The 57,671-nt window shown below is 61.0% G+C and carries 46 protein-coding genes and 1 other RNA gene (1 of these 47 running past the window's edge); 21 read left to right on the top strand and 26 right to left on the bottom strand.

Going from position 1 to position 57,671, the window contains the following annotated elements; all coding sequences use genetic code 11:
- On the top strand, positions 1 to 592 hold the 3' portion of the coding sequence (locus tag BN1137_RS01555; RefSeq protein WP_050716921.1) for a LysR substrate-binding domain-containing protein. The gene continues 308 nt to the left of window position 1, outside the view; only the last 592 of its 900 coding nucleotides appear in the window; its start codon lies beyond the left edge, outside the window; it ends in the stop codon at positions 590 to 592.
- A gap of 106 nt (positions 593 to 698) precedes the next feature.
- On the opposite strand, the gene BN1137_RS01550 is transcribed toward BN1137_RS01555, so the two are convergent.
- From BN1137_RS01550 to BN1137_RS01540, 3 genes are all read right to left on the bottom strand, one after another.
- Positions 699 to 1,709 carry a Gfo/Idh/MocA family protein gene (locus BN1137_RS01550; RefSeq protein WP_050716920.1) on the bottom strand — a complete coding sequence of 337 codons (1,011 nt, stop codon included), beginning with the start codon at positions 1,707 to 1,709 and terminating at the stop codon, positions 699 to 701.
- Positions 1,710 to 1,761: 52 nt separating this feature from the next.
- Positions 1,762 to 2,607 (bottom strand): deoxyribonuclease IV, encoded by an 846-nt coding sequence (nfo, locus tag BN1137_RS01545; RefSeq protein WP_050716919.1) that lies wholly within the window; start codon positions 2,605 to 2,607, stop codon positions 1,762 to 1,764.
- 197 nt (positions 2,608 to 2,804) lie between these two features.
- Positions 2,805 to 4,841 carry a glycoside hydrolase family 3 protein gene (locus BN1137_RS01540; RefSeq protein WP_050716918.1) on the bottom strand — a complete coding sequence of 679 codons (2,037 nt, stop codon included), beginning with the start codon at positions 4,839 to 4,841 and terminating at the stop codon, positions 2,805 to 2,807.
- Positions 4,842 to 5,071: 230 nt separating this feature from the next.
- Here BN1137_RS01540 and BN1137_RS01535 point away from each other — a divergent pair, with 230 nt between their 5' ends.
- Positions 5,072 to 6,082: a helix-turn-helix transcriptional regulator gene (locus BN1137_RS01535; protein ID WP_050716917.1), complete on the top strand. Its 1,011-nt coding sequence runs from the start codon at positions 5,072 to 5,074 to the stop codon at positions 6,080 to 6,082.
- On the opposite strand, the gene BN1137_RS01530 is transcribed toward BN1137_RS01535, so the two are convergent.
- Positions 6,062 to 6,985, bottom strand: coding sequence for a LysR family transcriptional regulator (locus BN1137_RS01530; RefSeq protein WP_050716916.1), 924 nt, complete (start codon positions 6,983 to 6,985; stop codon positions 6,062 to 6,064). The genes BN1137_RS01535 and BN1137_RS01530 overlap by 21 nt on opposite strands.
- Before the next feature lie 127 nt (positions 6,986 to 7,112).
- Here BN1137_RS01530 and BN1137_RS01525 point away from each other — a divergent pair, with 127 nt between their 5' ends.
- Positions 7,113 to 7,871 (top strand): SDR family NAD(P)-dependent oxidoreductase, encoded by a 759-nt coding sequence (locus BN1137_RS01525; protein WP_050716915.1) that lies wholly within the window; start codon positions 7,113 to 7,115, stop codon positions 7,869 to 7,871.
- Positions 7,872 to 8,013: 142 nt separating this feature from the next.
- Here BN1137_RS01525 and BN1137_RS01520 read toward each other — a convergent pair whose 3' ends face one another.
- Positions 8,014 to 9,447 carry a glycoside hydrolase family 1 protein gene (locus BN1137_RS01520; protein ID WP_050716914.1) on the bottom strand — a complete coding sequence of 478 codons (1,434 nt, stop codon included), beginning with the start codon at positions 9,445 to 9,447 and terminating at the stop codon, positions 8,014 to 8,016.
- 180 nt (positions 9,448 to 9,627) lie between these two features.
- Between BN1137_RS01520 and BN1137_RS01515 the strand changes: the two genes are divergently transcribed.
- The 4 genes from BN1137_RS01515 (at position 9,628) to BN1137_RS01500 (ending at position 14,217) form a co-directional block, all read left to right on the top strand.
- Positions 9,628 to 10,521 carry a LysR family transcriptional regulator gene (locus tag BN1137_RS01515; protein ID WP_050716913.1) on the top strand — a complete coding sequence of 298 codons (894 nt, stop codon included), beginning with the start codon at positions 9,628 to 9,630 and terminating at the stop codon, positions 10,519 to 10,521.
- 311 nt (positions 10,522 to 10,832) lie between these two features.
- The gene (locus tag BN1137_RS01510; protein WP_198150577.1) at positions 10,833 to 11,882 is read left to right on the top strand and encodes an NAD(P)-dependent alcohol dehydrogenase; all 1,050 of its coding nucleotides are present in this window, start codon (positions 10,833 to 10,835) and stop codon (positions 11,880 to 11,882) included.
- Between the two features lie 132 nt (positions 11,883 to 12,014).
- Positions 12,015 to 12,410, top strand: a complete 396-nt coding sequence (locus BN1137_RS01505) for a (R)-mandelonitrile lyase (RefSeq protein ID WP_050716911.1) — start codon at positions 12,015 to 12,017, stop codon at positions 12,408 to 12,410.
- 232 nt (positions 12,411 to 12,642) lie between these two features.
- A complete protein-coding gene (locus BN1137_RS01500) occupies positions 12,643 to 14,217 on the top strand; it encodes a sensor domain-containing diguanylate cyclase (protein WP_050716910.1) in 1,575 nt (524 codons plus the stop codon).
- Between the two features lie 25 nt (positions 14,218 to 14,242).
- Here the strand turns inward: BN1137_RS01500 and BN1137_RS01495 are convergent, their stop codons facing one another.
- The 3 genes from BN1137_RS01495 to fdhD form a co-directional block, all read right to left on the bottom strand.
- Positions 14,243 to 15,379, bottom strand: coding sequence for a BamA/TamA family outer membrane protein (locus BN1137_RS01495; protein WP_232306875.1), 1,137 nt, complete (start codon positions 15,377 to 15,379; stop codon positions 14,243 to 14,245).
- 282 nt (positions 15,380 to 15,661) lie between these two features.
- Positions 15,662 to 17,959, bottom strand: coding sequence for an FdhF/YdeP family oxidoreductase (locus tag BN1137_RS01490; protein WP_050716909.1), 2,298 nt, complete (start codon positions 17,957 to 17,959; stop codon positions 15,662 to 15,664).
- A complete protein-coding gene (gene fdhD / locus BN1137_RS01485; RefSeq protein WP_050716908.1) occupies positions 17,943 to 18,728 on the bottom strand; it encodes a formate dehydrogenase accessory sulfurtransferase FdhD in 786 nt (261 codons plus the stop codon). Before fdhD ends, BN1137_RS01490 begins: the two co-directional genes overlap by 17 nt.
- A 159-nt stretch (positions 18,729 to 18,887) precedes the next feature.
- Between fdhD and BN1137_RS01480 the strand changes: the two genes are divergently transcribed.
- Together BN1137_RS01480 and BN1137_RS01475 are read left to right on the top strand one after the other, a co-directional pair.
- Complete coding sequence (locus tag BN1137_RS01480; protein WP_050716907.1) at positions 18,888 to 19,775, top strand: LysR family transcriptional regulator; 888 nt, start codon at positions 18,888 to 18,890, stop codon at positions 19,773 to 19,775.
- 281 nt (positions 19,776 to 20,056) lie between these two features.
- Complete coding sequence (locus BN1137_RS01475) at positions 20,057 to 20,395, top strand: YegP family protein (RefSeq protein ID WP_050716906.1); 339 nt, start codon at positions 20,057 to 20,059, stop codon at positions 20,393 to 20,395.
- A gap of 148 nt (positions 20,396 to 20,543) precedes the next feature.
- Here the strand turns inward: BN1137_RS01475 and BN1137_RS01470 are convergent, their stop codons facing one another.
- The 6 genes from BN1137_RS01470 to BN1137_RS01445 all read right to left on the bottom strand — a co-directional run bounded on the left by BN1137_RS01470 (position 20,544) and on the right by BN1137_RS01445 (position 30,527).
- Positions 20,544 to 21,410, bottom strand: coding sequence for a D-hexose-6-phosphate mutarotase (locus BN1137_RS01470; RefSeq protein ID WP_050716905.1), 867 nt, complete (start codon positions 21,408 to 21,410; stop codon positions 20,544 to 20,546).
- Positions 21,411 to 21,612: 202 nt separating this feature from the next.
- Positions 21,613 to 22,899, bottom strand: a complete 1,287-nt coding sequence (lamB, locus tag BN1137_RS01465) for a maltoporin LamB (RefSeq protein ID WP_050716904.1) — start codon at positions 22,897 to 22,899, stop codon at positions 21,613 to 21,615.
- A 52-nt stretch (positions 22,900 to 22,951) separates the two neighbouring features.
- A complete protein-coding gene (locus BN1137_RS01460) occupies positions 22,952 to 24,157 on the bottom strand; it encodes an MFS transporter (protein WP_050716903.1) in 1,206 nt (401 codons plus the stop codon).
- Between the two features lie 71 nt (positions 24,158 to 24,228).
- On the bottom strand, positions 24,229 to 26,877 hold the full coding sequence (locus tag BN1137_RS01455; RefSeq protein WP_050716902.1) for a glycoside hydrolase family 38 N-terminal domain-containing protein: 2,649 nt from the start codon (positions 26,875 to 26,877) through the stop codon (positions 24,229 to 24,231).
- Between the two features lie 68 nt (positions 26,878 to 26,945).
- The gene (locus tag BN1137_RS01450) at positions 26,946 to 28,649 is read right to left on the bottom strand and encodes a PTS transporter subunit EIIC (protein ID WP_083443330.1); all 1,704 of its coding nucleotides are present in this window, start codon (positions 28,647 to 28,649) and stop codon (positions 26,946 to 26,948) included.
- Between the two features lie 111 nt (positions 28,650 to 28,760).
- Positions 28,761 to 30,527 carry a class I mannose-6-phosphate isomerase gene (locus tag BN1137_RS01445; protein ID WP_050716900.1) on the bottom strand — a complete coding sequence of 589 codons (1,767 nt, stop codon included), beginning with the start codon at positions 30,525 to 30,527 and terminating at the stop codon, positions 28,761 to 28,763.
- Positions 30,528 to 30,744: 217 nt separating this feature from the next.
- On the opposite strand from BN1137_RS01445, the gene BN1137_RS01440 reads away from it, so the two are divergent.
- Positions 30,745 to 31,749 carry a LacI family DNA-binding transcriptional regulator gene (locus tag BN1137_RS01440; protein WP_050716899.1) on the top strand — a complete coding sequence of 335 codons (1,005 nt, stop codon included), beginning with the start codon at positions 30,745 to 30,747 and terminating at the stop codon, positions 31,747 to 31,749.
- A gap of 83 nt (positions 31,750 to 31,832) precedes the next feature.
- On the opposite strand, the gene BN1137_RS01435 is transcribed toward BN1137_RS01440, so the two are convergent.
- The 10 genes from BN1137_RS01435 to BN1137_RS01385 all read right to left on the bottom strand — a co-directional run bounded on the left by BN1137_RS01435 (position 31,833) and on the right by BN1137_RS01385 (position 43,329).
- Positions 31,833 to 32,639, bottom strand: coding sequence for an SPOR domain-containing protein (locus BN1137_RS01435; protein WP_050716898.1), 807 nt, complete (start codon positions 32,637 to 32,639; stop codon positions 31,833 to 31,835).
- Between the two features lie 818 nt (positions 32,640 to 33,457).
- Positions 33,458 to 33,554, bottom strand: an RNA gene (ffs, locus tag BN1137_RS21725) — signal recognition particle sRNA small type.
- Positions 33,555 to 33,654: 100 nt separating this feature from the next.
- A complete protein-coding gene (locus tag BN1137_RS01425) occupies positions 33,655 to 34,443 on the bottom strand; it encodes a sulfite exporter TauE/SafE family protein (RefSeq protein ID WP_050716896.1) in 789 nt (262 codons plus the stop codon).
- A gap of 92 nt (positions 34,444 to 34,535) precedes the next feature.
- Positions 34,536 to 35,972 carry an arginine-ornithine antiporter gene (gene arcD / locus BN1137_RS01420; RefSeq protein WP_050716895.1) on the bottom strand — a complete coding sequence of 479 codons (1,437 nt, stop codon included), beginning with the start codon at positions 35,970 to 35,972 and terminating at the stop codon, positions 34,536 to 34,538.
- Between the two features lie 389 nt (positions 35,973 to 36,361).
- On the bottom strand, positions 36,362 to 37,123 hold the full coding sequence (locus BN1137_RS01415; protein WP_050716894.1) for an SDR family oxidoreductase: 762 nt from the start codon (positions 37,121 to 37,123) through the stop codon (positions 36,362 to 36,364).
- An 84-nt stretch (positions 37,124 to 37,207) separates the two neighbouring features.
- Positions 37,208 to 38,128, bottom strand: coding sequence for a 3-hydroxyisobutyrate dehydrogenase (gene mmsB / locus BN1137_RS01410; protein WP_050716893.1), 921 nt, complete (start codon positions 38,126 to 38,128; stop codon positions 37,208 to 37,210).
- A gap of 77 nt (positions 38,129 to 38,205) precedes the next feature.
- Positions 38,206 to 39,333: an enoyl-CoA hydratase/isomerase family protein gene (locus tag BN1137_RS01405; protein WP_050717125.1), complete on the bottom strand. Its 1,128-nt coding sequence runs from the start codon at positions 39,331 to 39,333 to the stop codon at positions 38,206 to 38,208.
- Between the two features lie 55 nt (positions 39,334 to 39,388).
- A complete protein-coding gene (locus tag BN1137_RS01400) occupies positions 39,389 to 40,195 on the bottom strand; it encodes an enoyl-CoA hydratase (RefSeq protein ID WP_050716892.1) in 807 nt (268 codons plus the stop codon).
- 387 nt (positions 40,196 to 40,582) lie between these two features.
- A complete protein-coding gene (locus tag BN1137_RS01390; protein ID WP_050716890.1) occupies positions 40,583 to 41,740 on the bottom strand; it encodes an acyl-CoA dehydrogenase family protein in 1,158 nt (385 codons plus the stop codon).
- A 77-nt stretch (positions 41,741 to 41,817) separates the two neighbouring features.
- Positions 41,818 to 43,329, bottom strand: a complete 1,512-nt coding sequence (locus BN1137_RS01385; RefSeq protein WP_050716889.1) for a CoA-acylating methylmalonate-semialdehyde dehydrogenase — start codon at positions 43,327 to 43,329, stop codon at positions 41,818 to 41,820.
- A 260-nt stretch (positions 43,330 to 43,589) separates the two neighbouring features.
- Between BN1137_RS01385 and BN1137_RS01380 the strand changes: the two genes are divergently transcribed.
- From BN1137_RS01380 to BN1137_RS01340, 10 genes are all read left to right on the top strand, one after another.
- A complete protein-coding gene (locus BN1137_RS01380) occupies positions 43,590 to 44,738 on the top strand; it encodes an isovaleryl-CoA dehydrogenase (protein ID WP_050716888.1) in 1,149 nt (382 codons plus the stop codon).
- Positions 44,735 to 46,342: a carboxyl transferase domain-containing protein gene (locus tag BN1137_RS01375; RefSeq protein ID WP_050716887.1), complete on the top strand. Its 1,608-nt coding sequence runs from the start codon at positions 44,735 to 44,737 to the stop codon at positions 46,340 to 46,342. The genes BN1137_RS01380 and BN1137_RS01375 overlap by 4 nt, the downstream gene beginning before the upstream one ends.
- Before the next feature lie 10 nt (positions 46,343 to 46,352).
- The gene (locus tag BN1137_RS01370; protein WP_050716886.1) at positions 46,353 to 47,195 is read left to right on the top strand and encodes an enoyl-CoA hydratase-related protein; all 843 of its coding nucleotides are present in this window, start codon (positions 46,353 to 46,355) and stop codon (positions 47,193 to 47,195) included.
- A gap of 100 nt (positions 47,196 to 47,295) precedes the next feature.
- Positions 47,296 to 49,284, top strand: a complete 1,989-nt coding sequence (locus BN1137_RS01365; protein WP_050716885.1) for an acetyl/propionyl/methylcrotonyl-CoA carboxylase subunit alpha — start codon at positions 47,296 to 47,298, stop codon at positions 49,282 to 49,284.
- Positions 49,281 to 50,255, top strand: coding sequence for a hydroxymethylglutaryl-CoA lyase (locus BN1137_RS01360; protein ID WP_050716884.1), 975 nt, complete (start codon positions 49,281 to 49,283; stop codon positions 50,253 to 50,255). The genes BN1137_RS01365 and BN1137_RS01360 overlap by 4 nt, the downstream gene beginning before the upstream one ends.
- A gap of 75 nt (positions 50,256 to 50,330) precedes the next feature.
- Positions 50,331 to 50,744 (top strand): MerR family transcriptional regulator, encoded by a 414-nt coding sequence (locus tag BN1137_RS01355; protein ID WP_050716883.1) that lies wholly within the window; start codon positions 50,331 to 50,333, stop codon positions 50,742 to 50,744.
- A gap of 34 nt (positions 50,745 to 50,778) precedes the next feature.
- A complete protein-coding gene (locus tag BN1137_RS01350) occupies positions 50,779 to 51,540 on the top strand; it encodes a substrate-binding periplasmic protein (RefSeq protein WP_050716882.1) in 762 nt (253 codons plus the stop codon).
- Between the two features lie 36 nt (positions 51,541 to 51,576).
- Positions 51,577 to 54,492: a DUF748 domain-containing protein gene (locus tag BN1137_RS01345; RefSeq protein WP_456297631.1), complete on the top strand. Its 2,916-nt coding sequence runs from the start codon at positions 51,577 to 51,579 to the stop codon at positions 54,490 to 54,492.
- A 395-nt stretch (positions 54,493 to 54,887) separates the two neighbouring features.
- Positions 54,888 to 55,079 carry a hypothetical protein gene (locus BN1137_RS22235; RefSeq protein ID WP_157433582.1) on the top strand — a complete coding sequence of 64 codons (192 nt, stop codon included), beginning with the start codon at positions 54,888 to 54,890 and terminating at the stop codon, positions 55,077 to 55,079.
- 48 nt (positions 55,080 to 55,127) lie between these two features.
- Complete coding sequence (locus BN1137_RS01340) at positions 55,128 to 55,724, top strand: acetate uptake transporter (RefSeq protein WP_033131986.1); 597 nt, start codon at positions 55,128 to 55,130, stop codon at positions 55,722 to 55,724.
- Positions 55,725 to 55,824: 100 nt separating this feature from the next.
- Here the strand turns inward: BN1137_RS01340 and BN1137_RS01335 are convergent, their stop codons facing one another.
- Positions 55,825 to 56,619 carry a M90 family metallopeptidase gene (locus tag BN1137_RS01335; protein WP_050716880.1) on the bottom strand — a complete coding sequence of 265 codons (795 nt, stop codon included), beginning with the start codon at positions 56,617 to 56,619 and terminating at the stop codon, positions 55,825 to 55,827.
- A gap of 18 nt (positions 56,620 to 56,637) precedes the next feature.
- A complete protein-coding gene (locus BN1137_RS01330; protein WP_050716879.1) occupies positions 56,638 to 57,075 on the bottom strand; it encodes a GNAT family N-acetyltransferase in 438 nt (145 codons plus the stop codon).
- A gap of 307 nt (positions 57,076 to 57,382) precedes the next feature.
- Here BN1137_RS01330 and BN1137_RS01325 point away from each other — a divergent pair.
- Positions 57,383 to 57,671, top strand: a 289-nt coding sequence (locus BN1137_RS01325; protein WP_198150576.1) for an alanine:cation symporter family protein, incomplete at its 3' end; no start/stop codon positions are given.

Genomic DNA, 57,671 nt, shown 5'->3' with positions numbered 1-57,671 from the left:
CAACTACCTGCTGCCGAGCCTGTTGGCAGACAGCGCGAGTGAGCTGGGATTGCCGCCCAGAGTGACCATCGCCAACACCCATATCCTGTGCCACGCCCTGGCCAACTTCGAACTGGATCTGGCGCTGATCGAGGGGGAGAACCATCACCCGGATCTGGTGAGCGAGCCCTGGCTCGAGGATGAGATGCTGATCGTCGCACCGCCCCATCATCCGCTGGCGGGACGACTGGAGCTGCCCCTCGGTCAGCTCGGCGGCGAGACCTGGGTGCTGCGCGAGCCCCAATCCGGCAGCCGCGAGCAGTTTGAGCAACAGATCCAGCCCAAATTGCCGCGCTGGCAGGCCGGGCTCGAGCTCAACACCCTGGAGGCGGTGATGCTGGCGGTGGAGCATGGCCTCGGCCTCTCCTTTATCTCCCGCCTCGCGGTCTCGGACCGGCTGCAGTGCGGTCGCCTAGTGGCGCTGACCCCGAGCCGCCGCTTCCCGCGCCAGCTCTCCCTCGTTTGGCACAAGCAGAAGTACCACTCCGCCTCGCTGCGCCGCTTCCTGGCATTTTGCCGCCATCAGCAGCTCCCCCAACCTTCCGAGGCGTGATGCCATGGCGCGGCAAAGGTAAGCCGCAGCGCGGGTGCCGCCTTGCATCAATGACTGAGGGCGCCGCGGCGCCCTCAATTGATCAAGCCAACACCCGATCGGCTGATCACGCTTTTTCGTCGGGAGCGGACGAGAGCCCTCCCTCGACCCAGCCCAGCACCTGACGGGTCAGGGCCTGGGGCAGCCAGGCAGAGTCCAGCAGACCTTCGGCAACGCAGTGGGCGAAGTGATCCGCCTCGTGCTGCATACCACCTCCTGCTACCGGCTCGCAGATCTCCTGCGCCCAGGTGGCGTCAGGCGCCCCCGAGAGCCAGCGCACCCCTTGCGGATTCCACCACTTGCCCTCGATGATCAGGGTCCAGGGCTCACCGCCCCACTCCCCACTCAGGTAAGCGGCCTTGTCCAGATCCTCTATGATGGAAGCGCCCAGCTCGGCCCTGATCGCCCCGTCGAAGGCAAAGTCTGCGCTCAAATCTACCTCCCCGGGCGAGCGCTGCAGAAGCACCTCGGGCTCGCCAGCTTCCAGCCCCAACTGCCTGCAAAAGGCGGCATAGAGCCAGAGCGGATAGACCCCCACATCCCAGGCGGCGCCCCCCTCCAGGGCAGGATCGAACAGCTTGCCCTCGCGGGGCTGCACCGAGCCGAAGGCCGCGCGCAGGGACAGGGGGCCAGGCAATTCAGGCAAACGGGCAAGCAGGGTGCGCATGGCGGGGAAGCACATCACCTTCATGGCTTCGAGCAGCAGGAGACCCCGTTCATGGGCGAGCGCCACTAGGGCATCCCAATCCTCCTGCCGGGTCACCGCCGGTTTCTCCACCAGCACGTGCTTGCCCGCCAGCAACATCTCTTTGATCAGGGCAGCATGCTGTGGGTGGATCACCGCCACATAGACGGCGTCAACCTCGAGGCTCTGTGCCAGTGCCTGATAGCTGCCAAAGGCAAGCGGCAGGCCTTGCTCGTCGGCAAAGATCTGCGCCCGCCTCTGATCCCGGGCGGCGATCGCCACCACCTGCCCCAAGGCCCCATGCTGGTTGACGTCACGGCAGAATCGTCGGGCAATGGCCCCCGCGCCGGCGATTCCCCAGCGCAGTGGCGCTGTCTTTCCCTTTGCTTGCATCTTGTTTCCTTGTTGAATGTCCTGACCGTGACCTTACGCCTTGGCGAGTTTGTTACGCCTTGGTCAGGCTACGCAGCCAGCGGATTTCATCTGCCCAGATGGACTCGTCGATGGTCTCGAGGATCAGTGGAATGCCATCGAAGCGGGCGTCGTTCATGATGTGGTGGAACACCGCCTCGCCGAGGTTGCCCTGTTGCAAGCTGTGGTGGCGATCCACCCGGCTGCCGAAGGTGCACTTGGCGCCGTTGATATGCATCCCTTTCAGATACTCAAAGCCGACGATGCGATCGAAATCCGCAAATACCTGGGCGCAGCTCTCGGGGGTTCGCAGATCATAGCCGGCGGCGAAGGCATGGCAGGTATCGAAACAGACCCCGACCCGGCTCTTGTCTTCCACGCCGTCAATGATGGTGGCGAGATGTTCGAACGACCAGCCGAGATTGGTGCCCTGGCCGGCGGTGTTCTCTATGATGGCGCTCACCCCTTGGCTGCGCTCCAGTGCCCAGTTGATGGACTCGCTCACCAGTTTCAGGCTGACGGCTTCCGGGATCTGCTTCAAATGGCTGCCGGGATGGAAGTTCAGGTAACAGAGCCCGAGCTGCTCGCAGCGCTTCATCTCATCGAGGAAGGCATCCCGGGACTTGGCCAGCGCATCGGGGTCGGGATGCCCCAGATTGATGAGGTAGCTGTCGTGGGGCAGGATCTGCTCGGGGCGAAAGCCCGCCTTGTCACAGGCCAGCTTGAAGGCGCGAATGCTGGCCTCTGACAAGGGCGCCGCCTGCCACTGGCGCTGGTTCTTGGTGAACAGGGCGAAGGCATTGGCCCCGATAGCCTGGGCGCGGGCGATGGTGTTCTCCACCCCGCCGGCCGCACTGACGTGGGCACCGATAAATTTCATAAGATCTCCTCTGCACTGTTGGCGGGCAGCATCCGCTTGCCTGCGCATTCGCAACGAACGAGAAGGCACCTGACGTTGCCGCTGTGGGGCGCCATTATGCCCAAGCCTGCCCCTTGCGCCAAACCGGTATCTTAGATAGCTGCCATAGAAAAGGCGCCCGCAGGCGCCTTGTTCATCATGTCGTGATCCCTGGAGGCTCAATAAGCCAGCCCTGCGCCATAGGCATAGAGGGGATTGACCGAGTCGCTCGCCACGTCCGAGGCCTGGTTCAGCACCGCCTGCCAGTTGGAGGGCAGCTCGAAGGGCAGCTTGCCACGGGCCTTGGCCTTGCCACTGATCACATCGAACAGGGTCTGATCCAGGGCGCCGAAGTTGGCCAGCAGCACCTGGGCGGCCGGTGCCACCTCGGTCAGGATGGCGGGTCTGTCCAGATAGACCGAGAGCACCAGCGGCACGCCAGCCTGCTCTATGGTCTGGATGGCCGCCAGGTCGTCCGCGCCGTGATAGACCCCCTCGTGGGCGGTCTCCTGCACCACCTGATCGCTGCTGGCAAAGCCGAGCTGACCGAAGTGGATGCTGCCAAACGGGAAGCGGGGATCCTGCTCACCCGGCGCATTGACCCGGGCAATAGCGAGATCCGCCTCGGCCAAATCCGTCACCACCGTATAGCCGTTGGCAGTTGCCACCTCGGCATTGACGTTGAGCAGGTAAACTCGCTTGCCCTCGGCCTTGAGGGGCAGCAGGGCGCCCTCATTCTTGAGCAGGACGTGGGCCGCCGCCTGGGCAGCCTGTGCCTCTTGCTGGAACTCGGCCTTGCCCACCAGGGCGACCGCCGCCTGAGTGTCCACATAGGGGTTTTCAAACAGCCCCAGTTCGAACTTCTGCTCGAGGATCCGCGTCGCCGACGAGGTCACCGCCGCTTCCGTCACCAGGCCGCTCTGCACGGCGGCCAGCAAGGGGGCCGGATCTTCCACCCCACCAAACTGATCCACCCCGGCGGCGATGGCCTTGGCGTAGCGCTGGGCCTTAGTCAGCTTCTCCACCCCCCAGGACATGCCAAAGGGCACGCTCCAGGGACTGACGCCGGCATCCACCTGCGCCTGGCTCAGCCCCTCCTCGCAACGGGTATCGCAATCGTTGATGATGCCCCAGTCGCTCAATACCACGCCGCTGAAGCCGAAGTGACCGCGCAGCAGGTCGGTGATGATCTGGCGGTTGAAACCAAAGCCCACCTCCTCGATGGCCTGGCCCTCATAGGTCAGTCCCTCTGGCAGGGCGTAGTAAGGCATGACGGCCCCCACCTTGGCCTCGAAGGCGCCCTCGAACGGCACCAGGTGATAAGCGAACTGGCCACCCGGATAGACCTGCTCCTTGCCCCAGGGGTTGTGGGCATCCAGCCCGTCCTTCTGGGGGCCGGCCCCGGCGAAGTGCTTGACGACTGTGATCACGCTCTCCTTGCCTATCCCCTTGTCCCCCTGCTGGAAGCCCTCGATGTAGGCCTTGACCAGGGATTTAGCCAGCAGGTTGTTCTCGCCGAAGGTGCCGTTGATGCGCCCCCAGCGTGGCTCGGTCGCGAGATCCGCCTGGGGCGAGAGTGCCTCGTGGATACCGACGGCGCGGTACTCCTGGCGGGCGATATCGCCGAAGCGCTGCACCAGGGCGGCGTCACCGATGGCGGCCAGCCCCAGGGTTTCCGGCCACTGGGAGAAGGCGTCGGCGCCGACGCTGGTGGCCTTCGGATCATGGGTGAAATGGTTGCGGGGATCCGTGCTGACGGTCATGGGGATGCCGAGCCCCACCCCTTCCAGCAGGGCCTGCAGACGGTTGTTGTCCTCGGCAATGGCCGCCGGATCGCCCGCCATGCGGGTGATGAAGGTGTTGACCCCGTCGGTCTTCAGCATCTTGTCCATGGCGCTCTGGTCGATTCGCCCTTCCCCGTCCAGTACCAGGGTGCCGTGCATCATCAGGCCCGCCTTCTGGGCCAGGCTGAGCCGCGCCACCAGATCCCGGGCCCGCTCGGCGGCGCCGAGGCGCCAGTCTTCATAGGGGGTGAGAGTGCCGCTGCCATCCAGATCCTTGAACTGCAGCCCATCTTGTTCGAGCAGGCTGACGGTGCGGTGTCCCAGGCTGGGCTGGGTGGGTTTGGGGCTGGAGTCGTTGCCGTTGCAGCCCGTCAGCAGCAGGGCACCGATGGCCAGGGCGAGTGGGGTCAGGGCGAGACGGTGGTATTTCATTATTGTGACCTTCCTTGTGTGTGTAGGTCCGGCCACTCTATGCAAAACACGCCCGCCCCACTTGCCTGCCGGGAGCAGGAATTTGTCGGTTGGGAGCAGTGTTCAAAACTGTGAAAAGGCTTGCAGGGTTACCCTTGGTTACAAATCTGAAACATTAAGAGGAACCTGGCTCACGGTAATTTCCAGCGGCTGGCCGATGATGGAGGGCCATCGTCGACAAGGATTTCGTCGTGAAAACTGTCTCAAACCGGATCGCCCTGCACTGCATGTACCACTGGCAGAGACAGGGACGGGATCCGGACCTACTGCTGCAGGGAGCCGGCATTGCCAAGGAGGAGTTGCAGCTCCCCCAGGGCCGGATCGATGCGCCGCGCCACTTTCGGCTGCTGGCCCAGGTCGCCCCTTATGCGGATCTGGCCCACAACTGGGCGCCCCCCTCGCTGACGGGGCTGTTTGCCGACTATCTGCCACTGGCGAGCCTGTGCTGCAACGCCGCCACCCTGCGCCAGGCGCTGCATTTTTTCCTCTCCTTTCGCCCGCTCATCGGCGAGTGCGACAGACTGTTGCTGCAGGAGGAAGACGGGCTGGCCCGCCTCAGCTACTACTCAGATTCCGATCACCCTGACGTGATCGCCATGAGCAGCCTGGCCAACCTCTGTCACCTCTATGCCCTGCTCCAGTTCTACCACCCGGGAGAGGGCCAGCTGGTGCTGCCCACCCCGGTGCGCCCCAGATTGTGGCGCGAGCTGGCGGCCTGGCTGGGAGGGCGGCTGCGCCAGGGGGATGGCTATCAGCTGCGCTTCCCCGCCGCCTTGCTCGACATGCCCTATGCCAGCCACAACCTGGCGCTGCAACCCATGCTGCTGGGAGAACTTGGCAACCAGATGAGCCTGCTGCGTCCCCCCAGCCACTATCGCGAGCAAGTGCTTGCGCTGATCCGGCGCACCCTCTGGCAAGATGGCGGCGAGCCGCAGGCCCTGCTGAGCGGCATCTGCGATACCCTCAAGCTGACCCGCTGGACCCTCAATCGCCACCTGCGCGAGGAGGGCTGCCACTTCTCGGCGCTGCTGGATCAGGTCAGAAGAGAAGAGGCGTGCCGCCTGCTGCAGGACCCCAGCCTGCAGCTACAGGAGGTGGGTGGGCGGCTCGGTTTCGCCAGCCAGAGCAGCTTCACCCGCTTCTTCAAGGAGGCCTTCGCCCAATCCCCGAGCCAATACCGCTCACAGCGCTACCGGCTCTGAATCCACCTCCTGCGCATCGGCCAACAAGCCGGCCAGCCAGTGAATGAACAGCTGGACTCTGGGGGCCAGCTGACGGCGATGAGCATAGAGCGCATGAATGGGCAGCGGCGGCGCCTGCCACTGGGGCAGGATGCTCACCAGCTCGCCGCTGGCCAGCAGCGCCTCCACCCCGACCCGCGGCATCTGGATGATGCCAAGCCCGGCCCGCGCCGCCGCGAGATAGGATTCGCTGTCGTTGACCGTGAGGCTCACCGTCATGGGCAGCGTCGCGGGGCGGCCATCCTCGCCCAAGTACTCAAATCCGGGTTCGCCGCGCCCGAGCCCGGTGCCGTAGTGCACCAGCCGATGCCCTGCCAAGTCGGCAAGGCTCTGGGGCAGCCCGTGGGCGGCAAGGTAGCCGGCGCTGGCACAGTTGATCTGGCGATACTGACCGAGGGGACGTGCCACCAGGCTGGAGGGCTCCAGCGCTCCGACCCGCACCACGCAGTCAAAGCCCTCGCGCACCAAGTCGACTCGCCGGTCGGTGCTGCTCAGCATCAGCTGCAAGTCGGGATGGGCGGCCAGCAAGGCGGGCAGCGCCGGGATCACCAGATGACGGGCCATCCGGCTTGGCATGTCGACTCTCAATTGACCCGAGATCTGCCCCTCCTGGCGAAACAGACCACCAAACTCCTCCATGTCCGCCAGCAGATCCCGGCAGCGGGCATAGCAGAGCTGGCCATCTGTGGTCAGCTGCACCCGCCGGGTGGTGCGCTGCAGCAGGCGGGTGCCCATCCGCTCCTCCAGCCGGCGAATGGCCGCCGAGAGCGTCGCCTTGGGGATGGCCAGTTGCTCTGCGCTGCGGCTGAAGCTTTCGAGTTCGGCGACGCGCACGAACAGCCTCATCTCATCCAGTTGATCCATGGCGTGATTGTCTCTTCAAACGGAACAGTGCATTCATTATCGCCATCTTTATCCCTCATGAAAGGGATAATACAGTGACTCTGTCGGCTCGCCTCGAGCTCCTCATTCCCTAGACTGGAGTCACCCCATGACCAGACCTATCGCCCTCATCACCGGCGCCAGCCGCGGCCTTGGCAAACACAGCGCCCTCGCCCTCGCGGCCAAGGGCGTCGATCTCATCATCACCTACCGCAGTCAGGCTGCAGAGGCTGCCGACGTGGTGGCCCAAGCCCAGGCCCTCGGGGTCAAGGCTCACGCCCTGGCGCTCGATGTGGCCGACAGCGCCTCTTTTGTTGCCTTCGCAGATCAGGTGCAGCAACTGCTGCAACGGGAGTGGCAGCGCGGGCAGTTCAACTTCCTGGTCAACAACGCCGGCATCGGCATCCACGCCAGCTTCGAGCAGACCACAGAGCAGCAGTTTGACACCCTGCTCAATATCCACCTGAAGGGCACCTTCTTCCTGACCCAGAAGCTGTTGCCCCTCATCGCGGATGGCGGGCGCATCGTCAACCTTTCCACTGGTCTCACCCGCTTCGCCCTGCCCGGCTACGCCGCCTATGCGGCCATGAAGGGGGGGATCGAAGTGCTCAGCCACTATCTGGCCAAAGAGCTGGGCCCACGGGGCATCGCGGTCAACGTGGTGGCACCCGGCGCCATCGAGACCGATTTTGGCGGGGGCGCCGTGCGTGACAATCCGGCGCTCAACGACTTCGTGGCAAGCCAGACCGCGCTCGGCCGGGTCGGCCAGCCCGATGACATCGGCGGCGTCATCGCCTCACTGCTCTCTGCCGACAACCGCTGGATCAACGCCCAGCGCATCGAGGCCTCCGGCGGCATGTTTATCTAGTGCCCAGTCCTGCGCCGCACATGATCAGATCCGCACACCGTCGGCGCCCGACAGGGGCACGGCGGTAAAACGAAAGGCCCCCTCATCTGAGGGGGCCTTTGCATAGGGGGTGGGCGGCATAGCCGCCCAGATGAAACGAGGGCTACAGCCTCTTGCCACCGTTTGCGATCACCGACTGATACCAGTGGAAGCTGTCTTTCTTGATCCGGCGCAGGGATCCGCCCTGCTCGTCCCTGTCCACATAGACGAAGCCGTAGCGCTTCTGGTAGCCGTTGAGCCAGCTCAGGATGTCGGTAAACGACCAGGCGCAGTAGCCGAGCAGCTCGACCCCGTCCTGCATCGCTTCCTGGCAGGCTTTCAGGTGGCTTTGCAGGTAGGCGATGCGGTAGTCATCGTGCACCTTGCCGTCTGCCGTGAGCTTGTCGAACTCGCCGAGGCCGTTCTCGGTGATCATCAGCGGCAGGCCGTAACGGGACGAGAGGCGGCGCAGGGCGATGCGCATCCCGGTGGGATCGATGGCCCAGTCCCAGTTGCTGGTCTCCAGTTGCGGGTTGGGCGCCGTCTTGTAGAGACCGGGAATGCCGCTCGACGGAGTAGTGCCCTTCTGGCCCGTGGTGTTGATGCGCTGCAGGGTCTGGCCACCGAGCGGGTTGTCGGTGAAGGTCAGGGTGTAGTAGTAGTTCACCCCGATGTAATCCGGCGTGCCTTCGCGCAAGAGCTCCAGATCCCCCGGCAGGATCTCTGGCGCCTCGCCATTTTCCCGCAGGTAGGCGAGCGCCGCCTGGGGGTAGCGGCCGAAGCAGTAAGCATCCAGCCACCAGAGGTTGGTGAACTCCTCGGCATTTTCGAACGCCAGCATGTCTTTGGGATCGCAGGAAGCCGGATAGGCGGGCGAATAGGCGAAGCTCGGGCCTATGAGGCCACCCGGTACATGCTGGCGGAACGCCTTGATGACCCGGGCATTGGCCAGAAACGCGATGTGATTGGCGGCGAAGAAGCGTTTACGGTCCTGCACTGCGGGCGGATGAGTCCCCAACTGATAGGCATTTGTCAGGTTATAATTCTGTTCATTTAGCGAAACCCAGTATTTTACTTTGCCAGCGAAGCGCTGATACAGGGTCACACAGTAGTGCTCGAAGTCGTCGATGATGCGTCTGTCTTCCCAGCCGCCGTATTCGTCCTGCAGCGCCTGGGGCAGGTCCCAGTGATAGAGGGTCAGCACGGGTTCGATGCCGTGGGCGATCAGGCTGTCGATGAGTTTCTCGTAGAAGGCAAGCCCGGCCTCGTTCACCTCGCCACGGCCGGTGGGGAAGATGCGCGGCCAGCTCACCGAGAAGCGATAGGCCTTGAGCCCCATCTCGGCCATCAGCGCCACGTCTTCTTCCACCCGATGATAGTGATCGACGGCCACGTCACCGTTGCTGCCCTGGAAAGTCTTGCCCGGCAGCTTGGTGAACTGATCCCACACCGAGGGACCCTTGCCGTCGGCGTCCCATGCCCCTTCCACCTGATAGGCGGCGGAGGCGGCGCCCCACAGGAAATTGGCGGGGAAGTCGTTGAATTTGTGGTGATGCATCTGGCTTGTCTCCTTCTGCTGAACGTGGCCCGAGCCACCTCGAATGGGTGGATGCCGAACTGACCCCGGCACCCTGAATGAATTGGCACAAGCATCGAACAGTTCTAGAATTCCGTCCAATGACAATTTTGGCCATTCAACATTCCAAACAGGAATGAAAGCGAGATAGAGAGAGGAAAGATGGAGCTGAGAGACTTGAAGGCCTTCGTCACCCTGGGGGAGGTGCTGCACTTTGGCCAGGCGGCGGCGCGCCAGCACATCACCCAATCGGCGCTAAGCAAACAGATCCGGCGACTGGAGGCGGAATTTGGCGGCGAGCTGTTCGAGCGCAACGCCAGCAGCACCCGGCTCACCTTGCTCGGCCGTGCGCTTTATGAGGAGGCAAGCGCGCTGGTGGCGCAGAGCGAGCAGCTCGGCCGCACCGCCCGCGACGTGCTGGCCGGCAACGGCGGCACCCTGCGCATCGGCTTTGGGGTCGCCACCAAGCTGCTGGTACCCGCCGCCATCGCCCGCTTTCGGGCCGAACGACCCGAGGTCGGCATAGAGCTCAACGATCTGTCGACCCATCACCAGTTGCTGGCGCTGGCCGAGGGCAAACTGGATCTCGGCTTCTGCCGCCTGCCCGCCCCCAAGGGCTGGCACTTTCTGCCGGTGGTGCGCGCCCATTTCATCGCCGTGCTGCCCGCCAGTTACGCCGGGGTGAAGGGGCTTGGGGATCTGGTGGGCAAGCCGCTCGCCATCCTGCGCCGGGACAAGGCCCCCTCTTTTCACGATCAGTTCGTCCACTATCTGGCCCAGAGCGGGCTACGTTTTCGCGATATCCAGTATGTGAATGACTTCGCCGCCGGCATCGCCACCGCGGCGGCGGGCATTGCCTGGACCCTGGTACCCTCCTCCACCACCATAGAGCACCCGAACGTTGTCACCCTGCCCCTCACCGAGCCCGAGGCGAGCTGGATCATCGGTCTCACCCGCCCGCCCCACAGCAACAACCCGCTCATCGACGCCTTCTGGCAGACGGTGGCCGAGTTGGGGGACCCGGAACTCAGCGAAGACGCGGCGCAGGGGCGATAAGCCCCTCTCGATGCCGCTCGCCCACTATCTACCCCTCTCCGTCGCCCGGTCATTCCAGATCCATTGCGACATTGATGAATCCCTCTCATAGACCCATGCGCACTGCGCCGGCTAATCGGCGCGACACGCAGCCGCTACACTGACTCCCGCTCCAATGTCTCAGCCGCCGGAGGCCCGCACGGAATATCGTCCCAACGCACTTGAGGGATCCGGCCTTGGCATCGACACTCCATGGGCACATCCGGCTGTGCCTGCACAGCCTTCACACCACGGCGGGGCCACAGCCCCAAGATCAGACGAGGAATATGGCGATGAAAGTACTCGGCTATGCCGCCCAGTCGGCCCAGGTGCCCTTGGCGCCCTTCCACTTCGAGCGACGCGAGCCTCGCGCCGATGATGTGGTGATCGAGATCCAATATTGCGGTGTCTGCCACTCGGACTTGCACAACGCCCGCAACGACTGGGGCAACAGCCACTATCCCATGGTGCCGGGTCACGAGATCATCGGCCGGGTGAGCCGGGTCGGCAGCGCCGTGACCCGTTTCAAAGCGGGGGACAGGGTCGGCGTCGGTTGTATGGTCGATTCGTGCCAGCACTGTGCCCCCTGTGAGCAGGGGCTGGAGCAGTTCTGCGAGCAGTTCCCCACCCTGACCTATAACGGTGTCGACAGGCAGGATCGCAGCACGACCTATGGCGGCTATTCGGAGCAGATCGTCACCTCGGACAAGTTTGTGCTGCACATTCCCGATGGGCTGGAGCTGGCGGGCACGGCGCCCCTGCTGTGCGCCGGCATCACCACCTGGTCGCCCCTGCGCCACTGGCAGGCAGGCCCGGGCAGCAAGGTTGCCGTCATCGGCCTTGGCGGCCTCGGTCACATGGCGTTGAAACTCGCCAGTGCACTGGGGGCCGAGGTCACACTGTTTACCCGCTCCCCCGGCAAGGAAGAAGACGCCCACCGGCTCGGCGCCGATCACGTGGTCATCTCCAGCCAGGCTGCACAGATGGCGGCGGTGAAGGGAAAATTCGATCTCATCATCGATACCGTGCCCTATGTGCACGATCTCAACCCCTATCTGCCGGCCCTGGCCATCAACGGCACCCTGGTGTTAGTCGGTTACCTCGGCGATCTCAACCCCATGCTGAATACGGTACCCCTCATCATGGGTCGCAAGTCGGTGGCGGGCTCCCTCATCGGTGGCATCAAGGAGACCCAGGAGATGCTCGATTTCTGCGGTCAGCACAAGATCACCGCCGACGTGGAGACCATCGCCATCCAGGGCATCAACGATGCCTACGAGCGCATGCTAAAGAGTGACGTCAAGTACCGCTTCGTCATCGATATGGCATCACTCAAGGGCTGATCTCGCCCGCGCTGGCGGTGCGGCTCCCCGCACCGCCACCCAAACCACCATCCCTTCTCCGGCCACCATCCTGGCCGGCGTGGCCGACGCTTGCCCGCAGGCGCGGCCCAACCCATCTAACAGGAGAGCATCATGCTTATTCAATCCAGCGGCTCACAAGCCTCCAGCCAGGGCCCAAGCGACTACTTCACCGGCAGGGTACGGGTCGGTCCTCTGTTTGCGGCCAATGCTCCGGCCCGCGCCCTCGGGGTCAGCGTCACCTTCGAGCCCGGTGCCCGCACCCATTGGCATGTCCACCCCCTGGGTCAGACCCTGATCGTCACCGCCGGCTGTGGCCTGATCCAGCTGTGGGGCGAGCCCGCCCGTCACATCCGACCCGGGGACGTGGTCTGGATAGCGCCGGGAGAGAAACACTGGCACGGCGCCACGGCCACCACCGCCATGACCCATATCGCCATTCAGGAACAGCAAGAGGGCAAGACCGCCGATTTTGCCGAGCAGGTCACTGAGGCCCTGTACCTCGCCTGAAAAATAGCGCAGTGCCAGGGAATGGCGCTCACCCTTTTCCCTCCTTTGCCAATCACCCTGCCGGCTTGCAGCTCCTTTTTGTGGTAAATATCAGCAAGCTGGACAAGCGGTTTGGATCGAGTCAACTCGTCTCATTAGAGGTAGCCAGAGGTAGCTTTTGAACCCGCAACCCCAGTAGAATCGGCCAATGCCCTGGCGCATCGACGCCGACTGACAAGGATCTGTTCTCCCCATGCAACTTCACTGGCTGTTGAAGTTTGATTTGCATCGCCTCATTCTGGCCCTGGCCGTACTCGGTGTCCTCGCGACCTTTGGTAACAGCTTTTACGCCATCTATCAGGCGCAGCGGCAGTTGCTGATTGCCAATACCCTGGAATCCAACCGTGTCTACGCGACCAAGCTGGCCGCCTCCGCCGACAGCATGATCCAGTCGGCCCAGGGTCAGCTGGCCTATAGCGCCAGCCTGCTGGCGCCCTTGCTACAAGGGGATGACACCCGGGCCCTCGATGGGGAAGTCAATCGCCTGCGACTGCAGACCAGCACCTTCAACTCCGTGGTCATCGTCAATCGCGACGCCACCATCGTCGCCGTCTCCCCCGAGACGCTGCAGGTGAAGGGTGCAAAACTGAGCTCTCCCACCGCACTCGAAGCCATCAAGAGCCAGCAGCCGCAGATCACCGATCCTTTCGTCTCCTTGACCGGCAACTACCTCATCAGCCTCTCCTATCCGGTGTTCTCCAAGGACAAGCGCTATCTTGGCTATGTCGCCGGCACCATCTACCTGCAGTCCACCAGCGTCCTCTCCAGCCTGCTCGGCCAACACTACTATCAGGACGGCTCCTACCTCTATGTGGTGGATCGGGAGAAGACGCTGATCTATCACCCGGACACCAAGCGGGTCGGTCACAAGATCAAGGGCAACCCTGCGGTCGACGAGGTGCTCAAGGGGGATGACGGCTCCCTCGACGTGATCAACTCAGGCGGCACCGAGATGCTGACCGGTTTCGCCCCCGTCGCCAGCACGGGCTGGGGCGTGGTGGCCCAGCGTCCCCGCAGCGCCACCCTGGAAGGGCTCGATGAGCACATGTCCGGCGTGCTGATGCAGATGATCCCGACCACCCTCTTCATCCTCTTCATCATCTGGCTCTCCGCTACCTTCATCTCCCGCCCCCTGCGTCAGCTGGCCAAGCGGGCCAGCCTGATGGATCAACAGGGCGCCATCTCCAACATCGCGGGCATTCGTGCCTGGTATTTCGAGGCAGCCCAATTGAAGCAGGCCATCCTCAAGGGGTTGGGCCTGCTCAATACCAAGATCGACAAGCTGCACAACGACAGCCACACCGATCCCATGACGGGCCTGTTCAACCGGCGCGCCATTCAGAGGCTGTTGGATGAGTATCTGGTGGAGCCAAAACCGCTCTCGGTGGTCGCCCTCGACATCGATCATTTCAAGAAGATCAACGACAGCTTCGGCCACGATGTCGGCGATCAGGTGATCGTCTCGTTAGCACACCTGATGCGGCAGGATGTCAGGCCGGACGCGGCGCTGTGCCGCAGCGGCGGTGAAGAATTTCTGCTGCTATTGCCCAATGTCACCCTGAAGCAGGCCGAGGCCATCGCCGAACGACTACGGCTAAAAGTGGCGAGCCATGAGATGGAAAGCGCGGGCTGCATCACCATCTCCCTTGGCGTCGCCCACTGGTCCTCCCATCAGGGCAGCGATCTCGGCGCCGTGCTCAAACAGGCAGACAAGGCGCTCTATGAAGCCAAGCGCCAGGGCCGCAACCGGGTGGTCGTGGAGCACTGAGCCGCGGCCCTCACGGGCCGCTTTGTCAGAAGCTGTAACCCATCTTCAGGTAGATACCACTGTTGTTATCCTTGCCCATCGCATATTCCAGGTTGGCGACTATGCCCTCCTCCGGCTTGAGCAGATACTGGATACCTGCCCCCCAGGCGGGATAGACGTTATCACTGTCGGTGCAATCGAGCGACTCGCCGCTGACGGCGTCGCCATAGAGACAGGCGACACCGGCGAAGGCGGTCATGGTCCAGCGATCCGCCAGCTTGTAGCGCTCCTCCACCTCGATGGCGGACATGTGCTGACCCAGGTACTCACCCGGGGTGTAACCACGCAGGTAGATGGGGGAATAGGAGCCGCTCGGTGCATCCTGTGAAAACTGGTTGCGGTTGCGCACCGCCAGCACATGGCCATCGCCGTGAGACCAGTAGCCACGGTAGTCGACCCGATAGATATCAAAGTCCTGCTCCCCGCCCAAGCCTTCCCGATAAGCCAGATTGTTGACGTTGAGGTACCAGCCCTTGGTCGCGCTAAAGTCGCTGTCACGGGAGTCATGCTGCACCACCAACCCGAGCCCCCCCGAGGTGAAGCCCTCCAGCCCCAACTCATCCAGGATCTGATCCGACTGCAGATCCCGGCCCTGCATCTCGTAGTTCGAATAGGCCGCCATGCCGCCGACAAACCAGTCGCCTTCCACCCGGTAGAGGTAGCGGAAGAAGGCGGAGCGGAAGTTGTCGTTGGTCTCAAGGGCTCGGCCGCTGCCGAGGTAATCCGCGTAGTCGTTGTTGATGTCGCCGGAGATGACGCCGCCGACGATGCGATGGTGATCCGTCCCGAAGGAGGTCTTGGCGAAGGCGCTGGCGATCAGGGAGTCGGAGGTGGTGTATTTGGCCGAGACGGTGAACAGCGATGGCCGTGACTGCTCGTCAAACTGATGCATATACCCCACCATCAGCCCCGCCGCCGTGTCCAGCTTGGGGCTGGAGCTCAGTAGCGGCACGAACAACCAGGGGGAACGTTCGGCCTTTTTCTTGGTGGTCGCGTTGCCCTTGCCATCCTGGCTGGCCTCGGTCGCTTCTTCCCGCTCGGGATCAGCCGCCGTCACCGGGGCAGATGCCAGCGTCATGGTGAGGGCCAGACCGGCCATCAGGGGAGAGGTTGCTTTCAGCATGTGTGTGGCTCGCACTGGCTCGCGCACCGCAAACCGGCGGCGCCAGGCCACCCGGCTCGACAGGCGCATGTCGTTTCGGATTGCCGACCGATGATCTGCATCACCCAGGCCGGAAAGGGCGCCAAGAATATCGGCATCCCCGGGCCCCATCTACCTAAAGGTGGTTAGCCATACAATTGCCATACAGCTTCGTCGAACGGTTGGTTCGAACGAGCACCAGCTATGAAAAACCCCTGCCATGGGCAGGGGTCAAAGGAGGATGAGAAAGAGGGTAAGTGACTCTTACAGGTTGACGGCGAGGCTGCTCACCGGCGCCCTGGTCGGCGTCACCAGCACCGGGACCGACTTGGAGGTCGGGGTGAAGGATCCCTCACCGATGCTCTCGATGGAGACCAGCGGGTTGGTCTCGGGGTAGTAGGCCGCGATATTGCCACGGGGGATCTCGTAGAAGATCACGCTAAAGCCGCTGACGATGCGCTCACGCCCGTCGTTGCAAATGGCCGCCATGTCCACCTGCTGCTCCTCGGCGAACCCCAGCTGGCGGGCATCCTCCTCGTTCATAAACACCACGTTGCGGCGTCCCTTGATGCCACGATAACGATCGTCCATGCCGTAGATGGTGGTGTTGTACTGATCGTGGGAGCGCAGGCTCTGCAGCAGCAGCACAGGTTTCCCCGTCATCTGCTCGGCGTGGCGAGTGCTATCGGGCAGGATGGAGTCCGGCAAGCGGCTCGGCCTGAACTCGGCACGGCCGCTGGCGGTGTTCCAGCGCAGCTTGGCCGCCGAGTTCTCGAGGTGGAAACCGCTCGGCTGCTCGATGCGGCGGTTGAAATCCTCAAAGCCGGCGATGGTGTCGGCGATGAGATCCCGCAACAATACGTAGTCATCGCGCAGGGCCAGCCAGTCGACCCGCTCGCTACCCAGGGTGGCTTCCGCCATCCGTGCCACTATGTCGATCTCGGACAAGCAGAACGCCGACACCGGCTCGTTCATGCCGGTGGAGGCGTGCACCATGCTGAAGGTATCTTCCACCGTGATCTTCTGGATACCGCTACGCTGTTTGTCCAGTTCGGTGCGGCCGAGGCAGGGCAGGATCAGTGCATCTTTGGATACCATCAGATGACTGCGGTTGAGCTTGGTGCTGATCTGCACGTTGAGCTCGCTGTTGCGCAGCGCCTCGTAGGTAAATTCGGTGTCCGGCGCGGCGGCGGCCAGGTTGCCACCGAGGCAGACGATCATCTTGCTGTTGCCCGCGTGCAGCGCCTTGAGCGCCTCGTAGACGTTGTGGCCCGGCGTGCGCTTGAAGCCCACCGGGAAGCGGCGCTCCAGCCGGTCGATAAAGGCGGCATTGGGTTTTTCGTTGATGCCCATGGTGCGATTGCCCTGCACGTTGCTGTGGCCGCGCACCGGGCACAGCCCCGCCCCCGGTTTGCCAAGCTGGCCACACATCAGGTGCAGGTTGACGATTTCGCGAATGGTGTCGACCGAGTGCTTGTGCTGGGTGATCCCCATGGCCCAGCAGCTGATCACGCTGCTGCTGTGGGCAAAGATCCTGGCGGCCTGACAGATCTCGTCCCGGCTCAAGCCGGACTGGGCCTCTATCTGCTTCCAGTCGGTGGCCTTCACCTCGGCCACGTACTGATCAAAATGCACCGTATGCTGCTCGATGAAGGCGAGATCGATGCGTCCGCCCTCCTCTTCCAGAATGTATTTGGCCATACCGCGCACCGCCGCCATGTCACCGCCGAGCTTGGGGGTGAGGTATTGATGGCTGATGCGGGTGGCGGCCGGGGTCAGCAGCTCCGCCGGGCTCTGGGGGCTGGCGAAGCGCTCGAGTGCCACCTCTTTCAAGTTGTTGAAGGTAACAATCTGGCAGCCATTGCGCGCCGCCTTGCGAAGGGAGTTCATCATGCGCGGGTGGTTGGTGCCCGGGTTCTGGCCAAACACGAAGATCGCCTTGGCCTCATCGAAATCATCCAACACCACGGTACCCTTGCCGATCCCGACCGACTGGATCAGACCGACACCGCTCGCCTCATGGCACATGTTGGAGCAGTCGGGGAAGTTGTTGGTGCCATAGAGGCGACCGAACAGCTGATAGAGATAAGAGGCCTCATTGCTGGCCCGTCCCGAGGTGTAAAACTCCACTTCATCGGGGCTCGCCAGACTTTGCAGCTTGTCGGCGATGATCCGAAACGCCTGATCCCAGCTTATGGGTTCGTAGTGATCTCTGGTCGGGTTGTAGCGCAGCGGCTCGGTCAGGCGGCCCTGATACTCCAGCCAGTAGTCGCTCTGGGTGGACAGCCGGCGCACCGAATGCTCGGCGAAGAAATCCGCGCCCACCGTCTTGCCGGTCGACTCCCAGGCCACCGCCTTGGCGCCATTTTCGCAGAACTGGAAGGCACCCTGCTTGTTGTCACCCCAGGCGCAGCCCGGGCAGTCGAAACCGTCGGTCTGGTTGACCCGCAGCAGGTTCTTGATGTTCTGGCGGGTCTTCTGGCTGCGCAGTACCTGCTTGAAGGTGGATTGCAGGGACGAAAATCCACCAGCCTTGGCTGGTTTCTCAATATGACGGGACATTGGGTTCTCCGATCTGGTCTGAGGGCCGGGCATGGGAATAGTAGACCGGTGCGTCAAACCTGGGCACATGAATGAGGTTCAGGTTGTATTTCAGGGCCAGTCGCACGGCAAGCTGGCTGGGGGATGCAAGGCTGATGAGGTGAGCGGCACCAAATTGCACCGCCTTGTGGATGAGTTCACTGCCGCAGCGGCTGGTGATGACCAGGGTATTGTGCCGGGTTGGCTGGCGCAGTTGCATGCCGATGAGCTTGTCCAGCGCATTGTGGCGGCCGATGTCTTCCCGGCAGGCCACTATCTCGCCATGGGCATCCAGCGCCAGTGCGGCATGCAGCGCCCCGCTCTGGCGAGCCTTGCACTGCCAGGGGGCAATGCGTTCGCGCAAATTGACCAGGGTGGTCGCGGTAGGCGGCGTCAGTGGTACAAGCGGCGTGAGGGCGGGCAAGGCATGCTCGATGGCTTCGACCCCGCAGATGCCACAACCGGTGGCACCGGTGAGACGACGCTTGCGTTGATTCAGCGCGGCGAGACAGCGATTGGCGATGGTCACATCGAGCACGACGCCGTATTCGGAGGCCGTAACCTGGATCTCGTGCACATCCTGATTGCCTTGAATGATGCCTTCTGCGAACAGAAAGCCGATGGCGAAGTCATCGAGATCGTCGGGGGTGACCATCATGACGGCGTGATTGATGTCGTTGATGTTGACTGATACGGCCGCCTCTTCCACCAGCTCGTTCAGCTTGGGCAACCAGATGTTGAGAGGGTCCATTCGAAGCACTTAAAAATGTATCAGAGAATCAAGTTTAAATAACTCTCGTTGGCAAAACCAATGAAACAAATCTATTCGCCCATAGAGCAACTCTATTGCCGATGGTGTCGCAATTGATTAAATTTGTCACCCATCAATGGCACCATCTGCATACCATCAATGAATATCAATCAGTTACGTTACTTTTACGAGCTGGCTCAGCATCGCCACTTCGCCAAGGCGGCCAAAGCCTGCTTCATTACCCAACCGACACTGTCGGCCAGCATCACCAACCTGGAAAAATCCCTCGGCACCGAACTGGTGGTGCGCAACAGCCAGTTCGTGGCACTGACTCCGGCAGGCGAGGTGGTGCTGCGCCACGCCGAGCGCATGCTGCTCGAACAGGACTCCATGCGCCAGGAGCTGAGCCTGTTCAGCGGTGAACTCTCCGGCTCCCTGCGCATCGGCATCGTGCCCCAGTCGAGCATCGACATCATGCCGCTGCTCAAACGCTTCAATGATGCCTTTCCCAACGTCACCCTGCGCCTGTCGGTGATGACCCACGGCACCTTGCTCGAACAACTGGATCTGCACCAGACCGACATCGGGCTCGGGTTTGACGACTTGCTCACCGACAACCAGCGCCGCTCTCTGGAGGTGCAGCTGCGCCATGCCAACCCGATGGCGGTGCTCAGCCCCCAGCCCCTTAGGGATCATCGCGGCGGCCACCTCGAGCCTCTGCAACTGGCCGATCTGCAATCTCGCCCCCTGATCCTGCCAAGCAAGACCATGCAGTTTCGCCACTATTTCGACCAAGCCGCCGCCCGCCAGCAGCTGAGCTTCAAGCCGGTGCTCGAGACCGACTCCCTGTTCCACCTGATCAATGCGGTGAGCCACGGCCTGGGCACCGCCGTGGTCAGTGCCGGCATCGCCAACACCGCCAATCAGCTGTTCAAGGTGCACTGCCAGCCGCTGGCCGATGTGGAGGCGGGCACCACCGCCTTTATCACCCGCAAACACAGCGTCACCCCGGCCATGCAGGCCTTTCTAGACATGCCATCAGCATGACCCCACCACCAGTGGGATATGTCACACCTATCAAAATCACTTCTTGAAAGCTCTACATCCATGACTAAAGACAGCTCCATACGATTCAAAACTTCCTGTTTTGCAGTTGTTTATCCACGTCGAATTGCGTGACACGGCCACCCTCCCCCAGGTTCAGCGGCGTGACGCGAAAACGCCCCATGCCTGGCTGAAAATATGCAGCATTTGGAACCCACCTCACATCATGTCAGGCAAAACGAACTAGCATAAGAGGCTCGATAGCCAATGACATGGAGAGGAAGATGGGAAGCTATGAACTGAAACTGGCGAAGAATGACCAATTTTATTTTGTGCTCAAGGCGGGCAACGATCAGGTCATCCTGAACAGCGAGATGTACACCACCAAGGCGGCGGCGCAGAGCGGCATTGCCTCGGTCCAGACCAATGCGCCGGATGCAGGGCAATACGATCTGAAAGAGGCGACCAATGGCCAGTACCACTTCAATCTGAAGGCCAAGAATCATCAGGTCATCGGCTCCAGCCAGATGTACGCCAGCAAGGCATCGGCCCAGAACGGCATCCAGTCGGTGCAGACCAACGGGCCGACCCAGACCATCAAGGATCTGACCGCTCAGCCATGACGGCATAAGCCTGACTCGGTTTGATTGCAATGGGCACCTGGGTGCCCTTTTGTTTATCCGTTTTATTCATCCACGCAATGCGCATCATGTTCCACCGGGCAAGCGATCGCCTGGGGGCGACGGATCCGCCTGAGCCGATAACTCAGGGCTAGCAAATCAGGGTAGACAGACTGTGCTCCTCATTCGGCAAAATAGTCACCCCCGCAGGGTCGGTGATAGCCGCCTCGGCGCACAACATGGTGCGATAACCGTGAGTGCTCATGTCGTCGATGGCCATGGCGCCTTCCAGCCAGGGCGTCCAGACCACCACGCTGTCATGGTGCTGGCTCGTCACCCGGATGGTGCGCTTGCCATCGCTGAGGGTGATCATGGCCTCGGGTTGGTGATAGATGCGATCAATGGCCTCGGATAGCCTCAAGGCGCCCTGTTGGCGGCCCTGTTGAGCAACCAAGATCCGAGAGTAAGGCTCGCCCAACCCGGTTAGGCTGACGTTCTCTGGCGCGCTGATCTGCAGATAGCTATGCAGGGCCCCGTTGTAAACAAGTGGAACATTGCCGGTATTGCGGGTGATCAGTGTCAGTGAGAGCGAGGTGCTTATCAGCACATCCAGCGCCAGCTCGAACGCGTGGGGCCAGAGGGCGCGGGTGGTGTCGTTGTCACGCAGAGAGAGATGTACCAGGGTGCCATATGCGTGATCGGTGACCCCATCGAGCGTCCACAAGGAAGTACGAGCGAAGCCGTGGGCAGGCTTGCCACTGCCGACTCGGGCGGGCGCCGGGCCAAACCAGGGCCAGCAGATGGGGATCCCCCCCCGGATAGGCCTGCTGCCATTCAGCACCGCCTTGTCACTCAACCAGATGGCATCGGGCTCATCATGACGCTGATAGCTCAACAGGTGGGCGCCAAACAGGCTGATTTTCGCCTTGGCATAGGCATTGTCAATACAGAGCAAGGGCAGCCCGTCCACATCGTGGCACAAAGCGCAATGGCGGGTTAGAACGCGGGTGGATTGCATGAGAATTCCTGTGTTCGATGGGGTTGAAAAATCGAGGTGCAGCGGCCTTGCAGCAGGAAGGAAAGCGATGACTGGACAAGCCGAATACTCCCGGGCCCCATATGTATTCAATTTAAAGCTGTGGTGGCCAATACCCCATTGACCACCACTCTCCTGTCTTGCCGATGCTCACATCAGCTCAACGCATCATGGCCACTCGCGCTTACCACCACACTTCGGCCTGGGCGCCCAGGGTCCAGGTATCATCCCGTGGCTCCCCATTCACGTCGGGTCTGAAGTTATCATCCTGCTGCAGATAGCTGACGAACACCCTGATTTCCGGACGAGCCCACCAGTCCTTACTGGGAGCCCAGGCCTGTGCCAGCGTGAACTTGGTGCCGTCCTCGGTTTCGGTTGATTTGTTCTGCTCGGTCCAGGAATCCTTGAAGTAGCCGACCTCCACGTAGGTCTTCATGTGGTCATTCCAGTGATAGGATGGGCGAATGACGGTGGAGAACACTTCACGGGAATCAAATTCGGTGGTGACTCGGGTATCATTGTCAAAGTCGCTGAAGTCATTGGACTTCGCATAGACGATCTGGTGGCCCAATTCGAAATCGCCGCCCAGTTTGATGGCCCCATGGTTGATGAAACGAAAACCGTTCCCACCGGCGGAGGTCATCTCCAGGCCACTGCCGCTACCGTTGCCATAGCTGGTTGCCTGACCCGTCAAGCCATCGGCGAAGAACTGAATGGCGGTCTTGTTCACTCCCCCCATGACATTCCAGACCACCTGCCCGGTCAGCATGTGGCCGTCTGCGGGCTCCTCTGTGGTCGCACTGGCCTTCTGACTGTCACTCAGATTGACGTGTGCAAAGTTGTATCCCACTTCCAGCGACGCGTCCTGCCACATCGGGATCCCGGCATAGCGCACATCGAAGGTATTGACGTTGACATGCTCATCCCCACTGGTATCGCCATCGCTATCCACCTCATCCCAGGGATCGTTGCGCACAATGGCCAGTGATAGCTTGCCAGCACCAACATCGATCTGCTCCACACCGACACCGGCCCCCGAGATATCCCAATACGCGAAGTCAGTCAGGTGTACATCGTGGATCTGGTAGTAACGCTTGCCAGCCCAGAGGGTCTCATTCTTGCCAAACAGGTTCTTGGCCTTCACGTTGGCCTGACGCAGGGCAAACTCGGCTTCGTTGTCACTTGCCGCTTCCCAGTCACGCTCCTGGCCGGAGGACATGGTGAGCATGGTATCGAAGGAGAACGATTTGCCATCCTGGTTATACACTTCCTGACCCAGACTCATTTCCGCGTAGGTGTCTGCCTCGTTACCGAGGCGGCCCACCCGCTGTTTATTCATGGTTTGCATGTCACCATTATCTGACGTGCCCAGGCCAGAGCGAAGATAACCGTGAAAATCGATGGCCAATGCGGAAGAAGAAATAATACATGTCGCAATAGCAACAGATAACTGCGCTTTCTTGAATATCATCATATACCTCATAAGTGGCGAACATCCAACCACATGAAAAAACAATGGCTGACTATATATGGCGATGGTGAGTCATCGCATAATGGAATAGATACAAATAGCTCACCAATGGAATTAAGAATCCATATGGCACACCTATAAAATCAGATACACAGGCTTGAATAAACGGAATGACGGCACCACCGAGCCCCGCCATAATTAATATGGCTGAGGCCATGGGGAGCAACCGCTTGGGGGTATTATTTATTACAATGGAATAAATAACAGGATAAATAACTGAATTGGTGATGCCGATCAGCAAAAATAAATACCCGCTAATTTCATTGGCCAATAGCATGGCCAACAGGATCAATACCGCAGGCATGGCCGTGCAGATCGCAATCAGATACTTTAAATTTACTTTATGTGATAGCAGACCATACAACACACGGCCAACCATGGCGCCGGCCCAATATAATGATATCAATGAGGCAGCCTCCTTTAAGGAAAAACCACCTAAGTTGGGATCGGATATATAAATCACCGCATTAACGGCGATGGCCACCTCGGCACCGACATAGAAAAAGATGGCCAGCACACTCAGGGTAAATAATTTATGGCTGGCCAGCGCTTTGATCTCTTCACCAATATTGGACTGTCGCGCCTCAGTGACCCTGACATCGGGCAGTTTCACCAACTGTGACAACAGGATCAATCCTCCGATGAACGCCAACAAGATGACGTAGATCATCGTCAAGCGGGCGCTCTGCTCCGACGTGCTGAGATCATAAAAACTGCCCAGCATCAACGCCGCAGACAACGGTGCAACGACGGTGCCCAGTGAATTGATGGCGGAGGCCAGGCTCAGCCGGCCAGGTACGGACGCTGCCGTGCCAAGAGTGGCAAGATAGGGGTTGGCCACCACCTGCATGGCCGCAACGGCCAAGGCAATAAACAATACGCCAAGACACAGCATGGGAAAATGGTGTGCATGATAGGCGACAATAATGGTGATACTGCCGAGCAGGGCCAACCAATATGAATAGGTCAGCGCTTTTCTGTAACCATGCGCAATCATGATCCTGCCCATGGGCAGTGAGGCTATAAAGGGGGCAATAAAAAATATCAGCGGAATAAGTCCCGAACCGGCATTGGACAAATCATAGTATTCCTTAATATAAGGAACCGAGACCGATGTCAGCGCCGTGATCACGCCCCAAATAAAAAATGAGCTGTTCAGCACAAACACCGAGGCAAAGGGTTTCATTTCTTTTTGCATGAAGATTGATGACTCATTATTTTACATTCATTGGCGGTGATGGGAGGAGGCCCATGCCTCCTCCCACTTTGTTACGCCATGAGGTAGGTATTGTTCTGTCCAGATGACAAGGTGGCTATATTGGCAGGAGTGGCTTCACGCCCCAACATATTGGTCACTGCCGCTATTCCCAGATTTTCCGTTGAGGTAAATTTGCCAACAGCAACGTCTCGCGCCTCGGCATTGTACAGTCGCAACAAATAACCCCCTTCAATCCCTTTTACCAAACTGCTGAATACCGCCTCGGACCCTGTCAGGGAACCCAGGCTAAAGTAATTTGGTACCTTGAAGTCCAGCGGATTGGTATGGAAATAACTGATATTAAATTCCCCGGTGCGAGACAGCGATTGCTCATGATAATAAGCCTGCTGTTTGGCAAAGCTCACATAACGCCGTCTCACCTTATTGGCCTGATAGGACTCGCCAATATGCAGGGCCAGATCGAAGGTCAGCGTTTTTTGCAGCTGGCTGTCCGGCGTTTCAATGAGTTTTTCCGCCAGTCCACTGGCGCGACCAGGGCGGCGGGACAGATCCGGCAGGCCGAAATACCCGCAGGCGCGGAACAGGGTGATGGCCAATCGATCGAAGTCAGCGCCCACGACCTGATACTCTTTGCAGCCATGAGTGAAGACGGAGGTGTAATAGCGATCGCCAATCAGCGACACATAGTTGAGCAGCGGCTCGGTGGTGGTCGGTTCTTCCACGAACCCTTTCTCACGCCAGTCAGCGAGCTCCGCCGGCTGGGTATCACGCTCGACTTCAAAGAACTGGGTACCGGCGCGGGAGAAACGGCTGGCAATCTGGCTATTGACCAGCAGACGCAGCCGGTGGTTGAGGCTCTTGTTAACGAGGGTCAGGTTCATCTCGATGACATCAGACCCCTCTTTCAGGGTGAGGGCCAGGCTGAACGGCAAGGGTTGATCGGCTTTTTTCATGGCCCGATTGGCCAGATCCTTTGGTACCCGCCATTCACCACGGATGTTCATGACCTGAGAGTGCAGATGCGTTTCGACGCTCACCTGGGCGCCAGTGAAATCGAGCGCGATGGCCCAGTCTTGCTCCGCTGGGCAGTGATCATAGTTGTCACCCGCATCCCCATCATTCTCAAAGCTGAGGGCATTGATGAAGGTTTTTCCGAGGCGGCGATCGAGCAGATTGATCTGGCCCGCCTCCACCGTGAGTTGATAGTACTCATTCCCCATGGTGGTCGCTGCCGAGCTGTTGGCCAGGCTGCGGGCGGTTGACTCAACCCCGTCGGCCACCTCGATGACCTTGTAGCCAAAGGCCGGCAACTCGACCGCGACTTCGATCTCGGTCAGGTAATAGTATTTTTTCTCATCGTGCAGCGCAGCGTCCTTGCGCCAGATGCCACCATAGTCGCGCGTCTGCTCGACGACGCAATAGGCAAGCTGCTCGTTACCAAACCAGAGACTGAAATCGGCACTGGCGGTAAAGACGCGATATCTCGCGCTGACCTGCTCGGCCACTGGCAGAGAATTGACCAGGATCAGAGGAGAACGGCCCGCCTGAATATCGCAGCTCAGCGCCAGCTTGCGCAGCAGATAGACATGAGTGCTCTCGGCGAGCTCATGGGCCATCTTCAGGCGCTCAAAGATGCGCGCATTCGTTCTGTCGGTATTGGTGCAGACACTGTGGGTCTGGGCACGGGCCAGCAGCCGCCATATCTCGTCAACCAGCCCTTGCTCCCAAGGCAGACCCAGCTTGTCCGCCATGACCATCAGGGGCTGGACGTTGTAGGTCATCAGCCGCTCTATCTTGTCTTGCAACTGCTTGATGTCGTAGCGCACCGAGTTGATGGACTTGTGCACACGCGAATATTGGGTGTCCAGGAACTCGCCGTAATAATGCGGCAATGTGTCACCGCATTCGGCTTGCAGGCGCTCGAAATATTGATCGAAGGTCGTCTCAACAAAGTGATATTCATCAGACTGGGCATTGTAAGCCGCGAGCTGCTCCTTGAAGTCCCGCCGGATCGGCGTCTGATCGTTGCCCATGGTGAGCAAGAACTCGTCAAACGGAGACTTGCTGGCGATCAATTCAAGCGGAGTCAGGGTATTGGTCTTGCACTCGGATGCCAGATCCTTGGACAGCAGCTTGCCACTGAAGAAGGGATCATAAGACCAGCCATACCCATCGATCAGCACGTTGGTGATGACACGGCTGCCACCGGGGCCATCCCAGAAGAACTCCGTCGGCAGGCCGTGTTTATCGCCCATGCCACGGCGAAACGAGAACTTGGTGATACCAACCCCGTTGAATATCTGCGGGAAATCCACCGGATGACCAAAACTGTCCGGCAAATAAGAGACCATGGACGAACCGCCCAGGCTATTGGCATATTCAATCCCCAGGCGGAGATTATTTATCATGGACTCGCCGCTAACCGCAAAGGTTTCGGTCTGGGTATGCCAGGGTCCAATAAATAACCGATTATCTTTAATCAGTTTCTCCAGTCTGCTGCGGTCTTCCGGACAAACAGAGAGATAATCTTCCACAATGGCGGTTTGACCATCCAATAAAAAATGATCAACTACCCCCTCTTCCAGCATCTTGATGGTTTCACGCATGTGGTAGGTGAGCTGTACCTGAGATTCACGGTCGGTAAAATACCATTCGTTATCCCAGTGGGTTTGATAAACGACATGACCAAGTTTTTTCATTTTATTTACGCTATTCATGTTTATTTGCCGTTATGGGGGAGAGGCTCCCCTCCCCGTTCAATAAATAATTACGCTTGGGTAGCAATATAATCTTCTAGCTGTGCCCTGAGCCTGTCGACACTGGCGCCATAAATGGCCTGCACACCACCTTCGAGCACCACAACTTCCATTGCGCCCAGCTTCATCCAGACCCGCCTTTCGGCGTTCACCAAGGTATGGTCTTTCACTTCCACCCTCAGCCGGGTGAAACAGTTTCCGACGTTGATGATGTTATCGACGCCGCCCAATGCCTCGACGATCTTGGCAAACTTGGATTCGTCACTGCTGACAATATTGCTGAGCATGCTCTCTTTCTTGGGCTCGTCATCTTTCTCGGCATCCGGCTCACGGCCAAAGACGGTGATGTCAAACTTCACCACCAGATAACGGAACACGGCGGCATAAATACCGGTGATGCCCAGGCCGACGATGAACCACAGGGCCAGTTCCCACCAGCGTCCCAGTACCACACCGACCTGGAGAATGCCGGAGGCCACCACGTTGACCAGTCCGAACAACTTCCAGGTGAACACCTGCTCGCCCAGGATGGAACTGAGCAGATCGGGGATCATGGCGAAGGTGGAGATCATCAGGACATGCACGACATAGAGGATCGGCGACACCAGCACGAACATGAATTCCAGTGGTTCGGCGAAGCCGGTAAAAATCACCGCCGCTGTGGTGCTGATGTAGAGGGCTTTGACTTTCTGGGTACGTTTTTCCTTGGGAATAGCGAAGAACATGCCGATGGCGGCGCCGGGCAGTGCAAACAGGCCGGTGATGTCTTGCGCGTAGAAGATGTTGCACATGTTCGGCTTGTTGAACACGTCCATCGCCATCACTTGCTGGCCCTGGTTGACCAGATTGACGATCTCGTCCAGACGGGCAGGACAAACCTGGGCGATACCGACCAGATTCACCTGTTGCAGGGTGGAATAGAGGGTGCCGCCAACGGGCGTGTATTCGAAGACATAGTTGGTGATGTGGTGCATGCCGATAGTCCGCAGCGCCACTTCCAGGAAAGTCTTGAAGAAGGGGGCAACAAAGGAGCCTGAGTGCTCTACTGCGCGGGCGATATGCTCAAGGCCCAGACCGATCAGCGGCCAGACGAACAGGATGATACCCGCCAGGATCAGCGCATACACGAAGGTGACCAGCACGGTAAAACGCTGACCGTTGAAAAAATCCAGCCAGATAGGCAGGCGCTCGAATGTCTTGTATTTTTCCCATAAATGGGCCGACAGCGCACCGACGATGATGGCGCCGATGACCCCGACTCGCATGGTGACGACACCAAATACGGTTTCAAACAGGTTGTAATATTCAGGGTTCTTTTCCGGGGATAACAGATCGGTTACCGTCAATATTTCGGTAAAGCCTTTTATCTGACTGAAATAAACCAGCGACAGTTCACCCAGAATTTTATGGAACGTCAGGAAGAACAATCCGGCAATCACAATGGCGCCCGCTTGTTTCTCTTTTGTCAGCGCGGCAGCAACACAGAGGGCAAAGAAGAATGGTAGGTTACCCAGCACCACCCAGCCGGCCAGATTCATATATTTACCAATAAAGGCAAATGCCGAGCCCAGTATTGGAATACCGCCCAATAAGGATTCATTCATACCAACAGAGCCAATCGCAATCATCATTGCGGCGAATGGCAACACAAAAGTCGCAGCATAGAGCATCGACTTCGCGAAGAACTGCAACTTACTCAACAAGGCCTTATTCATAATTATTTCCAAGCTAAGTGGGACACAGACGTTATCTGCCAGACACAGGGAATGGACGGCAGATAACCCGACGTTAATATTTATGGATAAATCAGAACGTTATTTTAAATATCAGGCTCTGACATAAGCCTTGATGGTGGCAATTTCCTGGCCTTCGCTCTCGCCACTCGGGCGGATCCGATAACGCCCGACCGAAGCCGGAATGATGAAGGTCTCGGCGTAATGCACGACATAGGGTTCGAAGGCATTATCCGGGCTCTCCACCGTGGCTTCACGCCCTTCGATCAGGTTGAACACATGCACTGTGCCCTGGGTATCGTGCTCTACCGGTACCCTAAACCAGTGACGACGCGTCTCGATGAACTCACGCTCGTGCAGACCGGTGCGCTCTTCACGCCAGCCCTCGCCCTCAGCAACCGGCTCGATGCAGTTGACCAGGTTCTCATTGGTCCACTGGGTATCACGCTCCCACTGGATCACCTGACTGCCGTGCTCAAGGTGGATGGGCCGCGGCACACCATCGAGGCCAAGTCGTCCCCAATCCCACAGCTTGAAGGTGAAGATGTAGGGCGTCGCACTGATCTCGAGCACCATGGAGCCCGCGCCGGAACAGTGCACCGTCCCCGCTGGGATCAGGAAGTGGTCGTGCTTCTTGGCCGGGAAGCGGTTGACGAAGCGCTCATCATCAAACGCTTTCTCCCCACGCTGGGCGGCCTCCAGATCGCCTATCATCTCCTGCGGTTCAATGCCTGTTCTGGTCCCCAGATAGACGCAAGCCTCGGGCGCCGCATCCAGCATGTAGTAGCTCTCATCCTGGGTATAGGGCATGCCGAACTCTTGCTGAATGTATTCGGTCAGCGGGTGTACCTGCAGGCTGAGGGGCTGCCCCCCCATGGTGTCGAGAAAATCGAAACGGATGGGGAACTCGGCGCCAAAGCGGGCATGCACCCGTTCACCCAGCAGGGCACGGGGTTCCTGGAGCACCAAGTTTTGCGAGGGGATCTCGACTCGCACCGTGCCAAAGCGCAGGTAGAGGCTATTTTCTTCAGGCACGCAATCGAAGCACCAGGCGTAGTTGTCAGCCGTCGGATCCAGATCGCATACGCGTTTCATCCACTGACCCCCCCAGACACCGGGGTCGAAGAAAGGCACCACCCGCAACGGCTGGGAAGCGGCCTGGCTCAAACCGGCCAGCAGTGCGTCGCCCTCGACCAGGGTCGGTTCATCCCGGCAGTTGGTATCGAGCAGAAAATCGATGGTCGGCAACTGTGCCAGCTTGTGGCGATCGAACACCCGCCATTCGATGAAGAAGGCACGCTTGTAGCGGCGCAGTATGTCCTCATCTTCGTTGTCAGCCCCCCAGTTGCCGAGCTCCTTGTTACGCAGACGCTGCTGGATCTCCCAACGGGCAAGATCCGCGTAGACACGCACATCGCCCTGGTGCACCAGGGAGGCGCCGCAGCCCAGCACCACGACCAAGCCCTCGTCGATGGCCGCGATCTCGGCTTGCAGCGCGACCAGCTTGGCCGGGTCGAAAAACTCAATCAGCTTGTGCGGCGCCCGCACCCCGAACACTCGATCGTCGGTGATGAAGCGATCCAGCATGTCGAGGATCTTCACCTCCGGCCAGCGGGCCGTTTCGGTATCCACCAGATGAAAAGTACTGAACGACTCTGCCAGCCAAGTCTTGAGCTGTGCCAGATCCACCCCGTGATAGCAGTCGATCACCAGGACTCTCCGGCCGCCTTCGAGTGTGTCGACAGCCTGACGCAAGCGCTGGCCGATGTTCAGCCAGCCCTGGCAGGCGGCGTCATCGAATCCCCTCACCTTTACTTCGGGAAATTTGTCGTAGTTGGAAACGTCACTTGGGTAACTCATTTATCTGCTCTCTCACTGATCCAATGTGAGAGAAGATAAATCGATTAACCTCATTCACCTATCAGGTAAACGTGATTAACCTCAGCATTAACCACTATAATGGTGATCTTATGCACTACAAAGAGAGGTTAATCACATTTAATCACCCAGCCGCTAACCATGCGTGGTTAATCGATGTATCTTGTTGGCTCCCATAGCTAACCGATGCAGGGCCTCCATGAGCAATGTCACCGTGGCAGATATCGCCAAACACCTCGGCGTCTCCACCGCTACCGTCTCCATGACGCTGCGCAACAAGGGGCGCATTTCGGAGCACACCCGTCAACTGGTACTCAAGGCAATCGACGAACTGGGTTATGTCTATAACCAGACCGCGGCCAATCTGCGCAACAAGAGCAGTAACCTGGTCGGTTTGCTGCTCCACGATATCACCAACCCTTTCTATGCCGAGATGACCGCAGGCCTCGGCCGGGAGATGGAGCACCACGATCTGATGCTTTTTCTCGCCAACAGTGAGGAATCGGCCGAGCGCCAGCAGCAATTTATGGACTCACTGCAGCGCAACAGCGCGGCTGGCATGGTGATCTGCGCCGCACAGCCGACGCCAACCAGCTTCTTCGAGAGCCTGCAGCGGCGTCGCATGCCCACCATTCTGGTCATACGTCCCGTCCCTGATGTGGCTATCGATTTCGTGGGCACCGATAACTTTCTCGGCTGTCAGCTGGCGACCGAACACCTGATCCGGCTCGGACATCGCCACATCGCCTTCATCGGCGGTCAAACCTCCTCCCTCAGCCGCGCCCAGCGGCTTGGCGGTTATATGAGCAAGCTGATCGAACATGGCATCTCCCCCAATCAAGAGTGGATCATCGGCTGTGGCGCCAGCCGAAACGATGGCACCCAGGCCATGACGACCCTGCTGAAGCAACACCCGGACGTCACCGCGGCAGTCTGTTATCAAGACGTTGTGGCACTCGGCGCCATGCTGGCACTGCGTAAACAAGAGCGGGTGATTGGGCGAGACTTTGCCCTGGTGGGGTTTGACGATATTCCGGAAACCGCGCTGGTTGAACCGGCACTCACCACCGTCTCGGTGGCGGCGCGGGAGATAGGCCGCAAGGCGGGCGAGCTTCTGCTGGAGCGCATCAACGGCAACGATGAGCCCGCCAAGAGCCTGATCCTCCCGCCCACCCTGATCGTGCGCCAATCCTGTGGCAGCTAAGCGATCAAACCGATCGCTGCGCTCCTGTGCATTCCTCCAAGGCACGGCACCCGTCTCTACAGGTAAGTGGCCGGGCTGTTTGCCTATTGTTTGAGCTCTTTTTTCACTTGAGCAAAGGATTTGGGCCAAGGTTTCGCTTTAAGCAAGGTGGCTGGCAGATTGCGAATGGCCGCCATAGCCAGGGTCATGCTGGCATGATCGCCTTGCAATACCACATACCAGGGATAGCCGTGTAACTGCGTTCGATAGACCCATACCTTGCCAGAAAGCTGGTTGCCGACCACAAATCGCTCGATGGCATCCAATCGGCCCGCCCCCATCAGTTGCACGCTGAGGTGGCGGCTGTCCTTCTGATTCAGAATGCGGGCGGGCGTCAATGTGATACTGCCGGGCTCATCACCTTGTGGCTTGGCCTTCGGCGCAGGAACGGCCTTTGACTTGGCGGCGACATCGCGCTCAGCGCTAACTTCAGCGTCCACAACCGGGATCCTGGCTTGTTGTATGGGCTCCGCCACCGTCGAGAGCTCAGATGCAATGAGGCCATTAGCCTTATTGGGTAGCGCCACACCGACCGATTTGCCGATCACCGGCGTCACCCCCTCGGCGATATGCTCCTGCCACCTCGCAACGTACTCCGCATCAGAGACCAATCCCGGCAGAGGCAACGCCAGCTTATCCACCAGCACCCACACTGATGCACGGCTGACCTGGGGTTGATTTGGTTCAGACGCCGGCCGGAGCATGGGAGAATTCGCGATGACGGTGGTGGTATTCCTTTTGGCGGAGGGGATCGCGTTGCTCAAAAAAAAGAAAACCAGGGCGCCGGCGGCCAAGCCCAGGGTGAGCTGGCGAATGAGATGGGAGGGCTTGCATAGATAGCGTTCGGTCATTTTATCCTTCAGAACGTCACGAGAGTGAGGGGAAACAGGTTTCCGCGGGCCAAGACATCATCAGCCAGCGGATCAACAGGTTGAACGGCAGCAGATCAGGCTCATCAATGAGCATGAACAGCGATAACCGCAGGTGATCGCCCACACAAATAACGCCGCGATTCAGGGCATCAAGGTGATGGAAGATAGACAGAGACCAAGTCTCGCAGTCCTGTCGTGGGCGCCGTACCGCCGGTAAAGCGCTAGAAATGATACTGCGGTAGCGCTGAACTTGTTCTGAACCCCCGCCAACTTGGGGGCGATGCGGGCAGGTGCCGCGCTAAAAATGGGAGCTCTGATGGAATAATCGATGTAGTGCTTCTGATTGCTGAGCTCTTTGGGTGCCCTGAAGATCACCTTCTCTTTCAGATAACGGTCACTGAGTTATGAGAGTACAGAGGATGAAATGGCAGAAGGGGTCATTGGGACTGACTGAGGGACAGGGTTGACTGCATGCGGTAGTTGCAGAGGCTCCGGTAAGGAGCTTGGCTGAGGCTTTGGCTGCAACAACCACAGGCTTTACCCGAGAACGCGCGCAGGCAAGCAACTGGGCCACCTTGCTGCGTGCAACCAGCTTGTCCCGAGTACGGAGAGATTTCTTGATGTCCTTGCGGCGCGCACAGGGAAGCACGGCCACCTTGCGGTAGTACCAGATAGCTTGCAAAGAAAGCCAGAGATTCACTATGAAGACTCCTGATCCATCCACACAAAGTGGATTACCAAGAGGTCTGAGGGGGATTTTGGAGACTAACTTATTGATTTATAGAAATAGGTGGTGGCCCCACCAGCCACATCCCGGCACTCGAGTCCCCCACCTTGGCTGCTACCTTCCGGTCCTGACCAGGTCGACGGGTTATCAATGCGAGAGGACCAATGGGACCACCGGCGACGAGAATAGCAAAGTCCCGTTTCAATGCAATGGCTTTCTGCCCGCAGCTGGTTCGTTTGCCTGCTTTTTCGGCAATCTGCCAATAAATCAGCTAAATAGCATGAATTTTGCGCCCACCACCAGCATCAGCAAGGCAAAAGCCTGCTTGAGCCGTTGGGGAGAGAGACGATGCGCCAGCCGGGCACCGATGCGGGCGAACTGGGTGCTGGTGAGGATGATGCCAAGCAGCGCCGGCAGATAGATAAAGCCGACACTCCATTGCGGCAGACCGGCATGACCCCAGCCGGCGTAGAGGTAGCTCAGGCTGCCCGCCAACGCGATGGGGATGCTGCAGGCCGCAGACGCCGCCACGGCGTTGCGCATCGGCACGCTGTTCCAGGTCAGATAAGGCACCGTCATGGAGCCTCCCCCGATGCCAAACAGCGCCGATAACCAGCCGATGACGGTACCCGCGATGCCGGTACCGACGGGGCCCGGCAGATGACGCTCCGCCTTGGGTCTGAGGTTGAGCCCCATCTGCACCGCCATGGTCCAGGCGAAGCAGCCGATGATGATGTTGAGGGTGCTGGCGCTGAGCAGGTTGGCGGTCATGCCGCCAAGCCAGGCGCCGATCAGCATGCCGACCCCCAGCCGGCGGATCACCACCCAATCCACTGCGCCGGCTTCACGGTGCGCCCGCAGCGAGCTGAGCCCGGTGAAGATCATGGTGGGCAAGGAGGTACCCAGTGCCAGGTGGGTGATGATCTCGGGCGGCACCCCTTGGGCATGGAAGCTCAGCACCAGTACCGGCACTATGATGAGCCCGCCCCCGATCCCGAACAGCCCGGCCAGTATGCCCGCGAAGGCCCCCAACAGCAGATACCCCAAAAACAGCATAAACATTCCTTCCCGATCGGTGCGGCAGCGTTTTTATCTTATTGCGCGCATAAAAAAAGAGATGGCTCCAGGCCATCTCTTCATTGTGCCGATTAATGCAGGGGAATGGTACCGTCCATCACCTTGTAGAACGCCAGCACGGCGCAACCGAGCAGGGCCGCCGTCATCCCCTGCTCCAGCCGGTTGAGGCTGCGCAGCCCATGGTGCTGGCGCGCCTTCCAGTAGATGAAGATGCCGGGGCTGTAGAGCAGCGCCACCAGCAGCAGGTATTCCACCCCGGCGGCATAGACCAGCCAGCAGCCGTAGACGGTCGCCACCAGCGCCAGCAGCAGGTCACGCTTGCGCTGATGAGGCTGGTTCTCGTAGGTGGTTCCCTGCAGCGCCAGCTTGAGCCCATAGGCGCCGGAGAAGACATAGGGCACCAGCGCCGCCGAGGTGGCGATGTTGACCAGCGCCAGATAGGTGCTGCTCTGGAAGTAGATGATGATGAGGAAGGTTTGCACCAGAATGGTGGAGCACCAGAGCGACACCTTGGGCGAGCCGTTCTTGTTCTCCTTGGCAAACCAGGCCGGGAAGACACCGGTCTTGCCGGCGATGTAGGGCACTTCCGCCGCCAGCACGGTCCAGCTCAGCAGGGCACCGATCACCGAGATCACCAGACCGATGTTGATGAGCCAGGCACCCCAGGGGCCGACCACGGCTTCCAGGATCATGGCGGTGGACGGGTTCTTGAGCTCGGCCAGTTGCGGCTGACTCATCACCCCCAGCGAGAACAGGGTCACCATCACATAGAGCGCCAGGGCGCCGAGCAGCGCCAGCACGGTGGCACGGCCCACGTCCTTGCGATGACGAGCACGGGCCGAGACCACCACGGCCCCTTCAATCCCGATGAAGACCCAGAGTGTCACCTTCATGGTGGACTTGATCTGATCCATCACCGAGCCCAGTTCCATGTTGCCCTGTCCCCAGATGTCCAGGGTGAAGGTCTGCATGTTGAAGGCCAGCAAGACGGCGACGCAGAACACGATGAGCGGCACCATCTTGGCGATGGTGGTGACGATATTCACCAGCGCCGCAACCTGGATCCCGCGCAGCACCAGGGCATGCACCGACCAGATGAGCACAGAGGCAAGCGTGATCGCCACTGGGGTATTGCCGTCGCCGAAGATGACGTTATCGGGGGTGTCGAAGAAATAGCTCAGCGCGCTGAACACCACGATGGCGTAGGAGACGTTGGCCAGCAGTTGGCAGAGCCAATAGCCCCAGGCGGCATTGAAGCCGACGAAGTCGCCAAAGCCGGCCTTGGCGTAACTGAAGATACCGCCATCGAGATCCGGGCGGCGCATGGAAAGATTCTGGTAAACCAGCGCGAGGCAGATCATGCCAAGACCGGTGATGGCCCAACCCAGGGCAACGGCCCCTACGCTGGCATGCGCTGCGATATTTTGTGGCAGACTGAAAACCCCGGCGCCGACCATAGAGCCGATCACCAGCGAAATGAGGGCGCCAAGCCCTAGTTTCTTGTCCATCTCAATCCTGTTTAATTAGGCGGCTGCTGAGCGTCCGTATTCATACTGCGCGCGACATGGGAGGGGCTAAGAGTCTCTACCCCGTGAAAAAGGCGGCAACTATATTGCATGACTATTCCGACCGCAATCCCTCGAAGTGCCAATCATGCACCGCCTTGACCGCGCGCAATTCTACAGCACTGACCCACGACGCCTGTGAGCTGGTTCAAATTAAGAAAGACCCATTGATATTTCACATTTTTCCATGACTTCACTCCGGTTTTTACTGCATCGCTATGAGGCTGCAAACCGGGTGGCCGTGTTGACAGGTAGATAGCGGTGTGAATAAAAACGCCCCTGTGCCGGGGCAAGGGGCGTCTTCTCATGAGTGCTACATTGAGCGCTAAGAGTCAGATCCGCAAACCACCGTCCAGCTCGATCATCCGCCCGGACAGGTAGTCGTTGGCAAGGATAAATTGCACCGTCTGGGCTAGCTGCGCCGCCTCCCCCAGGGTGCCGACCGGGATGGCCTGCTGCATCCGCGCCATGGCTTCGGGTTTCATCGCCGCCGTCATGTCGGTGGCAAACACTCCTGGGGCTATGCCCATCACCCGGATTTTATGGCGGGCCAGCTCCCGCGCCCAGGTCACCACCAGGGATGCCACCCCCGCCTTGCTGGCGGCATAGTTGCTCTGGCCGATATTGCCGGCGCGGGCAATGGACGAGATATTGATGATGACGCCGCCCTGCCCGCCCTGGGCCATCAGCGCCGCCCCCTCGCGACCGCACAGGAAGGTGCCGGTCAGGTTGACGTCGATGACGGCTTGCCACTGGGCCAGGCTCATTTTCTCCTGCAGCTCCCCCTCTTTCACCTTGATCAGCATGCCGTCGCGCAGGATCCCGGCGCAGTTGATAAGGCTATGCAGGGCCCCCAGCTGCTCCTTAACTGCGGCAAAGGTCGCCTCCACCTCGGTTTCACTCGCCACGTTGCAGACAAACAGGGCGCAGTGGCCATCCCGGCTGCGGATCTCGGCCTCGGTCACCTCCAGATCGGCGCGGTTGACGTCGATAAGCGCCAGTACGGCCCCCTGACTGGCAAGGTGCTGGGCGATGGCGCGGCCGAGCCCACGCCCGGCCCCCGTGATGGCAATGACGCTGTGATTGATATCCATGAATGCTCCTGATGATATGGCCCTGTCTGACACAGAGTTAGGCAACGTGTTCTGCAAAGAAGGTGAATAACGGCTCGCCGCGGCTTATCCCGGCTCTGTCTTGTCCCGATAGAGCTCGAGGATGCTGGAGAAATCCTTGGCTCCCTGCCCCTGACTCGCGTGCAGGTTGAACAGGTTGCGGGCAAGGGCCCCCATGGGCACGGCGCTGTGGGCATGCTCGGCAAGCCCCATGGCCAGCCCTAAGTCTTTCACCATCAAGCGGGTCATGAAGCCCCCCTGATAGCCCCGCGCCGCCGGCACGTTCTCCATCACCCCCGGCCAGGGGTTGTAGCGCTCCAGGCTCCAGTTGTTGCCCGAGCTCTTGCCCATGATGGTGGAGAGGACGCTCGGATCCAGCCCCTCCTTCACCCCGAGCGCCAGCGCCTCGGCGGTGCCCGCCATCTGGATGGCGAGCAGCATGTTGTTGCACATCTTGGCGATCTGGCCCGCCCCCAGCGCCCCGGCATGGAACAGGTTCTGCCCCATATGGGCCAAGACTGGCTTGGCCGCCTCAAAATCGGCGCTCTCGCCGCCGACGATAAAGGTGAGGGTTCCCGCTGCCGCCCCGGCGACGCCACCCGACACGGGCGCATCGATGAAGCGAATGCCGCGCGCCCTGGCCGCCTCGCCCACCTGACGGGCCGAGGCCACGTCGATGGTGGAGCAGTCGATCACCAGCGCGCCCGTTGGCAGGGCCCCCAGCAGATCCTGTCCGCCTCTCTCTCCCGCACTCTCGCCAAGCCAGAGCCCACGCACATGATCCCCTGCTGGCAGCATGCTGATGACAATATCACAGCCGCTGACCGCCTCGCGGGCATCACCAGCGGCGATACAGCCGGCCGCGATCGCCTTGGTGACACTTTCGGGCATCAGATCAAACACCTGCACCCCATGACCCGCCCTGGCGAGGTTGGCGGCCATGGGGCCCCCCATGTTGCCGAGCCCGATAAATCCAATCCTTGTCATTGTTTGCTCCTTGCTTCAATCCGTTGATACCAGCCAGACCCGCGCCCGCAGGGGCGGAGCCGCATCGAACCGCTTGGCTACCTCAGGTTCCCGCCAGCCTCAGAGCCAGAGAGGGGATTCACCCCTTCCGGCCACACATAGTAATCATCCAGCCAGCTGGTGCCCGGCTGTGGCACCTGCCAGCAGGGCGACTTGTCCTTGTCAATCAGCAGCGCCCGCACGCCTTCCACGAAATCGCCCTTGAGCACGCAATTGACCGACAGCGTCAGCTCATCGGCGAACACCTCGGCAAGTGACTGGCGACGCGCCTGCCAGTATTGACGCCAGAGGATGGCGCGGCTGATGGGGCTGCCGCTCTGGCAGCTCTCCCGTGCCCTGGCCAGGCTCACCTCCTGGGCTGACGCCAGGCTTGCTTCCTGCAGATTCGCCAAGACACCCTCCAGGGTGCGTCCCGCCAGCAGCGCATCGATACGAGCCTGATGAGGCAAGAGTACGGGGGCCGGAGCCGCAGCATCAACCTCTACCTGAAGGTGCCTGAGCAGTTGATCTATCTGCTGGTTGGGCTCTTGTGACCAGTTGATCTCGGCGAGTCGGGGCAACAACTCAGTCCGCTCACGACTCGCCATCAGGTGATCCGCGAGCCCGAGCCCGATGGCATCCGCACCGTTGAAGCGGGCGCCGGTGAGGCCGAGCCAGAGCCCGAGTCGCCCCGGCATCCGGCTCAGGAACCAGCTGGCTCCCACGTCCGGGTAGAGACCTATGGTCACCTCCGGCATGGCGAACAGACTCTTCTCGGTCACCACCCGGAAGCTGGCACCGGCGAACAGGCCGATGCCACCGCCCATGCAGATGCCATCCGCCACACAGACCAGCGGTTTGGCATAACGGTGAATGTGGTGATCGAGCCGGTACTCCTGCTCGAAGAAATCGCGGGCATAGCCAAACAGCGCCTGTTCGCTCTCTTCTTGCTGGCGGTAATAGAAGGAGCGGATGTCGCCACCGGCGCAGAACGCCTTCTCGCCGGCGCCTTGCAGCAGCACGCAGACCACGGCGGGATCTTGCTCCCACAGGGTGAGACTGCGCTGCAGGATTGCAATCATCGGCAGGCTCAGGGCATTGAGGGAGGCGGGGCTGTCGAGAGTCAGCACACCAATCAGGTGACCGTCTGCGGTGGGATGCAGGGCCACGCTGACCGCTTCACTCATGGCAGACCCCTCACCATCCTGCGAAAAGGTGGGATGGCAGGCAATCTTTACGCCCTCAGTCATGTACGGCTCCATTTTTCTTGGGTGACTCGCCATATTGCCAACGGGGTGGCCGCTTCTCCAGAAAGGCGGCGACCCCTTCGCGCTGATTGGCATCGTTGAACAAGGCAAGGAACAGACTGCGCTCGAGCGGCAGCGCGGCATCACGGGGGCCCTGGCGACCCTGGTTGATCAGCGTCTTGCAGGCACGAAGGGCGCTCGGGCTCTGCCGCTCCACCCGCTGCGCCATCTGCTGCGCCGCCGCCCAGCCGTGGCCTTCGGTCACCACTTCCTCCACCAGCCCCATCTCATAGGCCAGGCTGGCACTCACCTTTTCGCCACAGAGGATCATCCGTTTGGCCCAGCCAGGCCCCACCAGCTCGGTGAGACGCTGAGTGCCACCGGCGCAGGGCAAGAGCCCCACCGAGGCCTCCGGCAGTCCCAGAGTGGCTTGCTGCTCGGCGATGCGAATGTCGCAGGCCAGCGCGACTTCCAGCCCGCCCCCCATGGCATAGCCGTTGATGGCGGCGATGCTGACGCCGTGGAAACGGACAAGCGCATCGAAGGCATGACCGAAGGCCTCGGCCACCGCGCGAGCATGCTCAAGGCTGCCATCGGCAAACATCTTGAGATCGGCGCCGGCGCAGAAGAATTTTTCCCCTGCCCCGCGGATCACCAGCGCCACCACATCGGGGCGGCTGTCGAGCTCCACCATCATCTGCAAGAAGGCCTGCAGACTGGCGAGGGTCCAGGTGTTGGCGGGGGGATGATCGAGGGTGATGTAGGCCACATGACCGTGATATTCGAGCCTGATCCTTGTCATTTCGTTGTCCTTGTGAATAAGCCTGCCGCCATGATGACAGGGTTGAATGAAGCCGACCTGTCGCTGGCTCACAAAGCCTGATTCCTGATCTCGGCGCTGGCTACGCCAGCGACAAACCGGGATCCGCCAGCAGACGGCGAGCGATGATCAGCCGCATCATCTGCTTTGGCGCCCTCCAGGAGAGATGGCGTTTCCGCTACTCCAGCGACAAACCGGGATCCGCCAGCAGTCGGCGGGCGATGATCAGTCGCATCACCTGCTTTGACGCCCTCCAGGCGATATGGCGTTTGCGCTACTCCAGCGACAAACCGGGATCCGCCAGCAGGCGGCGGGCGATGAACACCGCATGACCTGCTTTGACGCCCTCCAGGAGAGATGGCGTGTCCGCTACTCCAGCGACAAACCGGGATCCGCCAGCAGACGGCGGGCGATGATCAGCCGCATGACTTCATTGGTGCCCTCCAGGATGCGATGCACCCGGGTGTCGCGCAGGTAGCGCTCGAGCGGGTACTCGCGGATATAACCATAGCCGCCAAAGAGTTGCAGAGCCTCGTCGCAGATGCGATAGCCCACATCGGTGGCCAGGCGCTTGGCCATGGCGCACCAGGCACTCTTGTCCGGGCTGCCCCTGTCCAGCTTGTCGGCGGCCTGGCGCACCAGGAGTCTCGCGGCGGCGAGCTCGGTGGCCATGTCGGCGAGGCGAAACTGCACGCTCTGGAATTCACCGATGGGGCGGCCAAATTGCTGGCGCTGCTGCACATGAGCCAGGGCATCGTTCAGCGCCTGCTGGGCCGTGCCCACGGAGCAGCTGGCAATATTGATGCGCCCGCCATCTAGCGCCTGCATGGCGAACTTGAAGCCTTCCCCTTCCAGCCCCAACCGATAGCTCACGGGGATGCGCACTCCGCTAAAATTCACCTCCCGGGTCGGCTGGCTGTTCCAGCCCATCTTCTCTTCGGCCTTGCCATAACTCACCCCGGCCGTATCGGCGGGCACCATAAAGGCGGAGATCCCCTTTGCCCCCTCGTCGCCGGTGCGGGCCATCACCACCAGCACGTCCGTGCTACCTGCCCCCGAGATAAACACCTTGCTGCCGTCGATAAGGTAATCATTACCGTCTCGCACCGCGCGGGTCTTGAGGGCCGCCGCATCCGATCCCGCCCCCGGCTCGGTGAGACAATAAGATCCCAGCAGCTCGCCGCTGGCGAGCCTCGGTACCCACTGCTCGGCGACCTCCTCTGGCAGCCAGCTGCCCAGCATCCAACCCACCATGTTGTGAATGGTCAGATAAGCCGTGGTGGAGGTGCAGCCCATGGACAGACGCTCGAAGATAAGGCTGGCGTCGAGTCTTGGCAGCCCAAGCCCGCCGTACTGCTCCGGGGTATAGAGGCCGCAAAAGCCGAGCGCCGCCGCCTGCTTGATGGTCGGGATGGGAAACTCGTGCTCTCTGTCCCAGCGCGCGGCATGGGGTTTGAGCGCCTCGTCGGCGAAGGCACTGGCGGCATCGCAGTAGGCCTGCTGATCCTCAGTCAGGGTAAAATCCATCTTGTTTGCTTCCTTTTATCGCGATCTGTTATCTCGGATGGACGAAGGCGATCGTCCGCGGGCTCAGCGGCCATGCCTCAACGCAGATGGATGGTCATATTGGGGCCGGTCGGGATGTCTTCGTCGAACCAGCGCTCGGTCACCGTCTTGGTCTCGATGTAGAAGCGCACGGCCTGTTTGCCGTAGGCGTGCAGGTCCCCGTAGAAGGAGCCGCGCCAGCCGGTGAAGGAGAAGAACGGCAGCGGCACCGGGATCGGCACATTGATGCCGACCTGTCCCACCGCGACTTCATGGCGGAATTTACGCGCCGCGGCGCCGCAACCGGTGAAGATGGAGGTGCCGTTGCCGTAGGGGTTGTTGTTGATGAGCTCAAGCGCCTCCTCCAGGCTCGCCACTTCGAGACAGGCGAGCACCGGGCCGAAGATCTCTTCCTGGTAGATGCGCATGGACGGGGTCACGCCGCGAAACAAGGTCGGCCCCACCCAGTTGCCCACCGGGTAGCCGGGCACGTCACAGAAGCGGCCGTCGAGCAGGCACTCGGCCCCTTCCTTTATGCCCGCTTCGATCAGGTTCTCTACCCGCACCTTGGCCTCCGGGCTGATAAGGGGGCCGTAGGCGGCCTCTGGATCGTGCCAGACGCCGGGTCTGACCTTGGCAAACTCGGCGGCGAGCGCCGGGATCCACTCCCGTGCGCTCCCCACGAATACCGCCACGCTGATGGCCATGCAGCGCTGGCCAGCGGCGCCGACCCCGGCTCCCACCAGATTGCTCAGCACCTGTCCCTTGTTGGCATCGGGCATGATCACCATGTGATTCTTGGCACCGACAAAACACTGGGCACGCTTGAGGTGTTCGGTGGCGGTGCGATAGACATGAGCGCCGACCCTGGCCGAACCCACGAAGCTCACCGCTTTGACCTCGGGATGGGCAAGCAGCGCATCCACCTGCTCGGCGCCGCCGTGCACCACTGAAAGGATGCCTTTGGGGGCCCCCGCCTCGCTGAACAGTTCGGCCAAGCGCATGGGGGTGAGCGGGTCCTGCTCGGAGGGTTTGAGCACGAAGCCGTTGCCGCAGGCCACCGCCAGCGGAAACATCCACAGCGGGATCATGGCCGGGAAGTTGAACGGGGTGATGCCGACGCAGACACCTAGCGGCTGCACCCAGGAGTGGCCATCGACCCGCCGCGCCACGTTGCCCATGGTCTCCCCCATGGTCTGGCTGGCAATGGCGCAGGCCTGCTCCACCACCTCGATGCCGCGCCACACATCGCCCTTGGCATCCGCCAGGTTCTTGCCGGTCTCTTGCGCCAGCAGGGCGGCCAGCTCGTCGTGATGCACTTTTAGCAGATGCTGGTAGTTGAACATGACGCGCGCCCGCTCGGGTGCCGGCACCTCGCGCCACAGCAGGTAAGCATCGTGGGCAGTGCGTACCGCGAGCGCGACCTCTTCCAAAGTGGCCTTGGGCACTCGCGCCAGCAGGCTCTGATCCGCCGGATTGGTCACCTCTATCCACTCCTCGCTCGCGGACGCATAGGCCTCGCCACCGATATAGAGCGGCAGATCGCCATACTGGGTGTGATGCTGGCTCATGTTGCTCTCCCCTGTGAGGCCGGCTTGAATGTGCGCTTGCTTACCATGTTCCTCACTCCTTGAGTTCGGCCGATTGAGGCTGATGCAGCCCTTGTCGCGGCCCCAACGAATTTACCTTAGACTAACAATCAATTTACGTTTACGCTAACGTAAACTTAACCCATGAATGGACTGACCAGTATTGCCTCGCTTCCTTCTACTAGCGAGGCCGGATGGGTCGGTACATCACCGATATCAATGCCGATAAAAGGAGAGCAAGGATGCATGCCCTGATGGATGAGACTCTCAGCGCCCTGACCGAGCAGGTCGAGGCCTTCTGCCAGAAGGTAATAGCGCCCCGCGCCAGCGACATCGACCGCAGCAATGCCTTCCCGCGCGACCTCTGGCCGCAGATGGGTGAGCTGGGGCTGCACGGCATCACGGTGGCGGAGCAATATGACGGGGTCGGCCTCGGCTATCTCGCCCACGTGTTGGTGATGGAGCAGGTGAGCCGCGCCAGCGCCTCGGTTGGCCTCTCCTACGGCGCCCACTCCAACCTCTGCATCAACCAGATCCACCGCCACGGCACCCCGGATCAGAAGGCGCGCTATCTGCCCTCCCTCGTGAGCGGCAAGCACGTGGGGGCGTTGGCCATGAGCGAGCCGGGCGCCGGCTCCGACGTGGTCGCCATGCGCCTGAGCGCGCAAGACAAGGGCGATCATTACCTGCTCAATGGCACCAAGATGTGGATCACCAACGGGCCCGATGCCGATACCTTCGTCATCTACGCCAAGACGGACGCATCAGCCGGGCCCAAGGGCATCTCCGCCTTTATCGTCGAGGCAGGCACCCCGGGATTCACCACGGCCCAGAAGCTCGACAAGCTCGGCATGCGCGGCTCCAGTACCTGCGAGCTGGTGTTCGAGCAGTGCAAGATCCCGAAAGAGGCACTGCTCGGCGCCCTGCACGGCGGGGTAAAGGTGTTGATGAGTGGTCTCGATTACGAGCGCATCGTGCTGGCGGCCGGGCCCCTTGGCATCATGCAGGCCTGCATGGACGTGGTGCTGCCCTATGTGCGCGAACGCAAGCAATTCGGCCAGGCCATCGGCGAATTCCAGCTGGTACAGGGCAAGCTCGCCGACATGTATACCCGTCTGGCCAGCAGCCGCGCCCTGGTCTATTCGGTGGCGGCAGACTGCGATCGGGGCCACACCAGCCGTAAGGATTGCGCCGCAGCCATCCTGCTGGCCGCCGAAAATGCCACCCAGATGGCGCTCGATGCCATCCAGCTGCTCGGTGGCAACGGCTACATCAACGAATATCCTACCGGCCGGCTGCTTCGGGACGCCAAGCTCTACGAGATAGGCGCCGGCACCTCCGAGATCCGCCGCTGGCTCATCGGCCGCGAGCTGATGGGAGAAACCCCATGAGTCGTCTCCTGTCACGTCTCGATCTGTCCAGCACCGATTTTGCCGAGAGCCGCTCGGCCATGCAGGCACTGGTGGCCGATCTCAATGCCCGCTTCGATGAGATAGCCCAAGGCGGCGGCGCCGCCAATCAGGCTCGCCATCAGGCCCGTGGCAAACTGCTGCCCCGTGAGCGTATCAACCAGTTGCTCGACCCCGGATCCCCCTTCCTCGAACTCTCGGCCCTGGCCGCCTGGCAGGTCTATGACGAAGCCGTGCCCGCCGCCGGCATCATCACCGGGCTGGGGCAGATTGGCGGCCGGCTCTGCCTGCTGGTGGTGAACGATGCCACCGTCAAGGGCGGCACCTACTACCCGCTCACCGTGAAAAAACACCTGCGCGCTCAGGCCATCGCCGAGCGGCTGCACCTGCCCTGCCTCTATCTGGTGGATTCCGGCGGCGCCTTCTTGCCCATGCAGGACGAGGTATTTCCCGACAGGGAGCACTTTGGCCGCATCTTCTACAACCAGGCCCGCATGTCGGCCCAGAACATTCCCCAACTCGCGGTGGTGATGGGTCTGTGTACCGCCGGTGGCGCCTACGTGCCCGCCATGGCCGACGAATCCATCATGGTCAAAGATCAGGCCACCATCTTCCTGGCAGGGCCGCCATTGGTCAAAGCCGCCACCGGTGAGGAGATCAGCGCCGAGGCGCTGGGCGGCGCCCTGGTACACTGCGCCCACTCCGGGGTGGCGGATCATCTGGCCGAAGACGATGCCCATGCGTTGGCGATCGCCCGTACGTTAGTCAATAACTTGGGGACCGCTGAGGCCTCCCTTCAACGCAACACAGCCTTTGAGGAGCCTTGCTACCCCATCGAGGATCTCTACGGCCTGGTGGGTACCAGCCTCAAGCGCCCCTATGACGCTCGCGAGCTCATCGCCCGTCTGGTGGATGGCTCCGAGTTTGACGAATTCAAGGCGCTGTTCGGCACCACGCTGGTGACCGGCTTCGCCCGCATCGAGGGCATGCCGGTGGGGATCCTCGCCAACAACGGCGTGCTGCACAGCGACAGCGCCCAGAAAGGCGCCCACTTCATCCAGCTCTGCAACAGACGCGCCATTCCCTTGCTGTTTTTGCAAAACATCACCGGCTTTATGGTGGGCAGCGCGGCAGAGAAGGAAGGCATCGCCAAGCACGGCGCCAAGCTGGTCACCGCCGTGGCCTGCAGCCGGGTGCCCAAGGTAACCCTGTTGGTCGGCGGCAGCTTCGGCGCCGGCAACTACGGCATGTGTGGTCGCGCCTATGAGCCCGATTTTCTGTTCAGCTGGCCCAACAGCCGCATCTCGGTGATGGGCGGCGAGCAGGCAGCCGGCGTGCTGGTGCAGGTGCGCCGTGACAAGCTGGCGGCTGAGGGCAAGACGCTTGGCGAGCAGGAAGCCGACGCCATCCGCGCGCCGGTGATCGCCCAGTTTGATCAACAGGGTCATCCCTACTACGCCAGCGCCCGCTTGTGGGATGACGGCGTCATCGATCCCGCCCAGAGCCGCACCGTGCTGGCCCTGGCGCTGGCGGCTTGTCAGGGTGCGCCCCTCGGCCCAGAACAATACGGCATCTTCCGGATGTAAGGAGCGTCCCATGTCCGATCCCCTCTTTGACGATGCGCCCCAGGCCGATTTTCGGCTGGAGCGTCATGGCCCGCTGGCCGAGCTTATCTTGGCGCGCCCAGAGCGCCACAATGCCCTCGATGCCGAGCTGATGGCGGGGCTTATCCAGTGCCTCGACGAGCTGAGCCAGAGCGACACGCCACCCCATGTCCTGCTGCTGCGGGCCGAGGGCAGGCATTTCTGCGCCGGCGCCGATCTCAACTGGATGCGCAACCAGGCGCATGCCGATTTCGATCCCGGCTCGTTTGAACGCAATCGCGAAGACGCTCGGGTGCTGGCCAGGCTGATGCAGAGCCTGGATGAGCTGCCCTTCCCCACCCTGGCGCTGGTGCAAGGGGCCGCCTATGGCGGGGCGCTCGGCCTCGTCTGCGCCTGCGATATCGTGCTGGCGAGCGACGATGCCCGCTTCTGCCTCTCCGAGGTGAGCCTGGGGCTGGTGCCTGCGGTGATCAGCCCCTATGTGGTGCGCGCCATGGGCATGCGTCAGGCCCGTCGTTACATGTTGAGCGCCGAGCCGTTCGATGCCATCACCGCCTGTCGGCTCCACCTGGCCCATCAGCTGACCAAACCGGCGCAGCTACTGACCGAGGGTCGGGCCCTTGCGCTGCGCCTGTGTCGCAACGGGCCGCAGGCGATGAAAGAGACCAAGCGGCTGCTGGCTGCCATCGATGACCAGGGCGTTCATCAATGTGAAGAGATAACCGTCGATACCATCGCCCGGGTGCGGGTCGGACTCGAAGCCCAGGAGGGGATGCAGGCCTTCTTCGACAAACGCGCCCCCAGCTGGCGCCCCCGTTTCAAGGACGAAACATGATCAATCTCATCACACTCTTCTCGATAGCCAACCTCGACGCGGATAATCGAAGTACGGACGACCAGGTTATCTCCTACCCCTGTGCTTTCGAGGAGTGCAAATGACTGCCAATAGCCCAATAAAACGCTTATTGATAGCGAACCGCGGCGAGATAGCAGTGCGGATCATCAAGACAGCTCGCCGCCTAGGCATTCATACCATAGCGCTCTACTCCGATGCCGACGCCTGCGCCATGCATGTGCGCGAGGCCGACGAGGCCTGGCATCTTGGCCCCGCTCCCGCCCGGGAGAGTTATCTCGATGCCGGCAAGGTGCTGCGTATTGCCCAGCAGGCCCGCGCCGACGCCATCCATCCCGGCTACGGCTTTTTGTCGGAAAACAGCGACTTTGCCAGCGCCTGCGCACAGCGGGGGCTGCGCTTCATCGGCCCAAGCGGCGCCGCCATCCTCGCCATGGGGGACAAGTCCGGCGCCAAGGCGCTGATGCAGGCGGCCGGGGTGCCCGTGTTGCCCGGTTATCACGGCGCGGATCAGAGCCTGGCACTATTACGCGATCAGGCGCGCCACACCGGCTTCCCGCTGCTGATCAAAGCCGCCAGTGGCGGTGGCGGCAAGGGGATGCGCCGAGTCGAGCGACTCGACGAGTTTGATGAGGCATTGGCGGCGGTCAAACGCGAGGCCCTGGCCGCCTTCGGCGATGACAACGTGCTGCTGGAGCGCTATCTCCCCAAGGCTCGCCACGTGGAGGTGCAGGTGTTTGCCGACAGTCTCGGCAACGCCATCTACCTGGGGGACAGGGACTGCTCCTTGCAGCGCCGCCACCAGAAAGTGATTGAGGAGGCCCCCGCCCCCGATATCCCTGCGCCCCTGCGCCAGGCTATGGGTGAGGCGGCGGTCGCCGCGGCCAGGGCCATCGACTATCAAGGGGCTGGCACCATCGAGTTTCTGCTGTGCGAGGGAGCCTTCTTCTTCATGGAGATGAACACCCGGCTGCAGGTGGAGCACCCGGTCACCGAGTGCGTCACCGGCCAGGATCTGGTGGCCTGGCAGTTGGCCGTTGCCGAGGGCAAGCCGCTGCCGCTGACTCAGGATCAGGTGGTGCTGAGCGGCCATGCGGTGGAGGCTCGCCTCTACGCCGAGGACGTAGCGGCCGGATTCCTGCCCGCCAGCGGCCCCATCCACTGGCTGCACTGGCCGGATGGGGTGCGCATCGACACCGGCGTCGCCGCCGGCGATGAAGTCAGCCCCTATTACGATCCCATGATTGCCAAGCTTGTCGCCCATGCTCCGAGCCGAGCCGAAGCCTTCGGCAAGCTGGCCGACGCACTGGGGGCGCTGGCGCTTGGCCCCCTGGTGCACAACGGCGCTCTGCTGCAGCGCCTGTGTCTGACACCCGACGTGCTGGCCATGCGCCATCACACCCAGTGGCCCATCCCTACCGAGCCGCAGGCGATCCCCGATCTCGCCTGGCCCCTTGCCACCCTCTGGCTCGCCACTCGCAGTACCAGTGCCACGCCCTGGCAGCGGGCGAGCGGCTTTCGGCTGGGCCAGCACAAGCGCTGGACGGCGGCGGTGCGCATCGCGGGCGATACCCGGCGGCTGAGCCTGACGGGAACCGGCGATGCACTTAACTGGCAAGGCACGCAGATCCCCTACCAGCTCGGCCCGGATCATATCCGGCTGTTGCAAGAGGGGCGCTGGCAACGCTACCCCGTGCAGGCGGGCGCGGCCGGGACCTTCCTGCTGCGCCTTGGCGAGCAGAGCATTGGTTTCGCCGCCGATGATCAACAACATCAAGCCTCCCATGATCAGGCTCAGGACAACGGCGCCCTGGCCCCGATGCACGGCATAGTGGTGGCGCTGCTGGTCGAGGTCGGACAGCGCGTCCAGCGAGGCCAGCCCCTGCTGGTCCTGGAAGCAATGAAGATGGAGCACGTCCTGAAGGCACAGCAAGACGGCGTCATCGAGTCCCTGCGCTGCCAGCAAGGGGAGCAGGTAAGCCAGGGCGCCCTGCTGGTGCATTTTGCCGACGCCGATTCTGCCGCCGGCCAGTCTGACGCGGGCGAGCACAGCCAGGAGAGCAACTCATGAACAAAGAGCACGGGATACCGGTCGACAGAGTAAGTCTGGTGGAGATGGGGCCCAGGGATGGACTGCAAAACGAGCGCAGCATACTGTCGCTGGATAAACGGCTGGCGTTGATCGCGCGCCTCGCCGAGAGTGGCCTGCAGCGCATCGAGGTAGGGGCTTTTGTTTCCCCCAAAAGAGTGCCGCAGATGGCCGACTCTGCCGCCCTGTTCGCGGCGCTGCCTCGCAGAACGCCAATTCGCTACGGCGCCCTGGTGCCCAATCTGCAAGGGCTGCAGGCCGCCATGGCCGCCAGGGTCGACGAGATAGGGTTGTTCACCGCCTGCTCGGACGGCTTCACCCGCGCCAATATCGGTATCGGCGTGGAGGAGTCTCTGGTGCGCTTCGCCCCCCTGGTGGCACAGGCGCGCAGCCTCGGCATCCGGGTGCGCGGTTACCTCTCCACCGTCATCGCCTGCCCCTATGACGGCCCGACCCGCCCGAAACGGGTCGCGGCCCTGGCCGAGCGACTGCTGGATCTCGGCTGTCACGAGATCTCCCTTGGTGACACCATCGGCGTCGGCACCCCCGGCACCGTGGCCCCCATGCTGGACGCCGTGTTGCACGAGGTACCGGCCGGGCGACTCGCGGTGCATTTTCACGATACCTACGGCCAGGGCCTGGCCAACCTGCTGCCGGCGCTGGAGCGTGGCATTCGCACCATCGACTGCTCGGTGGCAGGGCTCGGCGGCTGCCCCTATGCCCCGGGCGCCTCCGGCAACGTCGCCTCGGAGGAGGTGGTCTATCTGCTGCACGGCCTGGGCATGAGTACCGGGGTCAACCTCGATCTGCTGGCCGCCACCGGTCAGTGGGTGAGCGAACAGCTGGGGCGCGCCAACGGCTCCCGGGTCGGCCAGGCACTGCATGCCAGGGCGCAGGCTCGTCGACAAGGGAAACCCGATGAGATAACCCAGGGAGAGTGCCATGGCTCCTGACCGCAACCCTTGCCAGGAGCGCGCTGGTTGTCTCCCGGTGCCGGTTCACGCATCTGATCTCGATGGGAGCACCGTATGAAAGCCACCCCCTTCTCCGGCAAGGAGGTCACCTACAGCATCTCGGAGCTGGCCCATGAGTTTGATGTCACCCCGCGCACCATTCGCTACTACGAGGATGAGGGGCTGATCACCCCGACCCGGGAGGGGCAGACGCGTATCTACAGCCACAAGGATAAGATCCGCTTAAAGCTCACCCTGCGGGGGAAGCGACTCGGGTTCAGCCTGGCAGAGATCCGCGAGCTGTTCGACCTGTATGACACCGATCGCTCGAGCAAGAAGCAGCTGCACTCGATGATCCTGATCATCGAGACCAGGCGCCACTCCCTGCGCCAGCAGCTGGAAGATATCCAAATGGTGATGGCCGAACTGGAGGCGGCCGAACAACGCTGCGTAAATTCACTTAACGGCTTGAAAACTAGCGCAGATTGACCGAGTCTGGGACATCTCGCCCCCGGAGTTCGCCATGAAACACTGGTGTTGGTTATCGCTGCTGATCAGCACCCTCTGCTGGGGGATCCCCCTGGTGAGGGTCGGGGTCTATCCCTATGCCCCCTTCGTGATCAAGGAGGCCGAGGGCCAATACCGTGGGCTGACCCCGGACCTCGTCGCGCTGCTCAACGAGGTGCAACAGGAGGTGCGCTTCGTGCTGGTACCCACCTCTGCCGCCCATCGCCATGAGGCGATGGCGCTGGGTCGCTTCTCCCTGATGCTGTTTGAAGAGCAGCGTTGGAACTGGCACCCGGATCAGGTGTTGATGACCTATCCCCTGCTGCTGGGGGGGGAAGTCTATGTGGCGCTCAGGGCGCCGGGCCGTGAACAGCGTTTTTTCCAACCGCTCTCCCGTCGTCAGCTGATCGGGGTCGCCGGTCATCACTATGGATTTGCCCGCTTCGATGCGGATCAGGCCGAGCTGCGCCAGCGCTTCAACATCACCCTGCTCAAGGACAACATCAGCGCCCTGCAAGGGCTGTTCAAGGGCCGTGGCGAGGTGGCCATCATCAACCTCTCCTACCTGAACCAGTTTCGCAAGGCCCATCCCGAGCAGGCAGCTCGCCTGCTGCGCGCCGATGATTGGGATCAGCGCTATGAGCTCAGGGCCATGCTCAGCAAGCAGGCCGCCATCACCCCGGCGCAACTCGAGGGTTGGCTGATACAACTCAAGCGAAGCGGCGCGCTGACGCGCCTCTGGACAGAGTACGGCGTAGAACATCAGGCAGCCCCATGATTAGCCCTCGATTAATTGCTACCATACGCGCATCAAATGGAGACCATCATGCTCAAGCCTCTGCCTGCTCGCCTGTTGCGCTATGCCCTTTATCTCTGCGCCGCCTTGCTTATCTCCCTCGCGATATTGTTGTGGCAAGCCCCTGGCCTCACCCAGCGCCATCTGCCCGGCTGGCTGGCCAAGCACTATGATCTGCAGCTGACCCTGGGCAAGATTGATATTGCTCTGCGCCAGCCCTCCCTCACCATCGGTCCCTCCGCGCTGCTCGATGGGCAGCAAAAACCCATACTGACGTTTGAACAGCTGCGGCTGATCCCCAAGCTCAAGGAGAGCTGGCAGCACAAGGCCATCTTGCTGGACGAGGCCGTGCTGACCAAACCCAGGCTGGAGCTGGTACGACTCGAGGATAAGAAAGGCGAGGTCCGTTTCAATCTGACCGAAGCGCTGGCCAAGGTGTTGGCCTCAGACCCTGCTCAACCACCGACTACCACCCAGCCGCTGTTGGTGCAGATCGCCAAAGTGGCGCTGGAGCAGGGCCAGATCCAGTATCGCGATAGCCGCAAGAACACTAGCCTAGGCTGGGTACCGCCCCTCGCCCTCGGGGATCTCGCTCTGCAGTTGCCGAATTTTTCCACCACCAAGGATCACAACAATCGCTATCAGCTGAGCGCCATGCTCAATCAGAAGAGCCAGCTCAAGGCCGAGGGGGAGCTCGACATCATGACCGGAGCCGGCAAGGGGCAGGTTAGTCTCGGCAAAGTGGCCCTCGCCCCCTTCGCGCCGCTCTGGGCGCCCTATCTCAAGGTCAATCTGGCCAAGGGGGATGCCAGTGCCGAGCTGGCCTATCGACTCAGTCAGGGTAAACAGGGGCTGGGATGGCAGCTGTCAAAGGGCAAGCTGGTCTTGAACAACTGGCAACTCAAGCGGCCCAAGGGGAGCGAGTTTGCCCGCTTCAATCAGCTGGCCCTGACCGGCATCACACTCGATGCCAGCAAGCAGTCCCTCAATATCGACGCCATCGCACTCAAGACTCCCGTGCTCAGCGCCGTGCTCGATGACAAGCAGCAGCTGGATCTGGCCGATCTGCTGATCCCCCAGCCTCCCACCAAGGCAACGGGCAAGCAGCAGGGGGGCAAGTCACAGGCGGCCAAACCCTGGCGCTGGCAACTCAAGCAGACGCGCATCAGCGGGGGCAATCTCAAGCTGACCGAGTCGAGCAGTGGCAAGCCGCTGGCACGCGAACTCACCGGGCTCGAACTCAGCCTGGGAGCCCTTGGCAGCGCCACCAACCAGCCCAGCCCGCTGAGCCTTCGCAGCACATTGAATCAGCAGAGTCAGCTCAGTTTTGAGGGCAGCCTCACCCCAGCGCCCTTCGCACTGAACGGCGACATCAAGCAGCAAAGCCTGCCCCTTGCCTGGGCCCAGCCCTATCTGCAGGATCTGCTGCGCATCAAGGTGCAAGACGGCCTGCTCACCAGCCGCACCAAGCTGGCGCTCAGCACCGATAAAAACGGGGCACTGAGCCGGTTGGAGGTAACGGGTGGCTTCGATGTCGACAAGTTGCATGTGCTGGACCGCGCCGACAACCAGCGCCTGCTGCAGATAGAACGTCTGGAGCTGAGCGGGCTGCGCTACGACGGCATCAGCCAGCAGCTCAAGGTAGGCGATATCCTGCTGCGCCAACCCTTCGCCCGCATCGAGATCAACGAGGAGGGGATCACCAACGTGCAGCAGTTGCTGCTGCCGCGTCCTGCCAGCAAGAGCACCAGCAGCGGGCCCGCCCCCCACATCTTCATCGATCAGGTGCGCACCGAGCAGGGCAACTTGCGCTTCGCCGATCGCAGCCTGAGCCCGGAGTTCGTGGTGGACATCGCCTCCCTCGCGGGCCAGAGCCGCCACATCAGCAACATCCCGGGCCAGCGCTCCGAGCTCGCCTTCAACGGCAAGGTGGACCGCTACGCCCCGGTGACCATCAAGGGGGGTACCAACCTGCTGGTCGACGATCCCGTGCTCGACGTCGCCGTGGCCTTCACCAACCTGGAGCTCACCACCTTCACCCCCTACTCCAGCACCTACGCGGGCTACGCCATCGACAAGGGCCAGCTCTCCATGAAGCTCAACTACAAGCTGGAGGGCCGCCGACTGGAAGGGGATAACGACATCACCATCAAGAAGTTGCAGTTGGGGGAGAAGATCAAGAGCGAGCAGGCCAAGGATCTGCCGCTCGGGCTCGCCATCGCCCTGCTGAGCGACTCAAGCGGCGTCATCAAGATGAATCTCAAGGTGAAGGGCAACCTGGATCAGCCGAACTTCAGCCTGGGCAACATTTTCTGGGACGTGCTCGGCAATACCCTGAGCAAGGCCATCACCTCTCCCTTCTCCCTGCTGGCCTCTCTCACCGGTGGCACCAAGGATCTCGATGAACTGCCCTTCCTGCTGGGGGACCCCAACCTCACCCCGAGCCAGCAGACCAAACTGACCAAGCTGGCCCAGGCATTGAAAGAGCGCCCCAAGCTCAGCATGAACATCCGCGGCAAGGTCAACTTCAACGAGGAGCGCCCCATACTGCAGCGCCAGAAACTGGAACGGGTGCTGGCAAAGATCACCGGCTCCCCGGTCGATCTCGGTGTGCTGGAGCAAGATCCCGCCCTACAGGCCGCGCTGGGAGAAGCCTATGAGGCCAAGTTCAAGGAAGATCTCGGCGCGCTGGCCGACAGATTGAAGCTGGCCGAGCAGAGTTCGGCCCTGCGCGCCCAGGCGGTGATCCTGCTGCGAGACCAGCAGCTGATCACCGCCAAGTCATTGCGCAACCTCGCCATGCGCCGCGCCCAGAACACCAAGGAGTTTCTGGTCGATACCCAGGGCATCACACCGGAGCGGCTGTTCGTGCTCGACAGCCAGGTCAAAGAAGCGGACAAGGAAGCCAAGGTAGTGCTCACCCTGGATGACTGACAACCTGGGGCAGCATGGCTGCCCCGGCGTTGCCTGCCGCTCACCGCCATGCCTTATTCCCGCCCCACCTCCATCCTTTCTGCCGCCCTCTACCTCTGCCTTCGTCATCGTTATCGCCCTGCAGACTCCGCGGCTTCCCTGCGACCCCTGCTAAAGACGGATAACTCCCCCCTTTTCAACAGCATTTCTCGCTACTTCCATGAATACTAGCAGTGGAATACACCACTAATTCCGATGTATGGCATACAGGTCGCCACCTCCTGTCCTCAAATAGCGATAAAATAGTCTTGTCTGATGGCATATGAGCGCTCTTTTTGACCGTCATCAGCGACGTCGGCTGTCAGTCATCTCTCACGTGGCCCAAATTGGCAGACATCGGCAGGATCAGGCCTGCCATGGGCACCACACAGCCCCTGTCATTTATTTTCACATCGCCGTTCTTTACACAAATAATCAACCAGGAAAACGTCATTCATTTACCTGTTTCCTACCTGAATGACACGATTGATGGCGCCGGTAATCTTAGGTGTCGTTTTTTTACTATTTATTCTCTCGCCCCCCTTGCCGGAGGGGCCTTGCCTGCCTAAAATCGCGCGTCTTTTATCAACCCCCACTCGATTGTTGGAGAACACCACGTGAGCGAAAAATTGGCCAACCCTGCCCCTCTGGGTCTGATGGGTTTCGGTATGACCACCATTCTGCTGAACATCCATAACGCAGGCTTCTTCCCCATCAGCGCCATGATCCTGGCCATGGGCCTGTGCTATGGCGGTCTGGCCCAGATCATTGCCGGCATCATGGAGTACAAGCGTGGCAACACCTTCGGTGTGACCGCCTTCATCTCCTACGGCACCTTCTGGTGGAGCCTGGTGTTCCTGTTGATGATGCCTGGCATGGGTCTGGCCGAAGCCACCCCGCACGCCTTCATGGGCTGGTATCTGCTGATGTGGGGCATGTTCACCCTGTTCATGCTGGTTGGCACCATCAACTTCCCGCGCGTGAAGCAGTTCGTGTTCGCCTCCCTGACCGTGCTGTTCTTCCTGCTGGCCGCCCGTGATTTCACCGGCAGCACCCTGATCGGCACCATCGCCGGTTTCGAAGGCATCATCTGTGGCGCCAGCGCCATCTACCTGGCCATGGCCACCGTGATCAACGAGCAGTTTGGCCGCACCGTGCTGCCGATTGGCGATCACAAGAAAGCCGCCGCCGTGCAGCTCAAGGCTGCCGCATAATTTGCGATAAGCTGGCACAAGCGCTGATAAAAAAGGCACCCTCAGGGGTGCCTTTTTGTTTGTCCGCGATACCACAGATCATGGCTTCAGAGAGTGAACCTCACTCACCCGCCAGCAGGCGGGTGGCCGGGAAGCGCGCCGCTGGCTGCTGGTCGTAGAAGCGTTCGAACTGTTCATAGACGGCGGGATAAACCGCGCGCAGGCGCAGCGGATCGGTGAAGAAGCACTCGCTGCACACCGCAAAAAACTCGGCCGGATGCTCGGCGGCGTAAGGATCGATATCGGTCACTTCATCACGGGCCAGCTGCGCATTCAATGCATCGAACGCCTGCTGCATGGCCTGTGTCCATTGGCGCGGATCCATCCCGTGTGGCAGTGGCGGCGCGCCATCGGCATCGCCCCCCAGCATGTCGAGTTTGTGGCTCAGCTCGTGGATAACCAAGTTGAAACCATCCCAGTCCCCATCCTGCTGCAGTTCACTCCAGGCCAATACCAGCGGCCCCTGTGGCCAGGACTCGCCGGCGTTCTCCTCCTCCCACTCGCTCACCAAGCCGAACTCGTCCTGCACCTCCTGGCGGCGGGTGACGGGTTCGGGGATGATGATCACCTCGTGAAAACCGCGATACCAGTCCAGCCCCAGGTGCAAGATAGGCAGCGCCGCCTGCAAGGCCAGCACCGCCTGTTGGCGAGGCGTCAGCTCGACCCCTAGCTGGGTCAGCGTCTTGCGGGCCAGAAACTGCTGGGCCAGGGTCGTCAGCCTCGCCTCATCAATGGGGGAAAAACCTTGCAAGATGGGCACGGCCGCGAGGGCCTGCTGCCACTCCAGCGCGCCGGGGGCGTTCTCCTGACGGGGGGACGTACGACCAAACCAATTCAATAACCGAGACCAGAACACACAGACTCCTCTCGCTGATCAGAACAATTTTACGAAGCGTTTTGGGCGCTCAAGATACCCCTGCGCCAGGTAGAAACGGTGCGCCCCCTCCCGCCTGAGGCTGCTGGAGAGCTCCAACTGGCCACAGCCCAACGCTTGCGCCCGCGCCTCGGCCGCCGCCAGCAGCAGGGCGCCCACCCCACTCCCCCTCGTTGCTTCATCGATAACCAGCGCCGAAATAAGACCCCAGGCGGGTGCCACGTGCAGCGGGTGCAAGACGTGCCACACCAGCACCCCTAATACCTCAGTGCCAGCGCAGGCCAGCAGCACCTCGCGGGCAGGATCCTCTTGCAGTAGTCGTTCACTGAGCTCGCGCGGCTGCGCCGCATAGCCCAGTTGCTCGAACAGATATGCCATGGCGGCGCAATCGCCCTGCAGGGCGCGGCGAACGGTGGCGCTATCGCTATATTGTTCCATGATTCTTTCCTGGCCTCACATTGGCGCGCTGTTTGCCCGGCGACGCCGCCGGCGGGAGAAAAAAGATCAACGGCGCACCTGTCCGGATCTTGTCCAATCCCTACCGCCATTTGTTAATGCCAATTCACAAATTAACAATATAACAACAAATTTTGCTAGGAAGCACAGTTACAAATCGATATGTTAAAACCCGCGAACTTGGTAGTCGAAAGTTCTGCCCAATATTGGGCGACCTCTTTGGTCGCCTGTTTTTTCAAGAGCGAGGCACAGACCTCGCCAAGAGAGCACGACAAAGGAGTTGTTGTACATGAATGAGATCGTCAATGCCATCAATGGCGTGATTTGGAGCCCTGCGCTCATCTTCTTATGCCTGGGAGTGGGCCTCTACTTCTCCCTGCGCACCCGCTTCCTGCAACTGCGCCACATCAAGGAGATGGTGCGGTTGATGTTCGACGGCAAGAGCACCGATGCCGGTGTCTCCTCCTTCCAGGCGCTGGCCATGACCCTGGCGGGTCGGGTCGGTACCGGCAACATTGCCGGGGTGGCCACCGCCATCACCTTCGGTGGCCCGGGCGCCCTGTTCTGGATGTGGATGG

It is taken from the genome of Aeromonas tecta (assembly GCF_000820185.1).
In the GTDB taxonomy this organism is placed as follows: domain Bacteria; phylum Pseudomonadota; class Gammaproteobacteria; order Enterobacterales; family Aeromonadaceae; genus Aeromonas; species Aeromonas tecta.
Note: the sequence above shows the minus strand (reverse complement) of the source record. Positions and strands in the feature narration are given on the sequence as shown.

Coding starts and splice junctions, on each gene's coding strand:
- BN1137_RS01550 (WP_050716920.1), bottom strand. CDS start 1,709: ATGCAAGCAAAGGGAAAGACAGCGCCACTGCGCTGGGGAATCGCCGGC.
- nfo (WP_050716919.1), bottom strand. CDS start 2,607: ATGAAATTTATCGGTGCCCACGTCAGTGCGGCCGGCGGGGTGGAGAAC.
- BN1137_RS01540 (WP_050716918.1), bottom strand. CDS start 4,841: ATGAAATACCACCGTCTCGCCCTGACCCCACTCGCCCTGGCCATCGGT.
- BN1137_RS01530 (WP_050716916.1), bottom strand. CDS start 6,985: ATGGATCAACTGGATGAGATGAGGCTGTTCGTGCGCGTCGCCGAACTC.
- BN1137_RS01525 (WP_050716915.1), top strand. CDS start 7,113: ATGACCAGACCTATCGCCCTCATCACCGGCGCCAGCCGCGGCCTTGGC.
- BN1137_RS01520 (WP_050716914.1), bottom strand. CDS start 9,447: ATGCATCACCACAAATTCAACGACTTCCCCGCCAATTTCCTGTGGGGC.
- BN1137_RS01515 (WP_050716913.1), top strand. CDS start 9,628: ATGGAGCTGAGAGACTTGAAGGCCTTCGTCACCCTGGGGGAGGTGCTG.
- BN1137_RS01510 (WP_198150577.1), top strand. CDS start 10,833: ATGAAAGTACTCGGCTATGCCGCCCAGTCGGCCCAGGTGCCCTTGGCG.
- BN1137_RS01505 (WP_050716911.1), top strand. CDS start 12,015: ATGCTTATTCAATCCAGCGGCTCACAAGCCTCCAGCCAGGGCCCAAGC.
- BN1137_RS01500 (WP_050716910.1), top strand. CDS start 12,643: ATGCAACTTCACTGGCTGTTGAAGTTTGATTTGCATCGCCTCATTCTG.
- BN1137_RS01495 (WP_232306875.1), bottom strand. CDS start 15,379: ATGCTGAAAGCAACCTCTCCCCTGATGGCCGGTCTGGCCCTCACCATG.
- BN1137_RS01490 (WP_050716909.1), bottom strand. CDS start 17,959: ATGTCCCGTCATATTGAGAAACCAGCCAAGGCTGGTGGATTTTCGTCC.
- fdhD (WP_050716908.1), bottom strand. CDS start 18,728: ATGGACCCTCTCAACATCTGGTTGCCCAAGCTGAACGAGCTGGTGGAA.
- BN1137_RS01480 (WP_050716907.1), top strand. CDS start 18,888: ATGAATATCAATCAGTTACGTTACTTTTACGAGCTGGCTCAGCATCGC.
- BN1137_RS01475 (WP_050716906.1), top strand. CDS start 20,057: ATGGGAAGCTATGAACTGAAACTGGCGAAGAATGACCAATTTTATTTT.
- BN1137_RS01470 (WP_050716905.1), bottom strand. CDS start 21,410: ATGCAATCCACCCGCGTTCTAACCCGCCATTGCGCTTTGTGCCACGAT.
- lamB (WP_050716904.1), bottom strand. CDS start 22,899: ATGATATTCAAGAAAGCGCAGTTATCTGTTGCTATTGCGACATGTATT.
- BN1137_RS01460 (WP_050716903.1), bottom strand. CDS start 24,157: ATGCAAAAAGAAATGAAACCCTTTGCCTCGGTGTTTGTGCTGAACAGC.
- BN1137_RS01455 (WP_050716902.1), bottom strand. CDS start 26,877: ATGAAAAAACTTGGTCATGTCGTTTATCAAACCCACTGGGATAACGAA.
- BN1137_RS01450 (WP_083443330.1), bottom strand. CDS start 28,649: ATGAATAAGGCCTTGTTGAGTAAGTTGCAGTTCTTCGCGAAGTCGATG.
- BN1137_RS01445 (WP_050716900.1), bottom strand. CDS start 30,527: ATGAGTTACCCAAGTGACGTTTCCAACTACGACAAATTTCCCGAAGTA.
- BN1137_RS01440 (WP_050716899.1), top strand. CDS start 30,745: ATGAGCAATGTCACCGTGGCAGATATCGCCAAACACCTCGGCGTCTCC.
- BN1137_RS01435 (WP_050716898.1), bottom strand. CDS start 32,639: ATGACCGAACGCTATCTATGCAAGCCCTCCCATCTCATTCGCCAGCTC.
- BN1137_RS01425 (WP_050716896.1), bottom strand. CDS start 34,443: ATGCTGTTTTTGGGGTATCTGCTGTTGGGGGCCTTCGCGGGCATACTG.
- arcD (WP_050716895.1), bottom strand. CDS start 35,972: ATGGACAAGAAACTAGGGCTTGGCGCCCTCATTTCGCTGGTGATCGGC.
- BN1137_RS01415 (WP_050716894.1), bottom strand. CDS start 37,123: ATGGATATCAATCACAGCGTCATTGCCATCACGGGGGCCGGGCGTGGG.
- mmsB (WP_050716893.1), bottom strand. CDS start 38,128: ATGACAAGGATTGGATTTATCGGGCTCGGCAACATGGGGGGCCCCATG.
- BN1137_RS01405 (WP_050717125.1), bottom strand. CDS start 39,333: ATGAGTGAAGCGGTCAGCGTGGCCCTGCATCCCACCGCAGACGGTCAC.
- BN1137_RS01400 (WP_050716892.1), bottom strand. CDS start 40,195: ATGACAAGGATCAGGCTCGAATATCACGGTCATGTGGCCTACATCACC.
- BN1137_RS01390 (WP_050716890.1), bottom strand. CDS start 41,740: ATGGATTTTACCCTGACTGAGGATCAGCAGGCCTACTGCGATGCCGCC.
- BN1137_RS01385 (WP_050716889.1), bottom strand. CDS start 43,329: ATGAGCCAGCATCACACCCAGTATGGCGATCTGCCGCTCTATATCGGT.
- BN1137_RS01380 (WP_050716888.1), top strand. CDS start 43,590: ATGCATGCCCTGATGGATGAGACTCTCAGCGCCCTGACCGAGCAGGTC.
- BN1137_RS01375 (WP_050716887.1), top strand. CDS start 44,735: ATGAGTCGTCTCCTGTCACGTCTCGATCTGTCCAGCACCGATTTTGCC.
- BN1137_RS01370 (WP_050716886.1), top strand. CDS start 46,353: ATGTCCGATCCCCTCTTTGACGATGCGCCCCAGGCCGATTTTCGGCTG.
- BN1137_RS01365 (WP_050716885.1), top strand. CDS start 47,296: ATGACTGCCAATAGCCCAATAAAACGCTTATTGATAGCGAACCGCGGC.
- BN1137_RS01360 (WP_050716884.1), top strand. CDS start 49,281: ATGAACAAAGAGCACGGGATACCGGTCGACAGAGTAAGTCTGGTGGAG.
- BN1137_RS01355 (WP_050716883.1), top strand. CDS start 50,331: ATGAAAGCCACCCCCTTCTCCGGCAAGGAGGTCACCTACAGCATCTCG.
- BN1137_RS01350 (WP_050716882.1), top strand. CDS start 50,779: ATGAAACACTGGTGTTGGTTATCGCTGCTGATCAGCACCCTCTGCTGG.
- BN1137_RS01345 (WP_456297631.1), top strand. CDS start 51,577: ATGGAGACCATCATGCTCAAGCCTCTGCCTGCTCGCCTGTTGCGCTAT.
- BN1137_RS22235 (WP_157433582.1), top strand. CDS start 54,888: ATGGGCACCACACAGCCCCTGTCATTTATTTTCACATCGCCGTTCTTT.
- BN1137_RS01330 (WP_050716879.1), bottom strand. CDS start 57,075: ATGGAACAATATAGCGATAGCGCCACCGTTCGCCGCGCCCTGCAGGGC.